Origin of the sequence: Streptomyces sp. NPDC050617 (assembly GCF_040654795.1) — a bacterium.
Classification (GTDB): Bacteria; Actinomycetota; Actinomycetes; order Streptomycetales; family Streptomycetaceae; genus Streptomyces.
The window spans coordinates 228,407-284,295 of sequence record NZ_JBFAIS010000009.1 but is presented as its reverse complement, the minus strand read 5'-3'; the positions used below and the strand labels follow the sequence as shown (position 1 = coordinate 284,295).

Sequence of the window (55,889 nt, the reverse complement as noted above, 5' to 3'; positions counted from 1 at the left end):
TCGACAGGCCCTGGGGATCGCTCAGCGCTTGGTCGTGCTGTTGAAGAGCGACCGCGACCAGACGTAGCCCACCAGCGCGATACCGGCGCACCAAGCCAGCGCTATCCAGGCGCTGTTGCCTATCTCCGTACCCGAGAGCAGGCCGCGCAGCGTTTCGATCATCGGGGTGAACGGCTGGTACTCGGCGAACCAACGCAGGCCCGGCGACATCGATGCGGCCGGTACGAACGCCGAGCCGAGGAAGGGCAGGAACTGGATCAGCAGCGGCTTGTTGCTCGCCGACTCGACGGTCTTGGAGATCAGGCCCAGCGCCACGGACAGCCAGGTCACCGAGAAGGCGATGGCCGCGAGAAGGCCGGCTGCGGCCAGCCACTCCAGCGGGGTCGCACCGGAACGGAAGCCGACGGCGAACGCGACGCCGACGACCGGCACGGCGCACACCATCGTCTGGGCGACGCTGCCCAGGACGTGCCCCGTCATGAACGACGAGCGCGTGATGTTCATGGTGCGGAAGCGGTTGATGATGCCCTCGGTCATGTCGGAGCAGACCGCGATCGAGGTGGACATCGAGCCCGCGGCCACCCCCATGATGATGATGCCGGGCGTCAGATAGTTCAGATACGCGTCCCGGCCCCCGCCCATACCGGTGCCGATCGAGTCCCCGAAGGCGTACACGAACAGCAGCAGCATCAGGATCGGCGTCATGGCGCTGCCCAGCCCCACGGACGGGTAGCGGATCGCGTGCTTCAGGTTCCGCCGCAGCATCGTCATCGAGTCGTGCACGGCATAGGTGAGGGTGCTCATCGCAGGGTCTCCTTCGGGTGGGACGCGGCTGCCGTCGTCGCGGTGGCGGGGGCGGCGCCGCCGTTCCCGGTCAGGGCCAGGAACACGTCGTCCAGGTCGGGGGTGTGCACGGAGAAGTCGGCGGCGCGGACGCCTGCGGCGTCGAGCCGGTCGAGCAGGGCGCGCAGCGCGTCGAGCCCGCCGTCGCCCGCCACGCGCAGGGCCAACTCCTCGTCGTCGCGGGCCGCGCCGGGGAAGGCGGCGGCCGCTCGCTCGTACTCGTCGGGGGCGGTGAACCGCAGGCGCACATGGCTGCCGGGGATCCGCGCCTTGAGCTCGTCGGCCGTGCCCTCGGCGACGATCCGGCCGCCGTCCAGGACCGCGATCCGGTCCGCCAACTGGTCGGCCTCCTCCAGGTATTGCGTGGTGAGGAAGACGGTGACGCCGCCGGCGACCAGTGAGCGCACGGTCTCCCACATCGTGCGGCGGCTGCGCGGGTCCAGCCCGGTCGTCGGCTCGTCGAGGAAGATCACCTGCGGGTCGCCGACCAGCGTCATGGCGAGGTCGAGCCGCCGTCGCATGCCGCCGGAGAAGAACGCGGCGCGTTTGTGTGCGACGTCCGCGATATCGAAGCGCTTCAGCAACTCCCCGGCCCGGCTGCGCCCTTCGCGCTTGCCGAGGCGCAGCAGGTCGGCCATGAGGATCAGGTTCTCCTCGGCGGTGAGCAGGTCGTCGAGCGCGGCGAACTGGCCGGTGACGCCGATCGCGGCGCGTACGCCGTCCGGCGCCGTGGCCACGTCGTGCCCCGCGACCTGGGCCTGCCCGCCGTCGGCGGCGATGAGCGTGGACAGGATCTGCACGGTGGTGGTCTTGCCGGCGCCGTTCGGCCCCAGCAGTGCGAACACGGTGCCGGCCGGTATCCGCAGATCGATGCCGTCGAGAACGGTCTTGTCGCCGTACGACTTGCGCAGATCGGCGGTGGAGACGGCGGCGGGCGGCTGCCGGCCGTCGCCCCGCCGAGGCGTAGGTGTGGATGTGGGCATGACAGATGAAGGCATGGGGTTCTCCCGGTCGAAGGCGTCGTTTCGATGACGTCGCTTCAAAGGCGTCGCTTCAAAGGCGTCGTTCTCGGTCAAGTGGCCTGGTTTGTCGGGTGGGTTGAGGGGTCAGGCGGCTCGCGACCGACGGATGTCGATGTTGCCGTAGCGGGTGTGGGCCCTGACCTCGACCGTCTCCTCGGACTTCTTCGGGCTCCCCGTCGCGGCGAGCGCGCTGTGCACATGGCCGGAGCGCGAGTCCACGTCGAGCCACGCCGCCGTACCCTCGCGGATACCGATCTCGATGGCGCCGTAGGAGGTCTCCAACTGGACGCCGCCGCGGGCCACCTCGGCGACGCGCAGGGCGCCGTGGGTGGTGGTGGCGGTGACCGAGCCCTCGGCGCGGTCGATGGAGATGTCGCCGTCGGCGCCGCTCACCCGCAGGTCGCCCCGCGCGTCGCCGACGGTCGTGGTGCCGTGCGCGTTCTTCAACGTGGCGGCGCCGTCGATGGCGCCGACCCGCAGGCTGCCGGAGCTGGTGGTGATCTCGGCTGGGCCCTCGACGCGGTCCACCGTGATGCTCCCGTGGGTCGCCGTCAGGTGCAGCGGCCCGGTGGTGCCGAGGCGGACGTCGCCCGACGAGGTCCGTACCCGCACCTCGCCCAGCCGGCCCTCGCCGTGCACCTGGGCCCAGGCTCCGGTGGTCTCCACCTGCGATCCCGTGGGCAGTTCGACCGTCACGTCCACGGTGCCGGTGCGCCCGATGACGTTGCGCTGCTTGGGCGTCCTGATGGTCAGCAGACCGCTCGCGTACGTGACCTCGGTCTGCTCGGCCGCCCGTACGTCCTGGTCCTTCGCGTGGTCGCGGGGCCGTACGTCGACGACGGTGTCGAGCCGGTCGGCGGCGACGAACCGGATGGATCCGGCTTCCACGTGAGCGGTGGCCGAGATCGTCGCTGGGGTGTCGAAAGAAGGCATGGCTGTCCCGTCCTCTTGGCTCGTCTGGCTCTGACTCTGGCTCTGGCTGCGACTCTGGCCTTGGCCCTGGCCCTGGCCCTCGCTCCGGCCCTGATCCTGGCTCTGGCTGGTCTGGCTGGTCTGGCTGGTCTGGCTGGTCTGGCTCTTCTGGCCCTTCGGGGCCGGGGTTCCGCTGCAATTCCCGAAGCGTTGCGCCGGCGCCCCTTCCGGGGAGCCGCCGCGCTGACTTCGTGACGCCATAGTGGCACCACTCTGGCGTCACTGGCAACCCCTCAAGCGAGATGGCCGGGAAGCGCTACCCGCAAATGCATCCTGACCTGCCGAAACATGCCCGCATCAAGCCGCATCAAGCCGCGTCAATCCGGTGCCACGCGGTGCCGCACCTCCGCCCGGCGCGCCAAGTGGCATCACTTGGCACCACTTGGCGTCACTCGTGCCACCCCCGCCGGTCGCGACCAGCAACGCGCCCCCCGCCTCACGCGTACGGGCGGTTTCCCCGACCGATGGCACACGTACGGCAGCCGTGAAGATGCACTGCGTAACTGCATGGGGTGTTATTTGGGCCTAAGCGAGTCCCGGGACCCGGAGGAGGCACTTCATGCGCGGAGCCACGCGCGCCAAGTGGGCCGTGTGGGTGATGGTCGTCGTCGCCCTGGCCGCTACGGGCTGCGGCGGCGGCAGGAGCGTGGGGAAGGGCGGGGCCGTACGGGCGTCATGGGGCGATCCGCAGAATCCGCTGGAGCCCGCGAACACCAATGAGGTCCAGGGCGGCAAGGTGCTGGACATGATCTTTCGGGGGCTGAAGAAGTACGACCCCAGGAGCGGCAAGGCCGTCAACGTCATCGCCGACCGGATCAAGACCTCCGACCAGCAGAACTTCACCGTCACCATCAAGGACGGATGGACCTTCAGCAACGGCGAGAAGGTCACGGCGCACTCCTTCGTGGACGCCTGGAACTACGGGGCGGCGCTCGGCAACAAGCAGAAGAACGCGTCCTTCTTCCAGTACATCGACGGCTACGACAAGGTCCACCCGGACTCGGGCAGCCCGAGCGCCAAGACGCTGTCGGGGCTGGCGGTCAAGGACGACAGGACGTTCACGGTCAAGCTCAACCAGAAGTTCTCCACTTGGCCCGACACCCTCGGCTACGCCGCGTTCTCACCGCTGCCGAAGGCGTTCTTCGACGACCACGACGGCTGGATCAAGAAGCCCATCGGCAACGGCCCGTACACCGTGCGCTCGTACGACAAGGGCACGGTGATGCGGCTCGCCAAGTGGGAGGGATACCCGGGGGACGACAAGGCGCGCAACAACGGCGTCGAACTGCGGGTCTACACCGACAGCAACACCGCTTACACCGACCTCCAGGCCGGCAACCTCGATCTCGCCGACGACATCCCGGCCCAGCAGCTCAGGAACGTCAAGGCCGACCTCGGCGACCGCTACATCAACCAGCCCGCCGGCATCCTCCAGACGCTGTCCTTCCCGATGTACGACAAGGCGTGGTCCAAGAGCGGGATGGCGAAGGTCCGCAAGGGCCTGTCCATGGCCATCAACCGCCGGCAGATCACTGATGAGATCTACCAGAAGACCAGGGTCCCGGCCACGGACTGGACCTCGCCGGTGCTCAAGGCGGAGGGCGGCTACAAGGCGGGGCTGTGCGGGACCGTCTGCACGTACAACGCCGCCGAGGCCAAGCGGCTGATCACCGAGGGCGGCGGGCTGCCGGGCGGCAAGGTGACCGTCACCTCCAATGTCGACACGGGCTCGCACCGGGTGTGGATGGACGCGGTCTGCAACAGCATCAACAACGTCCTCGACAGCGAGAAGGCGTGCACGGTCAACCCGATCGGCACGTTCGCGGACTTCCGCAACAAGCTCGGGGGGCACCAGATGACCGGCCCGTTCCGCACCGGCTGGCAGATGGACTACCCGCTCATCCAGGACTTCCTCCAGCCCCTCTACTACACCGACGCCTCCTCCAACGACGGGAAGTTCAGCAGCCCCGACTTCGACCGGCTGGTGGACAAGGCGAACGGCGAGAGCGACAAGGCGAAGGCGGTGTCCGACTTCCAGGACGCGGAGAAGGTGCTCGCCGAGCAGATGCCGGTGATCCCGCTCTGGTACCAGAACGGTAGTGCCGGCTACTCGGAGAGCATCAGCAACGTCGCGCTGAACCAGTTCAGCGTCCCGGTCTACAACGAGATCAAGGTCAACTGACCGCAGGCAGCCAGGGGTCCGGCGGGCCGCCCCGCCCGCCGGACCACTCCCTCCCACCCACTCCGGAGCCCCCATGGGACGCTATGTGATCCGGCGGCTGCTTCAGATGATCCCGGTGTTCATCGGCAGCACGTTCCTGATCTTCTTCATGGTGTACGCGCTGGGCGACCCCGTCGCCGCCCTCTTCGGCGACAAGGCGCCCGACCCCGCGACCGCCGCCCAGATCCGCAAGGACCTCTACCTCGACGAACCGCTGTGGAAGCAGTACCTGCACTACATGGGGCAGGTGCTGCAAGGGAACTTCGGCATCGCCTTCAACGGCCAGAAGGTCACCGAGCTGATGTCCACCGCCTTCCCGGTGACGCTGCGGCTCACCATCGTCGCGATCGTCCTGGAGATGGTCATCGGCATCGTGCTCGGCGTCTTCAGCGGGCTGCGGCGCGGGCGCGCGGTGGACACGACCGTACTGCTGCTGACCCTGATCGTCGTCTCGGTCCCGACGTTCGTCAGCGGCTACCTCCTCCAGTACCTGTTCGGCGTGAAATGGGAGACGGCAGCGGCCTCCGTGTCGCCCGAGGCGCCACTGGGCGAACTGCTGCTGCCCGGCCTCGTACTGGCGCTGGTCTCGCTCGCCTACGTGACCCGGCTGACCCGTACGTCGATCGCCGAGAACGCCCGCGCCGACTACGTCCGCACGGCCGTCGCCAAGGGACTGCCGAGACGCCGGGTGATCACCCGCCATCTGCTGCGGAACTCGCTCATCCCCGTCGTCACCTTCATCGGCACCGACATCGGGGCGCTGATGGGCGGCGCCATCGTCACCGAGCGGATCTTCAACATCCACGGCGTCGGCTACCAGCTCTACCAGGGCATCCTGCGGCAGAACTCGCCGACGGTGGTCGGCTTCGTGACCATCCTCGTCATCGTCTTCCTGCTGGCGAACCTGCTCGTGGACCTCCTCTACGCCGTGCTCGACCCGAGGATTCGCTATGCCTGACCCGTACGTTCCCAAGGAAGCCATCGCGCACGGCGACGGCGCCACCGCCAACCTCGCCATCGGCGAGGCCGAGTCCCTCGAAGGCGCGCCGGGCGGCCCCGGCGGTCCCGGCGGCGCGCCCGCGGACCCCTCCCTCAAGGCCCGCAGCCTCTGGTCGGACGCCTGGCACGACCTGCGCCGGAACCCGATCTTCATCATCTCCGCGCTGGTCATCCTCTTCCTGATCGTCATCGCGATCTGGCCGTCCCTGATCGCGAGCGGCAGCCCGTACAAGGCGGACCTCACCAAGGCGCAGCGCGGCGCCTCGCCCGGCCACCCTTTCGGCTACGACACCCAGGGCCGCGACGTCTACACCCGCGTCGTCTACGGGGCGCGGGCGTCGATCACCGTCGGCATCTGCGCGACGGCGGGGGCGGCGCTGCTGGGCAGCGTGCTCGGCGGGCTGGCCGGGTTCTTCGGCGGCTGGTGGGACGCGCTGCTGTCGCGGATCGCGGACGTGTTCTTCGGCATCCCGATCATCCTGGGCGGCCTGGTCTTCCTGTCGGTGGTCACCAGCGGCTCGGTCTGGCCGGTCGTCGGCTTCATCGTGCTGCTGGGCTGGCCGCAGATCTCCCGCATCGCGCGCGGCTCGGTGGTGACGATCAAGCAGAACGACTTCGTCCAGGCGGCGCGGGCGCTGGGCGCGGGCAACGGGCGGCTGCTGCTGCGGCACATCGCGCCGAACGCCGTCGCCCCGGTCATCGTCGTGGCGACCATCGCGCTCGGCACGTACATCGCGCTGGAGGCGACCCTGTCGTTCCTCGGAGTCGGACTGAAACCGCCGACCGTCTCCTGGGGCATCGACATCTCGGACGCCGCGACCCGCATCCGCAACGCTCCGCACATGCTGCTGTGGCCGGCCGGCGCGCTGTCCATCACGGTGCTCGCGTTCATCATGCTCGGCGACGCGGTCCGCGACGCCCTCGACCCCAAGCTGCGCTGAGGAGACGTCGGATGACGACATCGCCGGACGACCGGACGACGACGACACTGCTGGACGTGCGCGACCTCCAGGTCGAGTTCCGCACGAGGGACGGCGTGGCCAAGGCCGTCAACGGGGTCTCCTACAGCGTCGACGCGGGTGAGACCCTCGCGGTGCTGGGCGAGTCGGGGTCGGGGAAGTCGGTGACCGCGCAGGCCGTGATGGGCATCCTCGACTCGCCGCCGGGGTTCGTGACGGGCGGGGAGGTGCTCTTCAAGGGCGAGGACCTGCTGAAGATGGGGCGTGAGGCGCGCCGCAAGGTGCGCGGCGCGAAGATGGCGATGATCTTCCAGGACGCGCTCTCCGCGCTGAACCCGGTGGTCTCGGTAGGCGCGCAGCTCGGCGAGATGTACGAGGTGCACCAGGGCATGTCCCGCAAGGCGGCGCGGGCGAAGGCCGTCGAGCTGATGGACCGGGTGCGCATCCCCGCGGCGCGCGAGCGGGTCGGGGACTATCCGCACCAGTTCTCCGGCGGCATGCGCCAACGCATCATGATCGCGATGGCCCTGGCGCTCCAGCCGGACCTGATCATCGCGGACGAGCCGACCACCGCCCTGGATGTGACGGTGCAGGCCCAGGTGATGGACCTGCTCGCCGAGCTCCAGCGCGAGTTCAACATGGGGCTCATTCTGATCACCCATGACCTGGGCGTGGTCGCGGATGTCGCCGACAAGATCGCGGTGATGTACGCGGGCCGGATCGTGGAGACCGCGCCCGTGCACGAGCTGTATAAACGGCCGGCCCACCCGTACACCCGCGGGCTGCTCGACTCGATTCCCCGGCTCGACCAGAAGGGGCAGCAGCTCTACGCGATCAAGGGGCTGCCGCCCAACCTCGTCGCGATCCCGCCCGGCTGCCCCTTCAACCCGCGCTGCCCGCGCGTGCAGGACGTCTGCCGTACGGACCGGCCGCCGCTGTACGAGGTCGCCGAGGACGACGGCACGCCGCTGCCCGGCCGCGCCAGCGCCTGCCACTTCTGGAAGGAGGAGCTCGCCGATGCCTGAGCTGATGACGGAGGCCAAGGAGAGGCTCGTCCATGCCTGAGCAGACCATGGAGAAGGAAACGGCGGCCCCGGCGCGTACCGAGCCGATCCTCGAAGTGCGCGACCTCGCCAAGCTCTATCCGCTGACGCGCGGCATCCTGATGAAGAAGCAGGTCGGAGCGGTACGAGCCGTCGACACCGTCTCCTTCGGGCTGGCCCGCGGCGAGACGCTGGGAATCGTCGGCGAGTCGGGCTGCGGCAAGTCGACCGTCGCGAAGCTGCTGGTCAACCTGGAGCGGCCGACGAGCGGACAGATCCTCTACAAGGGCGAGGACATCACCCGCCTGTCCGGGCGCGCGCTCAAGGCCGTACGGCGCAACATCCAGATGGTCTTCCAGGATCCGTACACCTCGCTGAACCCGCGGATGACGGTCGGCGACATCATCGGGGAGCCGTACGAGATCCACCCGGAGGTGGCCCCGAAGGGGAGCCGCCGCAAGAAGGTGCAGGACCTGCTGGATGTGGTCGGACTGAACCCCGAGTACATCAACCGGTATCCGCACCAGTTCTCCGGCGGCCAGCGGCAGCGCATCGGCATCGCCCGCGGCCTCGCGCTGCGCCCCGAGGTGATCGTCGCCGACGAGCCCGTATCGGCGCTGGACGTGTCCGTACAGGCGCAGGTCGTCAACCTCCTGGAGCAACTCCAGGATGAGTTCGATCTGTCGTATGTCTTCATCGCACACGACCTGTCCGTGGTGCGGCACATCTCCGACCGGGTGGCGGTGATGTATCTCGGGCGGCTGGCGGAGACCGGGACCGAGGACCAGATCTACGAGCACCCGACGCATCCGTACACCCAGGCGCTGCTCTCCGCCGTGCCGGTGCCCAACCCCGAGGCGCGGGAGCGGCGCGAGCGGATTCTGCTCTCCGGCGACGTGCCGTCCCCGGCCAACCCGCCGTCCGGTTGCCGGTTCCGTACCAGGTGCTGGAAGGCGGAGGCGCTGTGTGCGGAGGAGGTGCCGCTGCTGGCGGTGCCGGAGGTGTTCCGGGAGCGGGGCGGGCCGGCGGCGCACGAGTCCGCGTGCCACTTCGCGGAGGAGCGGCGGATCGTGGATACGGGGCGGGGTGGGGGCGGTGGCGGTGGCGGTGGCAGTGAGGCTAGGCGGTCTGGTGTGGCTGGTGGATCTGATGGACCCGGTGGATCTGATGGGTCTTCCGGGGCGGGGCGTTCGGGGGCGTCTGCGGAGCCGCCGGCCGGTGGGTAGGTGTGGGTAGGTTCCGGGCGGCCGGCGGGATTCTGCTGGCCAAGACGAACCTGCCGGAGTTCTCCTACTGGACCGAGACGGACAACCTGGTCTCCGGCAGGTCCCGCAACCCCTGGGACGGCGAGCGGACCCCGGGCCGCGCTGAAGATCCTCGCGGGGCCGGACGGCGTCGACGGCCACGTACGGCGACTTCCGCCGCCGGCCGATCCGCGGGACGGGGTTCCGGGAGGGGTGGCCGGGCTACGCGTGGGCTGGGCGGCCGAACCCGCCTTCGGGCCGGTGGACCGCGAGGTCACGGCCACGGTCGCGGCGGCTGCCGACGCGCTGCGGACGCTGGGCTGCACCGTCGAGCCGGCCGCGACGAACGGCCTGGCCGGGCTGGCGGACATCGACGCGACCACGCTGAGCATGGTGCTGTTCGCCGCCGAGGTCGTGCCGTACTTCCGGCGGGTCGCTGCCGGCCGCGAGTCGGAACTGCACACCGTCATCCAGCGGACGCTCGCCGCCCCCGGGGTCGCGATGGCCGACTACATCGACGCGCAGCAACAGGTCGAAAGGCTCAGCTCCCTGTTCGCCGGGTACTTCGAGCGCTACGACGTGCTGCTGTGCCCCGTATGCCCGATCCCCGCCCCGCCGCACGCCCTGTCGACGTTCGACGTCGGGGGCGTCACCGTTCCGGCGCGCGGCATCATGCGCGCGACCGTTCCCTTCAATCTGACGGGACTGCCCGCGCTGTCGCTGCCGTTCGGGGCGAGTGGCGAGGGGCTGCCGATCGGAGTGCAGCTCGTGTCGCGCTGGTACGACGAGGAGACGCTGCTGCGAGTCGGCGCCGCGCTCGAAGGGGTCAGTCCGGTCCGGGGGCGGCGGCCTGAGCTGGGGTGAGGGGGCGTTGCGTGGCGTGGCGTAAGTACGTAAGGCGTTGGCGCTCTACGACGACGCGTCGGTGATCTGCGGCCGTAGCGTGTCGTACGCCCAGGCGGCGAGCGTGGTCGGGGTCGTGGTCCGGACGGTGCGGGGCTGTTCCGGGACGAAGTCCTCGCGGAGGCCGGTGGACATCCCCAGCACGGCCTCGACCAACCTGTCGGACATTCCGACCTGACGGAGCTGGGCCCGCATCGCGTCGTCGGTGATCCGCTCGACGCCGATCCGGCGGCCGACGGCGGCGCTGAGGATGTCGGCGACCTGCCGCCAGGTGAGGTCGGCGGGCCCGTGGACGGCCTGTACGCACCGCCCGGACCAGTCGGGGGAGAGCAATCGGCCCGCCGCCGCCTCGGCGATGTCGCGGGGCGCGACCCAGGCCATGGGCAGGTCGAGGGGCAGGATCACCTGGAGGGGCGCGCCGGCCCGCAGCGCGTCCAGTTGGAGTTCGAGATTGGTGAAGAAGTAGCCGCAGCGGAGGTGGGTGACGTCGATGCCGAGGCCGTCCAGCGCGGTCTCGGTGTGCGCCAGGCCGTCGATCTCACCCGCGCCGTGGCGCTTCTCGGCGCCGACGCTGCTCTGGAAGACGACGCGGCCGATGCCGTTGTCGGTGACGGCGCGGACCACGCTGTCGGTGGCGCGGGCGTAGTCGGCGAGGGGGTCCGCACCCTCGGAGGGCGGGTCCACCCAGAACAGCGCGCCGACGCCCTCGGTGGCGGCCGCCACCGAGTCGGGTTCGTACTGGTCGACCCGTACGGCGTCCACGTCGTCCCGAATATCGGGGGAGAGTCGGTCGGGGTCGCGCAGCAGGACGCGCGGCCGGACCCCGGCTCGTACGAGCGCGGAGACGACGTGGCGGCCGACGTTGCCCGTGGGAGTGGTGACGGCGATTCGCATGATTTCCTCATTTCCTCGCATCCGGTGCTGTGGCGTGAGCGGCTTCAGGCTAGGAGGAGAGGCGGCCGGAATCTGTCCGCCTTTCCGGGAAGGCTGAATCCATGGATATGGAGGCCGACCCGACGACCAGGACCTTGACCCTGCTGACGCTGTTGCAGTCCGGGGGCGAGTGGACCGCCGCCGACCTGGCCGAACGGCTGGGTACGAGCGTCCGTACCGTACGGCGCGACGCCCAGCGGCTGCGGCGGCTCGGGTACGCGGTGGAGGCGCGGCCGGGGCCGGGCAGCGCCTACCGGCTGAGCCCCGGCGTGAAGATCCCACCGCTGCTGTTCACCGCCGACGAGATCACCGCGCTGGTGGCCGGGCTGCATCTGATCCGCGCCTGGCTGCCCGAGGAAGCGGTGGCGTCGAGTGCCCTGCTCAAGCTCGACCAGGTCCTGCCGCGGCCGCTGCGCCGCCGCGCGGCCGCGACCGACCTTGCGACGGAGGTGCTGCAGCAGCCCGGTGCGGCGGTTGAGGCGGCGACCGTCGGGGTGATCGCCGACGCGGTGGCCGGGGACGGCAGGGTGCGGTTCGACTACGTCGACCAGCACGGCCGGTCGACGACCCGGCTGGTCGAGCCGTACCGCCACTTCCTGCGGGCCGGGCAGTGGTATTTGGTGGGTTTCGACGTCGACCGCGACGACTGGCGCACTTTCCGGCTCGACCGGATCGCCGATATCGCGGCGGTGGAGGGTACTTACCCGCCCCGCGCATTCCCTGACGAGTCGATTGAGCACTGGCTGACCACCGACTTCGGGCGCGAGCCTTCACCTTCCTCGGGTATTCCTGGTTCTTCCGCTTCTCCCGCTTCGCCGGGCTCTTCCGGCGAGCGCGTTCGGTGACCCTCCGTTACCGAATGGCTCGTTGTGCGGGTGGGTGCATTCGGCGGAACCCTCCCGCTCGCCCGGACAGGGTCGCGCGCTCCCGCTGCGGGCGGCCGACAGGGCAGAACTGTCTGCACAGCCGGGCACAGTTGGACCCTGGTCCGGCAAAAAGGGCTAAATGTGCAGGAGTTGGCGGCTGAGGCTGAATAGAGGGGTGCCGGTGGGGCAGTTGTGCCCCAGGGGAGTCGCCTGGGCACCGCCCGCGAGCGGCCCCACAAGGCCCACAGGTCACCGTCACAACATCTTCACGGGGGTTGAACCCCGTTACGGGGCTATGACAAAGCTCGCTTGACAGTCGCTGTCATCGCGCAAGTAAGTTCGGTGTGAACTTACTTTCAGCTACATCCCGGCGTCCCTGCGCCGGAAGAAGGGATGCCCATGGGTTCCCACGCCCGCCCCAACCGAATACACCGCACCGGTGTCCGGGTCGCGATGGTCGCGCTCGTCGGCGCCGCCCTGCCGATCAGCGCCGCCGGCCTCGCCGAGGCGGCCACGCCCGGCACCGCGCACTCCGTGGACGAGAAGGGGCAGCAGAGCCCTGAGACGACCACCCCGGCCGGTCACGAGGCCGGACACCAGCAGGACGTGCGGCAGCAGCCTCTCCAGGCGACGCAGCACGCTGTCGCGGACCAGAACGGCCACAAGGCCGAGGACGGCGGCAAGGCCGAGGACAGCGGCAAGGCCCACGGCCAGACCGACAGCCGGGCCGGCGACAAGGCGAACGACAAGACCGGCAAGGCCCCCGCCGCGCAGGACCCGAAGGACCAGGCCGCTCCGCAGATCAAGGCCGACCACGCCTTCCTGCTGGACGCCCGCGACGGCAGCCAGGAGCGGCCGATGTGGGGCGGGGCCAAGGCCGACGAGAGCGTGCCGATGGCCAGCACTACCAAGATCATGACCGCTGTGATCGTGCTCAAGCACCCGGAGTGGCTCAACCGTCAGATCGAGGTGAAGCAGGAGTACCGGGACTACGTGCAGAAGGTCGGCGCCAGCACCGCCGATCTCCAGACGGGCGACAAGCTGACCGTCAAGCAGATGCTGCACGCCATGCTGCTCCCGTCCGGCTCGGACGCCGCGCGGGCCCTGGCCGACAACTTCGGCTCCGGCGCCACCGAGGAGGCGCGGATCGCCGACTTCGTGCGCCAGATGAACGACGAGGCGCAGCAGCTGGGCATGAAGGGCACGCACTTCGACACGTACGACGGCATCTCGCACGGCAACAACCACAGCACCGCCCGCGACCTGGCCAAGCTCGGCCAGCGCGCGATGCTGCAGCCGACGTTCGCCGACGTCGTGAAGAACAAGCAGTACAAGACCGAGGCCCCGGCGGCCAACGGCCACACCCGGTACTACACCTGGAACAACACCAACGAGCTGCTGGGCAGCTACGACGGCATCCTGGGCATCAAGACCGGCAGCGGCCCGGAGGACGGCTACTGCCTCGTCTTCGCCGCCAAGCGCGACAACCGCACGCTGGTCGGCGCGATCCTCCGCGACGACGAGGGCCGCTTCGACGACGCCACCAAGATGCTCGACTGGGGCTTCGCCCACTGAGCGGTCATCGACCACACGCGACACCTCGGGCCCCCGCCCCGTCCCCACCCCCACGGTGGACGAGCGGGGGCCTTCCGCGTCCGAGGGCGGCCGTCGCCGTCCTACGCGTCGCTACGGGCCGCGAATGCGATGAACGCGGCCCACGCGGCGGGGGAGACGGTGAGGACCGGGCCGCTGGGGTCCTTGCTGTCACGGACAGGCACGACGCCGTGCGCCACGGCACCGGGGGCCCACTCGACGCACTGCCCGCCCTCGGGCCCGCTGTACGACGACCGGACCCACTCGGTGGGCGTCACGTTGATTCCGTTACGCATAAGTCCGCTCCTTGAACATGCCTTTGATGCAGGCGATCGACTCATCGGGAGACAGGGCGTGGGCCCGCAGGCGGTCGTACGTGCCGCAGGTGGTGGCCACAGACTTGGCGTTCTCGTACGGGCGGCCACACCCTGCGGTTTCTCGGTGTGCAGCACCGCAGGGGAGTCCTCGAAGGTCAACAACGTGAACGCGGTACCTGTGGCGGGTGCTCCCGCTCTGAAGGGCAGCACTTGGATGGTGATGTGAGGCGACTCGGCTTCCTGCGCTAGGTGTTCGAGCTGCTGTGCCATGACCTGTGGTCCTCCCATGCACGTCCTGAGGGCTGCTTCATGGAGCACGATCCAGAGCAAGGGAGGAGATTCCCGTTCCATGACCTCGTGACGCCTTGTGCGAGCGGAGACCTTGCTTTCGATCACTGCTGTCTCCTCACGAGGGTTCCCGGCGCGGAAGACGGCACGATGAACATCGTCGAGTAGCCGAGGATGCTCGCCGCTCTTCGTCCCAGCTGCACGTAGGGGATGAACCAGCTCGGATGGTCCCCTTCCAGGATGCGCCGAAGCTGACGTAACCCTCCGAGTAGCCCGTCGCGTTGCCGAACCCGTGCTGGCTCATCCTCCGGCACTGCCGCACCTGTTTGACGTTCAGTCCGAAGCCGCACGCGGCATCGACGGTGTGCTCCTGGTACCCAAGACCCCGGCCCTCGGCGTGTCCCGTCCCGCGGGCCCCATGCTCCCCGCGTTCCCGCCCTGTCAGTGCCCCGAGCACCTCGCCGGTCGTGGCAAGCCCGACACGGCCGTGCGATCCGCCGCCACCCCCGACGGCGGCTCTCGCGCCGACGACGGACCCCGAGGAGTCACGTTGAGCCGCAGCTATCGCTATGTGCCGTTCAGCATCGCCCAGGACATGAGCACTCACCCCGAGTACCGGGCCGTATGCAGCGGCATCGCCCCCTTCTCGACGGGAAGCGGCGCGCCCCGCCCGTCAGCCCTCCCCGCCCCCCTCCTTCGCCCGCAGGGCCGGGTCCAGGACCACGTTCTCGTCGATTTCCATGGTCGGCGCTTCCGGGAAGTGGCAGGCGGACAGGTGGCCTTCCCGGTTTCCGTCGATGCGGGTCAGGGGTGGGGTGGTTCGGGCGCAGATGTCCTGGGCCTTCCAGCAGCGGGTGCGGAAGCGGCAGCCGGAGGGGGGTTCGATGGGGGAGGGGACGTCGCCGGCCAGGCGGATGCGTTGGCGGGGGACCGTGGTCTCGGTGTCGTCGACCAATGTCGCTTCCGGTACGGCCGAGAGCAGGGCGTGGGTGTACGGGTGGCGGGGGCGTTGGTAGATGTCGTCCCTGGCGCCGACTTCTACGATCTTGCCGAGGTACATGACGGCCACGCGCTGCGAGAAGTGGCGGACCACGGCGAGGTCGTGGGCGATGAAGAGGAAGGCGATGCCCAGTTCGCGCTGGAGTTCCTGGAGGAGGTTGACGACCTGGGCCTGGATGGAGACGTCGAGGGCGGAGACGGGCTCGTCGGCGACGACGAGTTTGGGGTCGAGGGCCAGGGCGCGGGCCACGCCGATGCGCTGGCGCTGGCCGCCGGAGAATTCGTGCGGGAAGCGGTTGTAGTGCTCGGGGCTGAGGCCGACGGTCTCCAGGAGTTCGCGGACGCGGGCCTCGCGGCCGCCCGGCGGGTCGATTCCGTTGATCTCCATGGGCCCGGAGATGATCGTGCCGACCGTCTGGCGCGGGTTCAGGGACGAGTAGGGGTCCTGGAAGATCATCTGGATTTCGGAGCGGACCGGGGCCAGTGCCTTGCGGCCGGCGTGGGTTATGTCCTGCCCCTGGTAGCTGATCTTCCCGGCGGTCGGTTCCAGCAGCCGGGTCAGGAGGCGGCCGGTGGTGGATTTGCCGCAGCCGGACTCGCCGACCAGGCCGAAGCTCTCCCCGGCCCGTACGGTCAGGTCGATGCCGTCCACGGCCTGTACGGCCCCCACCCGCCGCTTGATCGGGAAGCCGCCCATGATGGGGAAGTGCTTGGTCAGCCCCTCGGCGACGAGGATCTCGGTCATCTGCGTTCGCTCCTCAGCCCAGCCGGGGCTTGATCTGCTCGGTGAAGGTGGTCCGCTTCTGCTCCGCGGTCAGATGGCAGGTCGCGCCGCGCCCGGCCGGCAGCTCCGGTCGCTCCGTCCGGCACCGGTCGCCGGGCACGTCGGCCGCGAAGCCGCAGCGCGGATGGAAGGGGCAGCCCGGCGGCGGGGCCAGCAGGCTCGGGGGCGCGCCCGGAATCGGGGTGAGCGGCTCCGCCACGTTCGAGGCGAGGCGCGGCATCGAGCCCAGCAGCCCCCACGTGTACGGGTGCTGGGGCGCCCGTAGCACCTCGCCGACCGTGCCGCGCTCGACGACCCGGCCGGCGTACATCACCAGCAGGTCGTCGGCGGTGTTGGCGACGACGCCCAGGTCGTGGGTGATCAGGATGATCGCCGAGCCGGTCTGCTGCTGGAGTTCGCGCAGCAGGTCGAGGATCTGCGCCTGCACGGTGACGTCGAGGGCGGTGGTCGGCTCGTCCGCGATCAGCAGCTCCGGGTCGCAGACCAGCGCCATCGCGATCATCGCGCGCTGCCGCATGCCGCCGGAGAACTGGTGCGGGTAATCGTCCACGCGCAGCGTCGCGTTGGGGATGCCGACCTTCTCCAGCATCTCGACCGCCCGCAGCCGCGCGTCCCGCCGGGAGGCGCCGGTGTGCTTGCGGAACGGCTCGGCGATCTGGCGGCCCACCGTGTAGTACGGCGAGAGCGCGGTCAGCGAGTCCTGGAAGATCATCGCCATCTTGTTGCCGCGCAGCCGCTCCAGGGTCCGCTCGCCCGCGCCGGTCAACTCCTGCCCGTCCAGCCGGATCTCGCCCTTGACCTCGGTGTTGCGCGGGTCGTGCAGCCCGAGCACGGTCAGGTTGGTGACGGACTTGCCGGAGCCGGACTCGCCGACGATGCCCAGCGTCCGGCCGCGGGCGAGGTCGAAGGAGAGCCCGTCGACGGCCTTGACGACGCCGTCCTCGGTGCCGAAGCGCACATACAGATCGCGTACGGACAGGAACGCGTCGTCCTGGTCCGGGCCCGCGTCCGGGGCGGGGCCGGCGGCGCCGGGCTGGGTCACAGTGGTCACGTCGGTGGTTCTCCAGGCTCCTGAAATGGGCGGGGCGGGCTCGGAGGGCGCTCACGCCAGGCGCACGCGCGGGTCGATGAAGGCATAGGCCGCGTCCACGATGATGTTGGCCACGACGATCGCCGTGCAGCCGACCAGCATCACCGCCATCAGCGTCGGCAGGTCCGTCTCGGTCACCGAGGAGACCGCGAGCCGCCCGAGGCCGTGCAGATTGAAGGTGAACTCGGTGATCATGGCGCCGCCGAAGAGCGAGCCGAGGTCGATGCCGAAGATGGTGACGATGGGGGCCAGCGCCCCGCGCCACGCGTAGCGGAAGAAGACGGCGCGGCGGGACAGCCCCTTGGCCCGCGCCGTCCGCACATGTTCCTCGCCCAGCTGCTCGATCATCTGGGAGCGCGTCATACGCGTGTAGTTGGCGACGAAGATGATCGACAGGACCAGCCAGGGCAGCAGCATCCCCATGAACCATTTGCCGGGGTTCTCCGTGAACGGGTGGTAGCCCGGCTCGTCCAGGATGCGCAGCCCGCCGCTGACGAAGAGGCCGAGCGCGATGACGCCCACGAAGTAGATCTGCAGCGAGTTGCCGATCAGCGACAGCGAGCTGAAGAACTTGTCGACGACCGTGCCGCGCCGGGCCGCCGCGATCATGCCGAAGCCGACGCCGACGATCAGGAAGACGAACGCGCCGCCGAGCGCGAGCGAGAGCGTGGTGGGGTAGCGGTCGACGATGGTGCCCCAGACCGGCTGCTGGTTGGAGAAGGAGTAGCCGAAGCAGGGGGCCGGGCAGTGGCCCACGGTCAGGTCGCGGCCCGCGAAGATGCCGATCATGTAGTGCCAGTACTGGACGGGTACGGGCTGGTCCAGGCCGAGGTTCTTGTTGATGACGGCGAGCGCGTCCGGCGTGCAGTTCTTGCCGCAGGACATCAGGGCCGGCTCGGAGGGCAGCGCGAAGAACAGGAAGAACGTGATCGCGCTGATCAGCAGGATGATGACGAGCGCGCCGAGCGTGCGGCGGGCGAGGAATCGAAGCATGGCATCGCGGTTCTTCCGGTACGGGCGCGCGGGGCGTCCTGGCTGGTGGGAGGGGGCCGTGCCCGCCTCGGTGACCGGCGGGCACGGCCGTACGTGCGGCCAGTGCTACTGCTGTTGCTTCTGTTGTTTCTGTTGCGTCTGCTGCTTCCGCTACTTCACGAAGACGCTGGTCGGGTCGACCGAGCCGTACACCGGCTGGTACTTGACGCCGCCGAGCCCCGAACCCCACAGCGAGAACTGGCGGTTGTAGAACGTCGGGACGCCCGGCACGTCCTCCGTCAGGATCTTGTCGGCGAGTTTCATCCACTGCGGCGCGGCCTGCTTGATGTCCGTGATCGCGTTGATGCGGTCGATCTCGGAGTTGACCTTGGGGTTGTCGAGGTGCCCGTAGTTCTGGCTGCCGTCCGCGATCACCCGGCCGTCGAAGAGCGGCGGCAAGACCGTCGAGGAGACCGGCCAGTCCGCGCCCCACGAGGAGCGGTAGATGTCGAACTTGTTGTCCACCTGGGAAGTCGCCGTCCGCCAGGTGTTGGCGTCCACCTCCTTCTTCTGGACCTTGAAGCCGGCCTTCTGGAGCGCCTGGGTCACCACCACCGCGACCTTCTGTTCCACGTCCGTGTTGCGGTAGGCGTAGACGATCTCCTGGCCGACCTTCCCGGCCTCCTTCAGCAGCGCCCTGGCCTTCTCCGCGTCGCCCGCCGGGTGCGTCTTCTTCCCGTACGGGTCGGTGGCCTGGTAGCCGTCCATCGCCGGGGACAGGTAGTTGGTGGCGATGGTGCCGGCGGTCGTGCCGCCGTTCTGCTGGAGGATCTGCCCGTTGGGCATCGCGTAGGCCAGCGCCTTGCGGACCTTGACGTCCTTGAGCCGCGTCATGTTGAAGCTGATGTAGTCGACGTACGGCTGGATCTCCACGAAGCGCCGGGCCTTGGTGCCGGCGTCGTCCAGAACGTTCTGCGTCATGCCCGGATCGACGGCGTTGGTGAACGACATCGCGTTCTTGTCGGCGCCCTGCTGCGCCAGGACGCGCCGCGTCTGGTCCTGGGGCTGGTGGCCGAAGCTGATGTCGAACCGGTCGACGAACTGGTGCCGGATCGGGTCCGTCTTCGGGTCCCAGTTGGGGTTCTTCACCAGCGTCAGCGACTTGCCGACCTTGAAGTCCTGGACCTGGTACGGGCCGGAGGAGAAGGGCGCGATGTCGTACTTGCGCTGGGTGTCCTTGGCCGCCTTCACCGCCCCGATGTTGGGCATCGCGGTCGCGAACGGGGTGTCCGCGTGCGGCTTGCGGAAGTGCAGGACGACCGTCTTGTCGTCGGGGGTGTCCAGCACCGAGGCCGGCAGGTGCTTGCCCTTGTACGGGCCGTCCGGCAGCGCCTTGCGGAACGAGGTCCCGTCGCCCGAGAGCCACTGCGGAATGTACATCGGGCCGTCGGTCTCGAAATCGGCGTAGAGCCGCTCGATGCCCCACCGCACGTCCTTGGACGTGATCGGCGAGCCGTCCTGGAACTTCAGCCCGTCCTTGAGCTTGAACGTCCAGGTCCTGCCGCCGTCGGAGGCGGTGCCGGGGCCGGTGGCGAGGTCGCCGACGACCTTGGCCTTGCCGGAGGGATCCACCTTGTAGGAGGTGAGCGAGCGGTTGTAGAGCATCTGGGCGGTCAGCATGTCGGAGTAGTAGATCTGGCCGGGGTCGAGATGGTTGAACGCGTCGCGCTGGAGAACGGTGACGGCGCCGCCCTTTTTGGCGCCGGGCACCTCGGGGGCGGGGCCCTTCGAATCCGCCTCGGTGCCGATCGTGAAATTGGAGGCCTTGTTCTTGTCCGAGGACGGGCCCTGTTCCTTCTTGCCGCCACCGCCCCCGCCGCCGCTGCTGCACGCGGTGAGCACAAGGGCTCCGGTGGCCAGGGCCACGGCGGCGAGCCGGGCTCTGCGCTGGGGAGACGAAGTCATCAGTCGTTGCTCCTGCCTCGGGTTTCGGATGGATATCCGCGGCGCGTGCGTCCGTGCCGTGCGCGGCCCGGATATCCGTGGCTTCGCCTAGCGGTTCGTCTTCGGGTCGAATGCGTCCCGGACCGAATCCCCGAGCAGGTTGAAGGCGACCACGAAGACAATCATGGCGATGCCCGGGAAGAAGATGTAGGTGAGGTCGCTCTCGTAATAGTCGGCGCCGGCCTTGAACATGCGGCCCCAGTCGGGGGTCGGCTCGACGATTCCGACGCCGAGGAAGGAGAGACCGGCCTCCACGGTGACCAGCGTCGGCAGCATCAGCGTCGTCTGCACCAGGATCGGCGTCCACAGATTGGGCAGCAGTTCCTTGGTGATGATGCGCCACGGCGAGGCCCCGGTGACCTTCGCGGCCTCCACGAACTCCCGTTCGCGCAGGCTGAGCACCTGACCGCGGAGGAGCCGGGCCATTCCCATCCAGCCCAGCAGCCACAGCACCAGAATCAGCGTCACCACCCGCAGATAGGTGGGCGTCTCCTTCTCCGGGGAGACGAAGAGGGAGTACACGACGGGGGTGAAGGCGACGAAGGACAATTGGCTGGGGAACGCCAGCAGCAGATCGATGAAGCGGCCCAGGAAGTAATCGGTCCGGCCGCCGATATAGCCGGCGGTGACGCCGATCAGCACGCCCGTGGCCACGCAGAGCAGGGTGGCGATCGTGGCGATCAGGAGCGAGGTGCGGATTCCGTAGACGAGCTGTGTGAAAACATCCCGGCCGAGCGTCGGCTCGATGCCGAACCAGAAGTCGCCGGATATCCCGCCGTTCGGTTCGATCGGATATCCGAATTCATTGAGCAGGCCCGGCTCGTCGAGCCCGTACGTCGTCGTCGGATCCTTTCCGTACAGCTTGGAGATCAGCGGCGCGGCGATGGCGACCAGCAGGAAGAAGAGCACGATGAACGCCGAGATCACGCCCGTGCGGTCGCGCTTGAACCGCCGCCACATCAGCTGGCCCGGCGACCGCCCGACCAGTTTTCCCACATCCCCGCCGCCGTCCGGGGTGATGTTCAGCGGGTCGAGGGGGGAGGAGCCGCCGGCGCCCGCCGCCGCGGCCTGGGAAGGACTCGTCATCGCGTGAAGCCCCCGCACTGGTCGTCCGCACTGTCGTCCGCACTGTCAACTCGTGGAGCCGTCGCGGGCGCTGTGTGCGCCGCGAGTTGAGTGGACTTTTGCAATGAAGCCACAGGCCGGTCAAGAAGGCGTCGGCGGCGGATACGCAGTTCCTCCGTATCTTGAGCGAAGGTTGTGCAGATTGAGGTGCGGGCGTGCTTGACAATGGCTATCGGCGGGCAACCGAGGGCCGAATAGCGCGGTGTGTGAGGGGTATTGGGATATTCCGGCGACGGGGCGGGCGATCCGGGATGGGCGCTCCGGGCCCGGCGGCCGGCCGGCGGCGGGCAGCGGGCGGGCGGCTCGGCGGATTCAGCGCCTGAGGGACGCGGCGTCGCCCATGACGACGATCGGCTTGCGCGCGGGGTCCAGCGTCCGCAGCAGCTCGGCCATCCGGTCCTGGCCGACGCTCACACAGCCGTGCGTGGGGCCGCCGTGGTCGACGTGGAGCCAGATGCCGCCGCCGCGGTCCTCGCCCATCGGACGCGTCCAGTCCATCGGCGAAGTGCCGGGCTTCCGGTTGTAGTCGATGGCCACGACGTAGTCGAAGGAGCCCGCCAGGGGCTCGTTCGCGAACCCGGTGCCGCCCACGCTGAAGCCGTTGGAGCGGCTGTACGGCAGTTTCGTACCGGGATCGGCGAGCCTGCCGCCCGCGTCGGTGAGCGTGAACACCCCGATCGGCGAGCGCAGATCGCCCATCCGGTGCTTCTCCGACCAGCCGCGCAGCGCGTTGTGCGCGGGCCAGGGGGCGCCCGCCCGCCAGCCCTCGGACGTGCGCTCGTACACGACGACGGTGGACTCCGGCGAGTTCTTCCCCTTGCCGGTCACGACCACGGCCTGCCCGGTGCCGGCCGGTATCTTCGCGAGCGTGCGCGGCCCGAGGCCGGGCAGCTCGCTCGGCAGCGTCGGGGCGGCCGCCGCCTCGGGCGTGGTCGTCTCCTGGGCCTGCGTCGCGGGGGCGGTGCGCACCCCGCCGGCGGACTGCCCGCCGCACCCGGCGAGCGAACCCGCGCAGACCAGGGCCAGCAGGGACGCGCACAGCGGGCGCGCTGCGAGCGGAAGGCGTACGGACATGGGGGCGCCCTTTCAGTAGGCGTGGGGGTGATGGTGTGCGAGGAGCGGCGGGCACGAGCGGCTGGACGTACGGGAAACGGGGGGTACGAGCGGCTGGACGTACGGGACACCGGGCGTACGAGCGGCTGGACGCGAGGAACCGGGCGTACGGGCGGCGGCGCGGGTGCGGCGCGGCCCGGTCAGCGGCCGGAGCCGCGCGTCGCCGTGGGCTCGGGGCCGCCGAAGGCCACGCTGGCCAGCAAGTCGCGGGCCTGCGCCAGCGATGCCCCGGCGGGCTCCCGCAGGCAGACGGACACGGCGATCGCCTCGTCCTCGCCGGTCCCGAGGTCGGGGCTGGCGTCGCGCAGGACGGTGCGGGACGCCGTCAGTTCGCGGGTGCCGCCGATCTTCCGGCACTCGGGCGTCGGCGACTTCTCCGTCGTGAGACGGAAGGACGCGTCCGTCGCGGCCTTCTCGACGGGCGTCCGCCGGAACGCGACCAGCGCGCCGCCGCTGTCCAGCGCGTCCAGCGGCCCGCAGGGGCTGCCGGTGGCGGTCTTCTCGGCGCACGCGGGCCGCCCGGACAGCGGCTGGGTGGCGGCGAAGGCCGTCGGAGAGGCGTTGTCCGGCGGAACGGTGGGGGCCTGCGCGTGCCAGCCCGGTGGGAGCCGGTACCCCAGGCCCAGCAGTTCGGAGTAGCGGACCGGTCGCCCGGTGGACCCGGAAGCCACTGGAATCGGCTCCTCCGTCGGCGCGGGAACGGCGGACGGCCACGACAGCACCGCGGCGAGCGCCACCGCGGCGACGCCCGCGGCCAGCCCGGCCGTGCGCCGCCGGCGGCGGTGCGTCACCCGGCGGCGCACCTGGCGCATCCGCTGCTCGGGGGCGGAGAGCCGGGGCACGGCGTGCTCCAGCAGGCGCCGCAGCTCCCGTTCCTCGTCAGCCTCGTTCACCGCGCGCACCCCCCTCCGCCGGCGCCGCCCGCACCTGACCGCGCAGCGCCTTGAGCGCCTTCGACGCCTGGCTCTTGACCGTGCCCGGCCGGCAGCCGAGCACCGCGGCCGTCTCCTCGACGCTCAGGTCCTCGAAGTAGCGCAGCACGACGACCGCGCGCTGCCGCTTCGGGAGCCGCCGGACGGCGGCTCCCAGCGAACTCTCCAGATCGACGGCGTCGTACGGATCGGGCGCGGCGAGCGCGTCCGGCACCTCGCCGTGCGGCACCTCGCCGCGCCAGCGGCGCTGCCACCACGAGGCGTGGGTGTTCACCAGCGCCTTGCGGACGTACGCCTCCGGGTCGTCCGCCGTGATCCGGTTCCACTTCGGCCAGACCTTGGCGAGGACCGTCTGGAGCAGGTCCTCGGCCTGATGGGCATCGCCTGTGAGCAGCCACGCGACCCGCAGCATCCGCGGGCCGCGCGCGGCGACGAACTCCTCGAAGCCCGGTTCGCCGGCCGTCACAGTGGTGTCCTCGCCATCGGGTTCCTGTCCGCGTCGCTCCTGTCACACTCCTTCGACCGGGTGGGACGCGGATCGGGTTGCCTCAGGTGACGCACGAGTTTCAGGGCCACCGGTCGGGGGAAGGGGCGGCGGCTTTCAGCCGATCTTCAGCGACCGCTTGAGGAAGTCCACCTGGAGGAGCAGCAGGTTCTCCGCCACCTGTTCCTGCGGCGTCATGTGCGTCACCCCCGACAGCGGCAGCACCTCGTGCGGACGGCCCGCCGCGAGGAGCGCCGAGGACAGCCGCAGGGTGTGCGCGGCCACCACGTTGTCGTCCGCGAGACCGTGCACGATCATCAGCGGCCGGACCTCCTCCGCCGCGCCCGACAGCCCCTCGTCCGTGATGAGGGAGTTGGCGTCGTACACCTGCGGCTGCTCGTCCGGGTGGCCGAGATAGCGCTCCGTGTAGTGGGTGTCGTACAGCCGCCAGTCGGTGACGGGCGCGCCCGCGACGCCCGCGTGGAAGACGTCCGGGCGGCGCAGCACCGCGAGGGCCGCGAGATAGCCGCCGAAGGACCAGCCGCGGATTCCGACCCGGCCGAGATCCAGCGGGTAGCGCTCGGCGAGCGCCCGCAGGGCGGCGACCTGGTCGTCGAGGACCACGTCGGACATGGTGTCGCGGATGGCCTTCTCCCGGCCGGGCGAGTGGCCCGGAGTGCCCCGGCCGTCGGCGACGACCACGGCGAACCCCTGGTCGGCGAACCACTGCGAGGTCAGATACGCGTTGTGCGCGGCGACGACGCGCTGGCCGTGCGGACCGCCGTAGGGGTCCATGAGCACGGGGAGCGGACCGTCGCCCTCGCGGTAGCCGGCGGGCAGCAGGACGGCGCACGGGATGCGGTCCGGCCCGGCCTCGGTCAGCTCCGGGCGGGCGGTCAGCTCCGGCTTCTCGGCGTACGACTCCACGACGGCGGTCCGCTTGCCGTCGCGCAGCACCTCGACGGCGGCCCCGCAGCGCTCCGGCGACGCGGAGACCAGCACGCAGACGTCGCCGGACCGTACGGCCGAGTGCACGCCCCGCCCCTGCGAGACGCGCTCCACGCCCAGTTCGTTGACGCGGTAGACGTGCACCTCGCCGGTCTCCGGGGCGGCGGCCTCGGGCCCGGCGGACGCCGAGACGAGCACGTCGTTGCCGCCCACGTCCAGCACGGACCGCACGTGCAACTGCGGCCCGGTCAGGGCGCGGTCGCCGACGACGAGCACTCGCGCGCCGCCCTCGTCCGCGATCCGCAGCAGATGGCCGTCCGGCGTCCAGGCGGGCACGCCGGGGAACAGATCCAGCCACACCGGGTCCTCGTCCGCGTGTAGCATGCGGGTCGCGCCGGTCTCGGGGTCCACCGCCAGATGCAGTTGGGAGCGCTGGTCGCGGGCCTGGACGAGAAGCAGCGGCGGCCCGTCCGCCGACCAGTGGACGCGCGCCAGGTAGGGGTACCGGTCGCGGTCCCACTCGATGTCGGCGCGGGTGCCGTCGAGACGCAGCAGGGCCAGGGACACGTCGGCGTTCGGGGTGCCGGCGGCCGGGTACGCCTGCTCGGACGGCTCGCGGTCCGGGTTGGCGGGGTCGGCGATCCACCAGCGGCGCACGGGGGAGTCGTCGACGCGGGCGGCGAGCAGCGCGTCGCTCCCGGGGGACCACCAGAAGCCGCGGTAGCGGTCCATCTCCTCGGCGGCGATGAACTCGGCGAGGCCCCACACCTCGGATCCCTCGGGCGCGGCCAGGGCGCGGTCGCCCGTGCCGTCCGCGGCGACGAGCCGCAGCGCGCCGCCCGCGGCGTACGCGATGTGCCGCCCGTCGGGGGAGGGGCGCGGGTCGACGACCGGTCCGGGGGCGGGCAGTTCGCGCGCCTCGCCGGTCCGCAGGTCGGTGGCGAAGAGCCGGCCGGAGAGGGCGAACGCCGCCAACTCGGCCGCCGCGTCCGTCGCGTAGCCCACCACGCCCGCCGAACCCTCGCGGGTGCGCTCGCGCCGCGCCCGCTCCTCGGCGGACAGCCGCTCGCCCGCGCCGCCGAGCAGCGTCCGCGGGTCCGCCGCCGGGTACTCGCGGTTCTCGTCGAGGTCCAGGACCCACAGGACGTTCGCTCGATCGGTGCCCGTCCGGGAGCGCAGGAAGGCGACACGAGAGCCGTCGGGGGACACGGTGAAGGCGCGCGGGGCGCCGAGGGTGAAGCGCTGGGTGCGCGCGTGCTGCCGCGGAAAAGTCATGTCTTGACCTTACGTTTCCCCTCCTGACCCCACCGTTTCGGCCACAGCCCTGGGTCCTTCACGCGATCTTGCCGGTTGAAACCTCAACTGGCCTACGGACGGGGGCATATCCGCGGGGTGCGGATGCCGAGGCCGCCGCGGGTGTGCGCCCCGTTTTGCTCCCGTGCACCGACTCATGCGCGCGTACGGAAAGTTATGATCACTCGCGCATAGTGGGTATGCATTGCCTGGGCTTCCCCATGCCTGCGTTCCTTGCTGTCCATCCGACCGCGCGTCCCTGGAGGTGAACCGCTGTGGCACTCTCGATTTCGGCGGTGGTGCTGCTGGCGATCATCGTCTTCCTGCTGGTCCGGAAGTCCGGGCTGAAGGCAGGACATGCGGCGGTCTGCATGCTGCTGGGGTTCTACCTGGCCAGCTCGTCCATCGCCCCGACCCTCCACCAGCTCACCACGAACGTCGCGGGGATGATCGGCAACCTCAAGTTCTGAGCCGGCGGTGAGTCGGCGGTGAGCCGGTTCCCGTCGTCCGGCGGCGGCGCGCGGCTCGTACGCTGTTCCCATGAGTGACCTTCCGGCCCGCCGACTGCTCCTGGTGCACGCCCACCCGGACGACGAGACGATCAACAATGGCGCGACCATGGCCGCGTACGCGGCCGCGGGCGCCCATGTCACGCTCGTGACCTGCACCCTCGGCGAGGAGGGCGAGGTGATCCCGCCCGAGCTGGCGCACCTCGCAGCCGACCGGGACGACGCCCTCGGCCCGTACCGCGTGGGCGAGCTGGCCGCCGCGATGAAGGCGCTGGGCGTCACGGACCACCGCTTCCTCGGGGGCGCGGGCCGGTTCCGCGACTCGGGGATGATGGGCGCGCCGCAGAACGAGCGCCCCGACGCCTTCTGGCAGGCGGAGCTGGACGACGCCGCCGGGTACCTCGTTGAGGTGATCCGCGAGGTCCGTCCGCAGGTGCTGATCACGTACGACCCGCAGGGCGGTTACGGCCACCCCGACCACATCCAGGCGCACCGTGTCGCGATGCGCGCCGCCGACCTGGCCGCCGACGCCGCCTTCCGGCCGGAGCTCGGCGCGGCCCACGCCATCGCGAAGATCTACTGGAACCGCATACCGCGCTCCGTCGTCGAGGAGGGCTTCGCCCGGCTGCGGGCCGCCGGGAAGGACAGCCCCTTCCCCGAGATCGCCACCACCGAGGACGTGCCGGGCGTCGTCGACGACGCGGACATCACGGCGGCGATCGACGGGTCGGCGCACAGCGCGGCCAAGACCGCCGCGATGCGCGCCCACGCCACCCAGATCGCCGTGGACGGCCCGTTCTTCGCGCTCTCGAACGACCTGGGGCAGCCGCTGCTCTCGACGGAGCACTACGAGCTCGTACGGGGCCCGGCCGGCGCCGAGCGCGAGGACGACCTGTTCGCGGGGGTGGCGCTGTGACGGCGGCGGGCGACGGCGCGAAGCGCGCCAAGGCGTCATCGGGCGGCGGGTCCGGCAAGGCCGGCGGGTCCGCCGGGGCCTCGGCCGAGGCCGCCCGCGCGGTCTTCGGCACGGGCCTGGCCAGGCCGATGACCGCGGGCCGGATCGCCGCGCTCCTCGGCCTGCTCGTGCTCGGCGCGCTGGTCGGGATCGCGGGCTCGCTCGTACAGGCCGGCTGGTTCCCCGGCGGGCTGCTGCTCGCCCTGCTGGGCCTGGCGGCCCTGTGCTACGGCGGGGTGAAGGCGACCGGCAGCAGGATCGGCGGGGCCGCGCCCGGCGCGGGCTGGCTCATCGTCGTGCTGCTGCTGACCGCGACCCGGCCGGAGGGGGACTTCCTCTTCGGGGCGGGGCTCGGCACCTATGTTTTCCTGCTCGGCGGGATGTTCGCGGCTGTGATGTGTGCCACGCTCCCGAAAGCGGCGCAACCGGACAGATCGGCAGCCCGACTTGGTAAGTGACGTGACGTTTTCCGCTTGACGTCCGATTGCGGAGATCGGTCCGTCGAGCCCCGTACCCGACCCCCGCTCGCGACGGCCGCCCGCCGGACGTCAAGTGCGCGTGTGCGGCGGCCAGTATGGTGGTGCGCGCCGCCGAGCCGCCCGCACGAGGTCATGACGGGCGGCGGAGCTAACTGGGAGAACCTGCATTGAGCCGTGAATCTGACAGTTCGTCCTCTGGGTCCCAGGGGCGCGGTGGCACCGCGTACCCGTCGGGGACCCCGCCGTACGGAGCCCGCCAGTATCCGTCGCTGCATCCCACGCAGGACGAAGTCGGCGCAGGCGCAGAGGAACCGACCGTGGCACCCAAGCCGGAGGAGCCGAAGACCGAGACCACGCTGACCACCCGGATTCGGATCAACATTCCGGGCTCGCGGCCCATTCCGCCGGTCGTGATGCGCACGCCGGTCGCGGACGACCCGACCCAGACCGGCGCCGGTTCCGGCGGGGACGGCGAGCGTACGGGCGGCCACCCCCGGCAAGGCGCTCCGGGCGCGCCCGGAGCGCCGGCCTCCGCCGTGCCGCCGGCCGCGCCGCGGCCGCGCCCGGAGCCCGACCCGATGCGCAACGGCGCGCCGTCGGGTGCGCCGGGGACTCCGGGGCAGGGCACGGGGCAGACCCCCGGAAAGGCCTCGGGACAGAAGGAGAAGACCAGCGACTGGTTCGCGCCGCGCAAGCCCGCCTCGTCCGCCGGAGCTTCGGGCTCTTCGACGACGGGCGCGACCCCGCGGCCGGCCGCCGCGGCCGAGACCACCCAGGAGTTCCAGGCTCCGGGCATGGGCGGCGGCCGCTCCGACCTCCCCTTCTCCCCTGACGGGCCCCCGGCCCGTACGGACACCCCCGCGGCCGGCTCTCCGCGCGTACAGCCGCCGAACGGTTTCCCCGGCGCCGGCGGCACCGGCACCGGTCCGGCCTTCGGCTCCGGCCCGGACGCGGGCCGCGGGCCCGGCGCGGGTCCGGGCGCGGGCTCCGGTTCCGGTTCCGGTTTCGGCGCGGGCCGTGACTCCGGCGGTCCCGCCGCGGGTCCGGGCTTCGGCGCGGGTCCGGGTTCCGGCGGTCCTGGTACGGGCACGGGTCCGGCCTTCGGTTCGGGGGCGGGCTCCGGCGGTCCCGGCGCGGGCTTCGGCGCGGGTGCGGGCAACGGTCCGGGCGCCGGTCCGGGGACGGGCTCCGCTTCCCCCTTCGGTTCCGGTTCCGGTTCCGACGCCTTCGGTCCGCGTCCGGGCGCGGACGCCGCCGGTACGGGCCCCGGCTCGGGCCCCGGCGGCAGCGCGCCCGCGCGCTCCGACGACACCGCGCGGTTGACCCCGCAGGCCCCCTTCGGGCAGGAGGGGAAGCCGCCGTTCGGCGCGAAGAACCCGGCGCCCGGCGCGGCCAGCGCCTCGGCCGACCGCACGTCCAGCGACACCCTCGTCAGCGGCATCCCGGTCGTACCGCCTTCCGAGGACCGCGCCAAGCCGCTCTTCCCGGCGGCGGCGATGGCCGACGGCCAGGTCTCCGGCGCGCCCGGACAGGCCGCCCCCGGCAAGGGCGGCGCGGGCGCGGTGGACAGCGGCGCGCCGCGCGTCGCTGTCCCGGCGCCCAAGACCGGTGCGCCGGCGCCCGCCCCGGCCGCCGCGAAGGCCGCGCCGAAGACGGCGAAGAAGCAGAAGAAGGGCCGCTCCAAGATCGTGCTGCTCGGCGGCGGGCTCGTGGCCCTCGTCGGCATCGCGTACGGCGCGGGCCTGCTGCTCGACCACTCGGACGTACCGGCCGGCACCACCGTCCTCGGCGTCGACATCGGCGGCTCCACGAAGGAAGCCGCGGTCCAGAAGCTCGACAAGGCGCTGGGCAACCGCAAGACCGCGCCTCTCAAGGTGTCGGTCGGCGGCAAGCAGGGCGAGCTCAAGCCGTCCGTCGCGGGGCTGACGGTCGACACCCAGGCGACCGTGCGGGGCCTGGCGGGCCGGGAGTACAACCCGGTCACCGTCATCGGCTCGCTGTTCGGCGGGGCCCGGCAGGCCGAGCCTGAGATCGTCGCGGACGACGAGAAGATGGCCTCCGCCCTCGACACGCTGGCCGGCAGCTCGGCGGGGGCCAAGGACGGCACGATCAAGTTCGAGGCGGGCAAGGCCGTGCCGGTCTACGGCAAGGCGCACCAGGGCCTGGACACCAAGAAGGCCATCGCGGCCGTGACCGAGGCCTACCGGCAGCGGGCGACCACCGGCCAGGACAAGGTCACGGCGCTGCCCAGCACCAGCCGGCAGCCGGCGATCAGCAACGCCGAGGTCGACCGGGTGATGAAGGACTTCGCGGAGCCCGCGATGTCCGGTCTCGTCACCATCCGGACCGACCCCGCGCACAGCATCCAGTTCAGCCCGGGGCTGTCGCTGCCGAAGTTCCTCTCGGTCAAGGCGCAGAACGGGCACCTGGCCCCGAGCTACGACCTGTCCGTGCTCCAGCAGCTGTACGGGACGACGTTCCAGGGCGTCCTGGTCCAGCACGGCGACGGCTCCAAGGGCCCGGTCACGCCGCAGGACGTCGCGAAGGCCCTCGACAAGGCGCTGCTGGGCAAGACGTCCACCGAGCGCGTCGGCGTCATCCCGGTCAACGGTTCCTGACCAGGCCGCGGCGCACGCGCCCGAGAGCCCCCGCACCCCCGGTGCGGGGGCTCGGTCATGGCGCGACCCATGACATCTGTCATCCCGAGCTCACGACCGCTGACACTGCCGCGCGCCGCCCGGGTCCGCGAAGGTTGTCCGTATGACCACTTCAGCGATCGAACTCACGGGGGACGAGCGCCGCACCGGCGCTCCCGTGGTCAGCTTCGGCAATGTGAACAAGAGCTACGGCAGCGTCCGCGCCGTCAGCGACCTGGACTTCCAGCTCTTTCCGGGCGAGACCGTGGCGCTGCTCGGCCCCAACGGCGCGGGCAAGTCCTCGACCCTCGACCTGCTGCTCGGGCTGCGCAACGCGGACTCCGGCACCGTCGAGGTCTTCGGCACCTCGCCGCAGCAGGCCATCGTGCGGGGCAAGGTCGGCGCGATGCTCCAGAGCGGCGGCCTGATGGAGGACGTGAAGGTCCGCGAGATCGTGCAGCTCGCGTGCGACCTGCACCCGCGCGCGTACTCGGCGCGGCAGGTGATGGAGGCCGCGGGCATCACCGAGATCGCCGACCGGATGGTCAACAAGCTCTCGGGCGGCCAGGAGCAGCGGGTGCGGTTCGCGCTCGCGACGGCCGGCCCCAATGACCTGATCGTGCTCGACGAGCCGACGACCGGCATGGATGTGACGGTACGTCAGGCGTTCTGGGGTGCGATGCGGGAGCAGGCGCAGGCCGGCCGTACGGTCCTGTTCGCCACGCACTACCTCGAAGAGGCCGACGCCATCGCGGACCGGGTGATCGTGCTGCACCGGGGCCGGGTCCTCGCGGACGGCTCCGCGGCCGAGATCAAGGCGAAGGCGGGCGCGCGGCGCATCGTCTTCGACCTGGAGGGCCCCATCGACGAGACGGCGCTGCGCGGGCTGCCCTGCCTGTCGGCCGTGGAGGTCTCCGGCCGTACGGTCCGCATCCAGTCGCACGACGCCGACGCGACCGTGCACGCGGTCTACGGGCTCGGGCTGTACCCGCGCAACCTTGAGGTCGCCGGGCTCGGCCTGGAGCAGGCATTCATAGCGATCACCGACGCCGCGACCGCCGAGGAGGGCGGCAACCGATGAACACCCTGGTCAAGCTGGAGATCAAGCGCACCCTGCGGAACAAGAAGTTCATGTTCTTCTCGGTGCTGTACCCCTCGGCGCTCTATCTGCTGATCGCGGGCGGCGCGAAGACCTCGGAGACGATCGGCGACACCCACCTGTCGCTGCCGGTGCTCTTCATGGTGTCCATGGCCTCCTTCGGCGCGCTGACCGCCGTCCTCATGGGCAACAGCGAGCGGATCGCCAAGGAGCGCGAGAAGGGCTGGGTGCGGCAGCTGCGGCTGACCTCGCTGCCCGGCCGCGGCTACGTGGCCGCGAAGATCGCCTCGGCCGCCGTGGTGACCCTCCCGTCGATCATCGTGGTCTTCCTGGTGGCCGTCGCGGTCAAGGGCGTGCGGCTGGACGCGGCCTGGCAGTGGATCGCGCTGACCGTCGCGATCTGGGCGGGCAGCATCGTCTTCGCGGCCCTGGGCGTGGCCATCGGCTACGTCGCCATCGGCGACGCGGTACGCCCCATCACGATGATCGTCTACTTCGGTCTGTCGGTCCTCGGCGGCCTGTGGATGCCGACCGCGACGTTCCCGCAGTGGCTGCAGAACATCGCCGAATGGATGCCCACCCACGCGTACGCCGGGCTCGGCCAGGCCATCGAGCTGGGCGACGCGCCGCACACCAAGGACATCGTCCTGCTCGTCGTCTATCTTGTGCTCTTCGCCGGCGCCGCCGCCTGGCTGTACCGCAAGGACACCCGCAAGGCCTGAGAACCTGACGGCCGAAGGAGAGGGCGCGAGAGACGATGAGCAGACGGGGCGAGCGGGGCGGTTCGGACGGCCTGCCGGAGCGCGGCAGCCTGTGGTGGTACCTGACGGTCGAGGACGAGGAGACCAGCCAGGGACTCGCCATCGGCCAGGAGCCCGAGAGCGGCCGGCAGGCGGTCATCAAGCTGCTGTGGATCGGCATCTGGCTGGCCTACATGGCCGCGCCGGTCTCCGATCTGCTCGACGGCCACCACGGCCTGCTCGGCACGGTGCTCGGCTGGGCCGGGCTGGCCGCGTTCGTCTGCTGCTATCTCGTCCTCGTCTTCCGCCACACCATCCGCCCCCTGCGCGGCGTCCGCGTCCTCGTGGCGCTGGGCTCCCTGATGGCGCTCGGGGTCGTGCTGGCGCTGACGCTCGGCCCGCCCTGGCTGGTGCTCTGCGTCTACGTCTCCGTGGCCTGCGGCGCGGTGCTGCCGTTGCGGGGGGCCCGGATCGCGATCCCGCTCGTCACCGCCGTGCTGTCCGGCGTGGGGATGACGATGGAGGGCAACGCCGGCACCCTGCTGGCGGCCCTGCTGATCCCCTCCTTCCTCGGCGGCTTCGCGATGACCGGGGTGCGCCAGATGGTCCGTACGACCCGGGCGCTGCGCGAGGCCCGCGCCACCGTCGCCCATCTCGCCGCCAACGAGGAGCGCCTGCGGCTCGCCCGCGACCTGCACGACCTCCTCGGCCATTCGCTCTCCCTGATCACCCTCAAGAGCGAGCTGGCCGGGCGGATGCTCCCGGCCAGCCCCGAGAACGCCGCCCAGCAGGTCGCGGACATCGAGCGGGTCAGCCGGCAGGCGCTCGTGGACGTACGGGAGGCGGTGAGCGGTTTCCGCCGCCCCACCCTGGAGGCCGAGGTGGCGGGCGCCCGTACCGCCCTGGCCGCCGCCGGCGTCAACGGCGACTTGTCCCGCATCGCGACCGGCCACCCCGATCTGCCCCTGGACGAGGAGGGCGCGCTGGCCTGGGCGCTGCGCGAGGCCGTCACCAACGTGGTGCGGCACAGCGGCGCGCGGACCTGCACGGTGACGCTGGAGGAGCGCGGCGACGAGCTGCGGCTCACTGTCGCGGACGACGGCCGGGGCCCCGAGGGCGAGTACGGGAACGGGCTGACGGGCCTCTCGGAACGGCTCCAGCTGGCCGACGGGCGGCTGGAGACGGGGGCGGGGGAGCGCGGCGGCTTCGTGCTGCGGGCGTCCGTACCGCTGTCACGGAGTGTCGCCCCCGTCGCTCCGGACCTGGAGGTGGGGCCCTGACCACGCGGCTCGGCAGCTGACGGGAAGGGGGCGGCCGGGCCGCTGGCTACGCTTGCGGTCATGACCGACCCCGGCAGCGCGCCGCCCACCAGACGCATAAGAATCCTCCTCGCGGAGGACCAGTCGATGGTGCGGGAAGCGCTGGCCGCGCTCCTGGGGCTGGAGGGGGACATCGAGGTCGCCGTCCAGGTGGCGCGCGGCGACGAGGTGCTGGACGCCGCGCGGGCGCATCGCCCCGACGTGGCGCTGCTCGACATCGAGATGCCCGGCCTGTCCGGGCTCGACGCGGCGGTGCTGCTCCGGCGCGAGCTGCCCGCCGTCAAGGTGGTCATCCTCACGACCTTCGGACGGCCCGGCTATCTGCGCCGGGCCATGGAGTCCGGCGCCGAGGCGTTCCTCGTCAAGGACGCGCCCGCGGCGCAGCTCGCCGACGCCCTGCGCCGCGTGCTGCGCGGCGAGCGGGTGATCGACCCCACGCTGGCGGTCGCGGCGCTCACCGACGGCGCGAACCCGCTCACCGACCGGGAACAGGACGTCCTGCGCGCCTGCGCCGACGGCTCGACCAACGCGGAGCTCGCCGCGGCCCTGAGCCTGTCGCCCGGCACGGTCCGCAACTACCTGTCCACGGCCATCCAGAAGACCACCGCCCGCAACCGCGCCGAGGCCGTCCGCATCGCCCGCGACAAGGGCTGGCTGTAGGGGTGTGAGGGGATCGGTGAGGACTTATGCCCCTACGTGCCGCCGACGCGGCACGGGACACTCGATACTGGAGTCGCCTGTGCGAGTCCGGCCGCTCGCCCGTAGCCCGCTCCTATGAGGAAGGAATCCGCCGCCGCCATGCTCCGTAAGCATTCGCCTGACGGCGGGCGACTCGTCGCCGCGGTTCTGGTCGTCTCGATCGTGGCGCTGGCCGTGGCCGACGCGCTCACCGGCCCCCAGCTGCGCGTGATCATGTTCGCCGGCGTCGCCCCGCTCCTCGCCGCGCGCCGCTGCTCCTACCGCGGCACCGTCCTCGTCGCTGCCGTGTACACCGTCGCCCAGACGGCGGTGTACTGCGTGGTCGCGCCGGAGTGGTCCACCGCCAGCACCCTCGTCGCCTTCTTCGCGGGGCTGCTCATCGGCCTCTGCGCCATGTCGCTCTCGCGGGCCCTCATGGAGCGCGAGGCCGTCTACGACCGCACCCGCATGGTCGCCGACGCCGTGCAGCGGACCCTGCTGCGCGACCTGCCCATCGACGCCGGGTCGCTGTGCGTGGCCGGTTTCTACAACTCCGCCCAGGAGGGCGCGCGGGTCGGCGGCGACATCTACGAGGCCGTCGAGAGCCCGTACGGCCTGCGGATCGTCATCGGCGACGTGCAGGGCAAGGGCATGCCCGCGATCGGCGCGGCGCACGCCGTGCTCACCTCCTTCCGCGAGGCCGCGTACCACGAACGGAATCTGGAGGACGTCGCCGAGCACCTGGAGGCGGCGCTCGTCCGCCACAACGACGCGTTCTCCCGCACCGGCGCCGACGAGCGCTTCGTCACCGCGCTGCTGCTGGAGATGACGGGGCCGGGCGAGGGACGGGCGCTCTCCTGCGGCCACATCCCCTACTACGTGGTCCGCGGCGACCAGGTGGAGGAGCGGCTGCCGCTGGACGCCGGGCTGCCGCTGGGGCTCGGCGGGCTCACCGGCCGGCCGCGCCGGGCCGCGGACATGGCGCAGCACGCGGACGACTGGATGGTCCTGTGCACGGACGGGGTGACCGAGGCGCGCGACGCGGCCGGGGAGTTCTACCCGCTGCGCGAGCGGCTGGCCGGCTGGACGCACCTGAGCCCGGCCGACCTCGCCCGCGCGCTCCGCGCCGATCTGGACGCGTACACCGGCGGCGAGCTGCGGGACGACGCGGCGGTGCTGGTGGTGCGGCGCGCCGAGGCCGGCCGGCGCCTCGCCGACGCGCCGCGCGCCGTGGAGGTGCCCCGCGTGGCCGCCTCGGAGGAGGCCCAGGCCGCCTGACCCGTAGGTCCGACGGGCTCAGTTCAGCATCGCCCGCGCCGAGCGCGCCTGCCGCCGTACGGACTCGGCGGCGCTCGGCTCCATGGCCGCGATCACCTCCGCGTACTCCTCCATCTCGCGGGCGCCGCCCGTGAAGTCCCCGCGCTGTACGAGCAGCTGGGCGTGCTCGTAGCGGAGCCGGGCCGGGTGGCTGGGCAGCAGCAGCGTCAGCTCGACGGCCCACAGCTGCACGTCGCTCCGCTCCGGGCGGGCCGTGGCCCAGGCCCGGATGTTGTTCAGGATGCGCTGCACGATCTCCAGCGGCTCCGCCGGGGAGAGCATGGCGGGGGAGAGCGGCGCGCCCGTCGCGCCCGCGACGAGCAGCCCCGCGTCGTCGTCGGAGAGCGGCCGCCCGCCCTCGAACGGGTCGGCCAGCGCGTGCGGCCCGTACGGATCGCCGAACCCGATGACGAAGTGGCCGGGCAGCGCCACCCCGTACACCGGGGCGCCCGCCCGCCGCGCCACCTCCAGCCACACCACGGACAGCAGGATCGGCAGCCCGCGCCGCCTGCGCAGCACCTCGTGCAGGAGCGAGGACTCCAGCCTGCGGTAGTCGGCGGGGCCGCCCTGGAAGCCGTGGCGCTCGCCGAGCAGCTCGGCCAGCGCGCGCGCCCATCTCGCCGGTTCCGGGCGCAGCCGGGCGGAGGCCAGTGCGGGCAGCTGCCCGGCCAGCCGGTCGAGTTCGATCTGCGCGGCGTCGATGCCGGACTCGTCCAGCCCGTCATCGGCCTCGGCGGCGAGGAGCAGGCAGAGCAGCGCGAGGTCGGGGCGCTTCTCGCGCGCCGCCTCCGCGAACCGCTGCCGTCGGCCGGTGGTCTCGTACATATGTGCCTCGTACCCACTCGGGGCGGTGGACCCGCACACTCCTATACGGGGCCACGCCAGTGGTCGTAGCGGTGGTGGGTGATGAAGCCCAGCCGGTCGTACAGCGCGTGCGCCCCCTCATTCTCCTCCTCCACCTGGAGATACGCCGCCGAGGCCCCCTCGCCCAGCGCCTTGTCCGCGAGCGCCGCCAGCACTGTCGAGGCCAGCCCGCGGCGCCGGCGCGCCGGATCGACCTCGATGGCGGTGAACCCCGCCCAGCGGCCGTCCACCACGCACCGCCCGATCGCGGCGGGCGGCTCGCCGGCCTCCCCCGGCACCGTCGCGAACCAGACGGACGGGCCGCCGCCCAGCACCCGGGCCGCCTCGGGCCCGTGCCGGCTGAGCCGCCCGTACCGCCGCAGCCAGTCCCCGCCGGGGGTCCGCGCGAGGACCGCGGACGAGAGGTCCGCCCCGGTGTCCGCGAGGGGCGCGAGCGCCCCGATCCGTATGAGCGCGGACCCCTCCGGGCGCCAGCCGTGCTCCGTCAGCGCGTCCGCCAGCCGTCGTCCGGCGCCGACCGTGCCCTCGCTGACTTGTACGTACGGGGGCAGCCCTCGCGCCGCGTACCACTGGGCGGTCCGGCGCAGCGCCGCTTCCAGCGGCATTCCGGGGTCGCCCAGCGGCAGCACCGAGTTGGCGCGCCGGGTGAAACCGGCCGCCGCGCGCAGCTGCCAGCCGCCCAGGAACTCGCTCTCCACCGGGGGCCAGGCGCGGGCGGCGACCCGGTCGAGCTCCTCGGCGTTCGTGGCGGGGACGCGCCGCCGGGCGGGTGTCGGCGGCACGACCTTGCCCGCGACCAGCGTCGCTTCCTCCACAGGGATGGTTTCGCCGGATCTTCGTGTGATCCGCAGCACACCATCCGCCCATGATGTGAGAACGCCAACAGTGTCGGTGAATTTCTCCGCCATCCCGCTGGTGTCGATGACGCGCCGCACCGATACCCTTTTCCCCACATCAGCAGGGGTGATCCGAACCTCGAACCGTCCGCCCGTGGTGAATTCCACAGCTCTCTCCACCCCTCTTGTGCGTCTCTTGCCCGGGAACGGAGATACTAGGTGCGGGCATCGACGACGCCGCGCTCCCGCGCGAGATACGCCCTACCGAGGAGGAACGACAGCGTGACCTACGTCATCGCGCAGCCTTGTGTCGACGTGAAGGACAAGGCGTGCATCGAGGAGTGCCCCGTCGACTGCATCTACGAGGGCTCCCGGTCCTTGTACATCCACCCGGACGAATGCGTCGACTGTGGCGCCTGCGAACCGGTCTGCCCGGTCGAGGCAATCTTCTATGAGGACGACACTCCTGAGGAGTGGAAGGACTACTACAAGGCGAACGTCGAGTTCTTCGACGAGCTCGGCTCGCCCGGTGGCGCCTCGAAGCTCGGCCTGATCGAGCGCGACCACCCCTTCATCGCCGCGCTGGACCCGCAGAACCAGTAAGCGGGTACGAAGCGCGCCGCCCCGGTCCCGCACGGCATGCCCGCCGCGCGGGACCGAGGCGTTGTGAGTACGACGTGAGGAAAGTGAGCACCGTGGGCGCAGTCTCCGACCGGCTTCCCGCCTTCCCGTGGGACCGGCTCGAACCGTACAAGGCGACGGCCGCCGGCCATGCCGACGGCATCGTCGACCTCTCGGTCGGCACGCCCGTGGACCCCGTGCCCGCGGTGGTCCGGCGCGCGCTCTCCGACGCGGCCGACAGCCCCGGCTATCCGACGGTGTGGGGTACGGCCGCGCTGCGCGACGCGCTCACGGGCTGGTGCGCGGAGCGGCTCGGGGCGCGGGATCTGACGCACGCCAACGTGCTGCCGGTGGTGGGTTCGAAGGAGCTGGTGGCCTGGCTCCCGACCCAGCTCGGGCTCGGCGCGGGCGACAAGGTGGCCTACCCGCGTCTCGCCTACCCGACGTACGAGGTCGGCGCGCGGCTGGCCGGCGCCGAGCCCGTCGTCTACGACGACCCGTGGGAGCTGGACCCGGCCGGTCTCAAGCTGCTGTGGCTCAACTCGCCCTCGAACCCGACCGGTCGGGTGCTGAGCGCGGAGGAGCTGCGGCGCACGTTGGCGTGGGCCCGCGAGCACGGCGTGCTGATCTTCAGCGACGAGTGCTACATCGAGCTGGGCTGGGAGGCCGACCCGGTCTCCGTGCTGCACCCGGACGTCTGCGGCGGCTCGTACGAGGGCGTCGTCGCCGTCCACTCGCTCTCCAAGCGCTCCAACCTGGCGGGCTACCGCGCCGCGTTCGCGGCCGGCGACCCGGCCGTGCTCGGCGAGCTGCTCCAGATCCGCAAGCACGGCGGAATGATGGTCTCCGCGCCCGTGCAGGCGGCCACCGTGGTGGCGCTCGGCGACCGCGCGCACGTGGACGAGCAGCGCGCCCGCTACGCGCGCCGGCGGACCGTGCTGCGGGCGGCCTTCGAGGCCGCCGGGTTCCGCATCGAGCACAGCGAGGCGTCGCTGTACCTGTGGGCGACGCGGGACGAGCCGTGCTGGGACACGGTCGGCGACCTCTCCAAGCGCGGCATCCTCGTCGCGCCGGGCGACTTCTACGGCACGGCGGGCGAGCGGTTCGTGCGCGTCGCCCTGACGGCCACGGACGAACGCGTGGACGCGGCGGTACGGCGGCTGACGGAGTAGCGGCTCGACGGCCGGCCCGGACGGTGCGCGCGGGGCCTTCTCGAGCGCCCCTCAGGGAGGGCCGTTTCGGTTTTCGGCCGGTACGCGCGCGTGGGCGCCCCCGTTTCACGCGCACGAAGGGGCCCGAGGAGCGGATGCTCCTCGGGCCCCTTCGGCTGTGCGGCCTCGGTGCGCGCGGTCGCGCCCGGCCTCAGACGGTCGGTCAGCCGCCCAGCGGCAGGCCCTTCGGCAGCGAGCCGGTGGGCAGGCCGCCCTCGGTCGCGCCCTTGGCGGCGCTGCCGAGGAGGCCGCCGGCGTCGCCCGTGGCCTTCTGCGCGGCCGGGAGGGCGGTCTTGCCGGCCTTGCCGACGACCTTGCCCGCGGCCGGTACGGCCTTCTTCACGGCCTTGCTGCCGGCGTCGCCCGCCACGTTGGTCGCCTTCTGCGAGGCGCCGTCCACCGCGTTGCCGAGGTTGGCGCCGTCGATGGTGGACAGCCCGCCCAGGGCCGGGGTGCTCGGCAGGGGCGCCGCGCTCGCGGCTCCGGCCGCGCCGATCACGGGAGCTGCCGCCGCGACCAGGAGCGCGGCTCGGGCGATCCGACGCGTGAGGGGGAGAGACATGTTGCTCCTTCGACGGGAGAGGTAAGGACGCTTGCTGTCCGGCGATCGGACGCAGTGACTACCGCGTGAGGCCCCGGAAGGTTGCGGTGGCCCAAGGTAAAGAATGGGCAATGCATCGCATTATCGGCTCTGCCGAAAACCGGGCGAAATCGGTGGCCCGGGAATGGCGGAAGAAACGTCACGCCCCTTGATGTGCAAGGGAGTTGACTCGATTGAGTACGCGTCACCGCGACGGGTTGCGCACCTCATTCGGCGGTGCCGCGCATACCGCCTTCGAGGGACCCCGCGCACTATTGCGCGGTGGCGATTCGTACATCCGTGACGGAGGCGTCGGCGGACTTCCGCCAGCCGTCGCCGGAATGCGCCGACGTCCACTCCCGGCCGCCGAAGGAGACGCTCGCGATCCGCAGCTCCTCCGCGTGCGCCACCGCCCACCGCGCCAACTCCAGCCCCCGGCGCTGCGATTCGCCCGACGCGCCGCCGCCCTTCACCGGCACCGTGACCGTGTGCGCGGCCCGGCCGGACCCGGCCCCCAGGACCGGCCGCAGCCCCGTCCCGAAGTCGGTCCGCAGCTTCGCCCGCACCGCCGTCGCGGAGCCCGGCCGGCCGTCGGAGGGGCTGGTCGTGCAGGTGAAGGACGCGGCCGGCCGGCCGGTGAGCGCCGCGGCCAGCAACGTCGCGTCCGCCGCGTGCTTCTCGTACGCCTCGGGGAAGGCGCTGTGCTGCACCGCCTGCGCCGCCACGGTCAGCGGCAGCCGTTCGTACCCGTCCACATCGACGAGGTCGTCGTAGAACTTCCCCGCCGAGTACACCGGGTCCGTGATCTGCCGGGCCGTGCCCCAGCCCTGGGACGGCCGCTGCTGGAAGAGGCCGACCGAATCCCGGTCCCCGTGCTTGATGTTGCGCAGCCCCGACTCCTGCATCGCGGTGGCCAGCGCGATCGTCACCGCCCGCTCCGGCAGCCGGCGCGCGGAGCCGACGGCCTCGATGGTGGCGGCGTTCGCGGCCTGCTCCGGGTCGAGCGAGAAATCTTTGCCGCCGGACGCCGCGGTGCACCGCGGCGCCCCCGGACCGGCCGTCATGAAGTGGGCGATCAGATAGCCGATCAGCGCCAGCAGCACGGCGCAGGCGGCGGCGAGGCGCAGCAGACGGCCCCGCGGTGCGGGGGAGGTGCGGGACATGGCGCATACGGTACTGGAGAGACATAAGAATCTTCTGTGCTCGATGAGGGCGTATATCAGCTTTAGGGCGGGCCTGCGGGGAGCGTCGGGGCCCGGTTAGAGTCGCCGCATGGAACACGCCGCACTGGACCTGTCCCTCGACGCCGCAGCGCTCACCGCACAGCTCGTCGACTTCCCCTCCGTGAGCGGGGACGAGAAGGCGCTCGCCGACGCCGTCGAGCACGCGCTGCGCGCCCTGCCGCACCTGAGCGTCGAGCGCGACGGCGACGCGATCGTGGCCCGTACGGACCTGGGGCGCGCCGAGCGGGTCCTGCTCGCCGGGCACATCGACACCGTGCCGATCGCCGACAACGTGCCCTCGCGGCTCGACGCCGACGGCGTGCTGTGGGGCTGCGGCACCTCCGACATGAAGTCCGGCGTCGCCGTGCAGCTGCGCGTCGCCGCCACGCTGCCGGACCCCAACCGCGACGTGACCTTCGTCTTCTACGACCACGAGGAGGTCGAGGCGGAGCTCAGCGGCCTGAAGCGGCTCGGCGACCACCACCCCGAGTGGCTGGCGGGCGACTTCGCGGTGCTGCTGGAGCCCACCGACGGCAAGGTCGAGGGCGGCTGCAAGGGCACCCTGCGGGTCCGCGTCGAGACGACCGGCAGGCGCGCCCACTCCGCGCGCGACTGGCTCGGCGACAACGCCATCCACAAGGCCGCGCCGATCCTCGACCGGCTCGCCGCGTACGAGGCGCGGCACGCGGAGATCGACGGCCTGCTCTACCGCGAGTGCCTCAACGCCGTGCAGATCGAAGGCGGCAACGCGGGCAACGTCATCCCCGACGCCTGCGCCGTGATCGTCAACTTCCGCTTCGCGCCCGACCGCGACGAGGCCGCGGCCCTCGCGCACGTACGGGAGGTCTTCGACGGCTTCGACGTCGTCCTGACCGACACCGCGCCCGGCGCGCTGCCCGGACTCGCGCACCCGGCCGCGGCGGCGTTCGTCGAGGCGGTCGGCGCCGAGGTCGCGGCCAAGGACGGCTGGACCGACGTCGCGCGCTTCTCCGCGCTCGGCGTGCCCGCCGTGAACTACGGCCCCGGCGACCCGAAGCTGGCCCACACCCGCGAAGAACACGTCGCGACCGCGGCCGTGCTGGAGGCAGAGGAGCGGCTGCGCGCCTGGCTGACGCGCTGAAGCACCCCCGCTCGCCGAAGTGTCCCTGCGCGAAACCCCGGTGGGCCTACCCTGAACTGCACAGATCCGCAGCAGAGGGAGCACAGTATGGGGAACCCCGAAGGGGCGCGCGCACAGCACGAACAGCGCCGGGGACCGGTGGTGCGCCGAAAGGACCAGATGCAGCCGGGGACCACCGACCAGCACCTGCTGGACACCCATGGGGCGACGGACTGGGTGCACGAGGACCCGTTCCGGGTCATGCGCATCCAGTCCGAGTTCGTGGAGGGCTTCGGCGCGCTCGCCGAACTGCCGCCCGCCATCAGCGTCTTCGGCTCGGCCCGTACGCCGAAGGACTCGGCGGAGTACGAGGCCGGGGTGCAGATCGGGCGCGGGCTGGTGGAGGCCGGCTTCGCGGTGATCACCGGCGGCGGGCCGGGCGCGATGGAAGCGGCGAACAAGGGGGCGACGGAGGCCGGCGGCGTCTCCGTGGGCCTGGGCATCGAGTTGCCCTTCGAGCAGGGGCTCAACCCGTATGTGAATATCGGCGTCGATTTTCGGTACTTCTTCGTCCGAAAAACGATGTTTGTGAAGTACGCCAGCGGCTTCGTCGTGCTGCCCGGCGGGCTGGGCACCCTGGACGAGCTCTTCGAGGCGCTCACCCTCGTGCAGACGAAGAAGGTCACCCGCTTCCCGATCGTGCTCTTCGGCACGGAGTACTGGCAGGGACTGGTCGACTGGGTCACCCACACGCTGATCGCCCAGGGCAAGGCGGCGGAGCGGGACCTGGAGCTCTTCCACATCACGGACGACATCGACGAGGCCATCGCCCTGGTCACGAAGGAAGCGGGGCCCTGAATCCGGTCGCGGGTCGCGGGGCGGGCCGGCGGGGCATACGGCCGGGGCCGCCCCGCCCCGTCGGCCCGCCGGCGAGTCCCGTCGGCGGGCCTCGGCTGGGCGGGGCCCGGCTAGGCGAGGCCCCGGCGGGCCACCGCCGGGGCCCGGTGGCCCGCGATGGAGGCCACCATGTCCAGCACCTGCCGCGTCTCGGCGACCTCGTGCACCCGGTAGACCTGGGCGCCGAGCCACGCCGAGACCGCCGTCGTCGCGAGCGTTCCGATCAGCCGCTCCTTGACCGGCCGGTCGAGCGTCTCGCCGACGAAGTCCTTGTTCGACAGCGATACGAGCACGGGCCAGCCCGTCTCGGCCATCTCCCCGAGCCGCCGGGTCGCCTCCAGCGAGTGCCGGGTGTTCTTGCCGAAGTCGTGCCCCGGATCGATCATGATCGCGTCGCGCCGCACGCCCAGCTCCACGGCGCGCTCGGCCAGCCGGAGCGTCACCCGCAGGATGTCCGCCATCACGTCCTCGTACGTGATCCGGTGCGGCCGCGTCCGGGGCTCGGCGCCGCCCGCGTGCGTGCACACCAGCCCCGCGCCATGGCGCGCCGCGACCTCGGCCAGCGCCGGATCCACCCCGCCCCACGCGTCGTTGAGCAGATCCGCGCCCGCCTCGCAGACCGCCTCGCCGACCTCGTGCCGCCAGGTGTCGACGCTGATCACCACGTCCGGATGGAGCTTGCGCACCTCGGCCACGAAGCCCACCGTGCGCCGCACCTCCTCCGCGGCGCTCACCTCGTCGCCGGGGCCGGCCTTGACCCCGCCGATGTCGATGATGGCGGCGCCCTCCGACACCGCCCGCTCGACGCGTTCCAGCGCCGGGCCGTCGCTGAAGGTGGCGCCCTGGTCGTAGAAGGAATCGGGAGTCCGGTTCACGATCGCCATGATCACGGGTTCGTGTTCGCCGAACTCGCGCCGTCCCAGCCGCAGCATTCCGTAACTCCCTCTCACGTGGTCCGGCAGCGACCTTAACCCTCCGGCCCCGGCCCCTTCCGGCCCGGCGGGGCCGTCCTGTCGCACGTGGGGGACCGTTGTCAGTGCGGCATGGCACGATCGGGACGGACGGAAGACATACGCCGGGCCGGTCGATGAGGCGCCGGCCGCTGGGTCGCGGGCGCACTGCGGGGAGATGGTCGTGTTCTGGTTCTTTCTCATCGCGCTGGTCGTGGTGGTGGGCGCGGTCACGCTCGCCGTCGCGGGCGGCGACGGCGACGGCGGCGCGCTGAGCGAGGCCGAGCCGGACCGGATCGGCGATCCGCTGCCGGAGGACCGGCCGCTGCACCGCACCGACGTCGAGTCGCTGCGGCTGCCGATCGGGCTCCGCGGCTACCGCATGGCGGAGGCCGACGACGCCCTCGACCGGCTCGCGGCCGAGCTGACCGAGCGCGACGCGCGGATCGCCGAGCTGGAGGCAGCGCTCGCGGGCGCGCAGGCCGCCGCGGTCGGCGGCCCGGAGCTGCTCAAGGGCGAGCGGCCCGGCCCCGCCGAGCCCGACCGGCCGGACGAACCGGGCGCGCCCGGCGCGCCGGGCGCACCGGATCAGGGGGCCGCGTCATGAGCGGCGTGGCGTACGGGCCGGACGGAGTGCCGCGCTGCCCCTGGGGGATGGAGTCCGAGTCGATGGCCGACTACCGCGCGTACCACGACACGGAGTGGGGCCGCCCGGTGCACGGCGACGACGCGCTGTACGAGCGGATGTGCCTGGAGGCGTTCCAATCGGGGCTGTCCTGGATCACGATCCTGCGCCGCCGGGAGGGGTTCCGGGCCGCGTTCGCGGACTTCCGGATCGAGAAGGTCGCGGCCTTCACGGACGCGGACGCGGAGCGGCTGCTCACGGACGCCGGCATCATCCGCAACCGCGCCAAGATCGCGGCCACGATCAACAACGCCAAGGTCGCGGCGGAGCTGCCGGCCGGCGAGCTCGACGCGCTGATCTGGTCGTACGCGCCCGAGCGGGCCGGCCGCCCGGCCCCGCGCACCGTCGCCGACGTGCCGCCGATCACACCGGAGTCGACGGCACTGGCCAAGGACCTCAAGAAGCGCGGCTTCCGCTTCGTCGGCCCCACGACCGCGTACGCCCTCATGCAGGCGTGCGGCCTCGTCAACGACCACCTGGCGGTCTGCCACGTCCGCGAGGCGGTGGAGAGGGCTCACTGAGCTTCCGGTCCCCGTCCCGGGCCACTTCCGGCGTCAGCGGCCCAGATACTCGGGCTTCTCCTTCTTCACGAAGGCCGCGACCGCGATGCCGTGGTCCTCGGAGGCCCCCGCGCGCGTCTGGAGCTCGTCCTCCTTCTCCAGCGTCTCGGCGAGGCCGTGGCCGGCGGCGAAGGCCAGCGACTCCTTGATCGCCGCGTAGGCGGCGGTCGGGCCCTCGGCGAGCCGGCGCGCCACGGCCTCGGCCTCGGCGGCCAACTCGGCGGCGGGCACGACCTTATTGGCGATCCCCAGCTCGTACGCCTCCTGGGCGGGGACGTTGCGCGGGAAGAGCAGCAGGTCGGCGGCGCGGCCGTGGCCGATGAGGCGCGGCAGGGTCCAGGAGACGCCCGAGTCGGCGGTGAGCGCGACCCCGGCGAAGGAAGTGTTGAAGGAGGCGGTGTCCGCGACGACCCGGTAGTCGGCGGCGAGCGCGAACCCCGCCCCCGCCCCCGCCGCGACGCCGTTGACCCCGGCCACGACCGGCTTCGGCATTCCGGCGAGCGCGGTGACGATGGGGTTGTAGTGCTCGCGCACGGTGCTCATCGTGCGGCGCTCGCCGCGCTCGCTGTCCTCGTTCAGCAGCCCGATGTGCTCCTTGAGGTCCTGGCCCACGCAGAAGGCGCGCCCGGTGGCGGTCAGCAGCACGGCCCGGACCGCCGGGTCCGCCGCGGCCTGCCGCACGCTGTCGCGGAGCGCGACCTTCGCCTCCGTGTTCAGCGCGTTCATGGCGTCGGGGCGGTTCAAGGTGATCGTCGCGAGTCCGTCGGTCACCTCGTAGAGCACGGTGTCGGCCATGGTGCATCCCTTCCGTCGGGGCTCGGTACGTGCCGCCGAAGCCCGTGGCGGCGGCGCGCAGCGCTCAGCATGCCGGAGATCGCCGGGCGTGGACATGTGACCTGCGTCAAAGAATCGGGCAGGGCCACCCTTGCGATGGCGGCGCAGTATCGCAGCCGGATCGCCGAATTGGGTGGTTTTGCGCGAGCGCGTTGCAGAAGGGATGCCGACCGATGTTGGTCATCGGGTCGTTCGATGCGGGATAATGGCCTTGAAGCAATGTGTTCGATGCCGGTGACACCTGGGTTGTCGGCTGCGATGAGCTGGTTTCAGGAAGGGGAACGAGCATGGCGGCCATGAAGCCGCGGACGGGCGACGGCCCGCTCGAGGTGACCAAGGAGGGGCGGGGCATCGTCATGCGCGTTCCGCTCGAAGGCGGCGGTCGGCTTGTCGTCGAGCTGACACCGGACGAGGCGGACGCCCTCGGGGATGCCCTGAAGAAGGTCGTCGGCTGACACATTTGGCCCGCGTTTTTCTGCGCTGCCCTGCCGTTCCGGTGCGAACCGAGCGGCGGGGCAGTGGCATTTCCGCCGCCTTACGGCAGACGCTTCCCGAGTGCCCTTTGCTGGATTGTCCGAATTCCCACGGCTGGGCCGATGACGGGGCCGACGGCCGATTCAGGGGCGTTTGACCGCGCACAGCAGGCCGTCGCCCACCGGCAGCAGCGACGGCAGCAGGGCCGTCGACTCGCGTACGGCCCGCAGCAGTTCCCGCAGCCGCTGTACCTCGGCGGGCTGGGCGGCGGAGTCCACGGTGCGGCCGTCGGCGAACACGCCCTCGAAGCAGACCAGCCCGCCGGGTCTCAGCAGCCGCAACGATTCGGCGAGGTAGTCGAGGCACTCCAGCCGGTCACCGTCGCAGAACACCAGGTCGTAGCCGCCGTCCGCGAGGCGGGGCAGGACCTCCAGGGCGCGGCCGGGGATGAACCGGGCCCGGTTGCCCGCGAACCCCGCGGCCCGGAACGCCTCGCGGGCGAACTGCTGCCGCTCCGGCTCGCTGTCCACGGTCGTCAGCACGCCGTCCGGGCGCATGCCGTGCAGCAGGTGGATGCCGGACACCCCGGTGCCGGTGCCGATTTCGGCGACGGCCTTGGCGTCCACCGTGGCGGCGAGCAGGCGCAGCGCGGCGCCGGTGCCGGACGACACCGAGTGGAGACCTGCCTCACGGGCCCGGTCACGGGCCCAGCGCAACACCTCGTCCTCGGCGACGAACGCATCCGCGAATGCCCAGCTCGTCTGCCGGTTGCCGGTAATGGCCCTCTCCTCTGTCCCCGTAGTCCACGCAACCGTGACTGTATCCGCTGCCCACGGGAACCCGCAGATGGGACCGGGCGTTGGTAAGGGGTGGGGGAAGCCGATGAACCTGGGCCAAATGCAGGTCAAAAATGCTTATCCGGAGCTAACGGGCGAGGTGGATATGGTAGGGGCTCTACTGGACACCGCCAGAGCCGATAGGGGAGGTGCGGCTTCGGCCGGCGACCGCAGGGGAGTGCTGAGGCGCTTCCGGAGGTCTTCCGGCGAGCCGAAATCCGTGACCAACACCGCTGACCGTTCCCGCACCGCAAACTCCGCAGCCACCGCGACTTTCGCCACCGATGCGGATGCGCCGGCGTGGACCCCTCCCACGTGGGAGGAGATCGTCAGCACGCACAGCGCACGGGTCTATCGCCTCGCATATCGGCTCACGGGCAACCAGCACGACGCCGAGGACCTCACGCAGGAGGTCTTCGTCCGCGTCTTCCGCTCGCTGTCCACCTACACCCCGGGGACGTTCGAGGGGTGGCTGCACCGCATCACCACCAACCTGTTCCTCGACATGGTCCGCCGCCGGCAGCGCATCCGCTTCGACGCGCTCGGTGACGACGCGGCGGAGCGGCTCCCCAGTCGCGAGCCCTCGCCGCAGCAGCACTTCAACGACACCCACTTCGACGCCGACGTCCAGCAGGCGCTGGACACGCTCGCGCCGGAGTTCCGCGCGGCCGTCGTGCTGTGCGACATCGAAGGGCTGTCCTACGAGGAGATCGCCGCCACCCTCGGCGTGAAGCTCGGCACCGTGCGCAGCCGCATCCACCGCGGCCGCTCGCACCTGCGCAAGGCCCTTCAGCACCGCTCGCCCGCCGCTCGGGCCGAGCAGCGTGCCGTCGCGACCGTGGCTCCGCTGAGTGGGGAGGTAGAAATCGCGTGACCGGATCAGGCGGTCAGTCCCCCGCCGAGCAACATCTCGGCGACCGCCTCGCGGCCCTGGTCGACGGGGAGTTGGGGCACGATTCTCGGGAGCGGGTGCTCGCGCACCTGGCTACGTGCGGAAAGTGCAAAGCGGAGGCCGACGCGCAGCGTCGGCTCAAAAGCGTGTTCGCCGAGACGGCGGCGCCGCCGCCCTCGGCGGGGTTCCTCGCGCGGCTCCAGAGCCTGCCCGGCGGGGGACCCGGAGACGACAGGGGCGGGCCGCCGTTCGGCGGCCCGGGAAGAGACGGCGACCTCGGCGCGGTCGGCGAGACGCTGACGCTGCTGCCGGGGATCGCCCCGCAGCCTCGTGAGCGCGGCTTCCGCATCCACGAGGTGGAGCGGCCGGGACCGCGCGGCCGGCGCTTCGCCTTCGCCGCCGCCGGCGCGGTCTCGCTCGCCGCGTTCGCGCTCGGCGGCGCGCTGCCGCTGGACGCGGCCATGGACACCCCGAGCGCCCGGTCGGACGCGCCGGGGACGCCGTCGTTCGGGACGCTCAACGCCGACGGCACGCGGCGCGAGATCGGGCTCGCGGCGGCCTCGCGGGACCGGCCCTCCATGTTCAGCGCGCCGGGGGAGCGGTACGCGTCGTCGTTCCCGACGACGACGGCGCACGCGCAGCCGCCGATGGGCCCGTTCGCGGCGCCCCCGCGCTCCGGGAGCACGGTTTCGCCGCTCGTACGGCCGGCCACGGCGGCCGAGCCGCCGGTGTCGGGCCCGTCCGACGTCCCCGCCCCCGTCCAGGCCCCGGCCGCCCCGCCGCCGTCCGACGCCGCCAGTCGGCTGCTCACCGCCGACGCCGCCTCCGCACTGACCCCGCACCGCTGACGGCCCCCTGCGCGAACCCGCGCCGACCTGGTTGAATCTCCAGGTGGGCCATGCGACAGGCGGTCCATGCGACCGACCGACAGGCCCGCGCCGGGTCGCAGGTGAACTGTGGGGAGAACATGGACGACGCGAAGGCCCCCGGGCCCCAGCCGAAGTGGTGGAGCCGTCCGCAGCAGGCCATGGGCGCCCCGGAGGCGCCGGGCGACGAGGCGTCCGCGGCCGCGCCGCCTGCCGTCACGGCAGACGCCGCTCCGCCTGCCGGCACGGCCGCTGTCGGCGAGCCGTCCTCGGACCGGTCGCGGCCAGAGTCGGTGGCTCCGGCAACCGATTCCCCGGCGGGCGGGCAGCCCGCCACGGCCCGGCCCTCCGAGACGACCGCGCCTGCGGCCGACGAGGACCGGGCCTCCGCCCGGCAGCCCGAGCCGGGACAGCCCGGAGCCGGGCCGTCCTCGCCCGTGCCGGGAGCCCCGCACGCCGCGGTGGCCGGGCAGGCGCCTGCCGGCCGGCCCGAGAACGACCGTCCCACCGTCGCCCTCCCGGCCGCGGGGCAGGCCGTCCCCGACAAGCCCCTGCACGACCCCGATCCCTACGGGACGCCCCCGTACGGCGGCCCCGGGCCTTGGGCGCCCGCGCCGCCCGTGCAGCGGCCGACGGCGGCTCCCGTCGACGGCCCGTACGGGCAGTCCGGCTCGTACGGGCAGCACAGCCCCCACGTCAGCGGGTACGGCGGTGCGTACGTACCGCCGTCGCCGCCGGCGCAGTGGCAGGGGTACGACCCCTGGGGCGAGCCGCGTCCCGAGCGGCCGGAGGGCAAGCCGTGGGGGCGGGGCCGGCTGGCCGCGGCGGTCGTCGTGGTGGCGCTGGTGGCCGGCGGGATCGGCGGCGGCATCGGGGCGTATCTGGAGCGGAACGGCAACGTCACCGATGTGAGCCTGCCGCAGGCGTCGGCCGAGCGGGCCGCCCGGGCCCCCGGCTCGACGGCGAGCATCGCCTCGGCCGTGCTGCCCGGCGTCGTGACGATCCACGTGCGCGGCGCCAGCGAGCAGGGCACCGGCACCGGCTTCGTGCTGGACAAGCGGGGGCACATCCTCACCAACAACCACGTCGTGGAACCGGCCGGCGACGACGGCGAGATATCGGTGACGTTCAGCGGCGGCCAGACGGCGAAGGCGACCGTCGTCGGCCGGGACAGCGGCTACGACCTGGCGGTCATCAAGGTCTCCGGAGTCACCGGCCTCAAGCCCCTGGCCCTGGGCAACTCCGACTCGGCGCAGGTCGGCGACCCGGTGGTCGCCGTCGGCGCGCCGTACGAGCTGGCCGGCACGGTGACGTCGGGGATCATCAGCGCCAAGGAGCGGCCGATAACGGCCGGCGGCGAGAAGCAGGACGGCAGCGACACCAGCTATGTCGACGCCCTGCAGACCGACGCCCCGATCAACCCCGGCAACTCCGGCGGCCCCCTGGTGGACGCGAAGGCGCGCGTCATCGGGATCAACAGCGCCATCCGCTCCGTGGGCAACGGCTCCGGACTCGACGGCGGCCAGGGCGGCTCCATCGGCCTGGGCTTCGCGATACCGATCAACCAGGCCCGCCGGGTGGCCGAGGAGCTGATCAACACGGGCCGGGCCGCCCACCCCGTGATCGGCGTCACCATCGACATGGCCTACTCCGGCACGGGCGCGCGGGTGAATTCCAAGGGCGTCAAGGGCCCCGCCGTCACCCCGGACGGCCCCGGCGACAAGGCGGGCCTCAAGCCGGGAGACGTCATCACCCAGCTGGACGGCGCGCCGGTGCGCAGCGGCCAGGAGCTGATCGTCAAGATCCGCAGTCACCGTCCCGGGGACGCGCTGACCCTCACCGTCGAGCACGACGGCGCTGCCCGCACCGTCCGGCTGACCCTCGGCACCGCCAGTGGCAGCTGATTTCGGAGCCCCGGCGGGCCGCCCGTGCGGCCCGCTCGGCCCGAGCTTTGGCCTGATGTTGGTCCGGGTGTCTCCCGAACGGCGCACGCAGGCAGGTACCGTGATAGGCGGCCTGGCCCGTCGGCCACAGACGTATCAAGGAGCTGCAAGGTGTTCTTCGACATAGGACCCCTAGAGCTGGTCGCGCTCGTCATCCTTGCGGTGCTCATTTTCGGCCCGGACAAGCTGCCGAAGATGATCCAGGACGTCTCGCGGACCATTCGGAAGATCAGGGAGTTCTCGGACAGCGCGAAGGAAGACATCCGCTCCGAGCTGGGGCCGGAGTTCAAGGACTTCGAGTTCGAGGACCTCAATCCGAAGACGTTCGTGCGCAAGCACGTCCTGGACAAGGACGAGCTGGGCCTCAAGGAGATCCGTAACGGCTTCGACCTGCGCAAGGAGATGGCCGAGGTCACGGACGCCGTGCACGGCCGCGAGGAGGACGCGCCGCCGCCCGCCGCCCCCTCCGCCTCGCCGTCGGCCCCCGCCGGCGGCCCCGACCTGCTGAAGAAGCGGGAGAAGCCGGCCCCGGACGAGCGCCCGCCCTTCGACCCCGACGCCACCTGATACCCCGTATGGCCTACGGGACGGGCCAGTATGGCTATCCTCCCTTTGTCCGGGACGACGTCGTTCGAGGAGGCGGCTCGTCCGCGACAACGGGGTAATGAGGAGGCGCCGCGCAGATGGAGACGACGAGTCGGGTAGAGGCGCAGGGAGCCGGTACGGCCGAGGCGCTCGACGGTGAGGTCGCGCCGGCGGCGCGGGAAGCACCGGGAGGAGCGTCCCGAGCCCGGCGGTCCGTCGGCGGGTATCTGCTGGCCTCGTTCCCCTGGTACGGCCTGGACGACGCGTATACCGGGCCCCGCTGGCTGATGCAGGTCGGCACCGCCGCGGACGACACGGTCGAGCACGGTTCCGTCGGCCACGGCGAGGAGCCCTCGCTGCGCCTGGACCAGAGCCCGGACCGGCAGAGATTCGCGGTCGTGGTGACCATCGCGGACCGCCCGGTGCGGCGCAGCGCGGACGGTACGGGCGTGCTGGAGGCCACCTCGGTCTCCTCCGCGGCCTGGCTCGCCGGTTCCGGGCTGCTGGCGTGCACCTGGCCCGCGAAGATGGAGCGCGGGCTGCGCCAGGACTGGCTGGACCAGCAGACGGCGATCGCCTGGGAGCTGGCCGACGCCCTGGAGGGCCCGGACTGGTCGCTGCTGTCGCTGTCCGTGGACGGCGCGCCCACCGACTTCCGCTACCGCGAGTCCGAGTACGGCTGGGTGCTGGCCGGATCGACCGGCGACGGGGTCCACGTGGGCGCGTACGGGCGCGGCATGAGCGCGTACGGGCTCGGCTTCTCGGTGATCAAGGACATCGCCTCGTACGAGCACTGAGCGCGTACGGGAGCCGTCGGCGGTCCGCCGCCGGGGAGCACACGGCAACGGTAAGGGGCGGCATCCATGGGGTGCCGCCCCTTACCGTCGTCCGCTCAGAACTTGTTGCGCGGGGTGATCCCCAGCGACATGCCGGACAGCCCCCGCTGCCGGCCGCCGAGCTTGCCCGCGATCGTCCGCAGCGCGCTGCCCGCCGGGGACTCGGGGTCGGTCAGGACCACCGGCTTGCCCTCGTCGCCGCCCTCGCGCAGCCGCACGTCGATCGGGATCGAGCCCAGCACCGGCACCTGCGTGCCCGTCGTCTTCGTCAGCCCCTCGGCGACCCGCTGGCCGCCGCCCGTGCCGAAGACGTCCACCATCTCGTCGCAGTGCGGGCAGGGCAGCCCGGACATGTTCTCGACCACGCCGACGATCTTCTGGTGGGTCTGCACGGCGATCGAACCGGCCCGCTCGGCGACCTCGGCGGCGGCCTGCTGCGGCGTCGTCACGACCAAAATCTCGGCGTTCGGCACCAGCTGCGCGACGGAGATCGCGATGTCGCCGGTGCCCGGCGGCAGGTCGAGCAGGAGCACGTCCAGGTCGCCCCAGAAGACGTCCGCGAGGAACTGCTGGAGCGCCCGGTGCAGCATCGGCCCGCGCCACACCACGGGGGCGTTGCCGGGGGTGAACATGCCGATCGAGATGACCTTCACGCCGTTCGCCGACGGCGGCATGATCATGTTCTCGACCTGGGTGGGGCGGCCCTCCGCGCCCAGCATGCGCGGCACCGAGTGCCCGTAGATGTCCGCGTCCACGACGCCGACCTTGAGCCCGTCGGCCGCCATCGCCGCCGCCAGGTTGACCGTCACCGAGGACTTGCCGACGCCGCCCTTGCCGGAGGCCACCGCGTAGACGCGGGTGAGCGAGCCGGGCTGGGCGAACGGCACCTCGCGCTCGGCGGTGCCGCCGCGCAGCGCGGACGCCAGCTCCTTGCGCTGCTCGTCGCTCATCACGTCCAGCTCGACGGCGACGTCGCGCACGCCCTCGACGGAGGCGACGGCCTCCCGCACGTTCGAGGTGATCGTCTCGCGCATGGGACAGCCCGAGACCGTCAGATAGACCGCGACCGCGACCGAGCCGTCCGCCGCGATCTCCACCGATTTGACCATCCCCAGCTCGGTGATGGGGCGGTGGATCTCGGGGTCGTTCACCGTCGCGAGCGCGGCGCGTACGGCGTCCTCGCTCGGCGCGGAGCCTTGGGGCGTGTCGGTAGCCATACCGACGATGGTACGGCGGTACGGGCGCGCGGTGGAGCACGGGCGGGCGTCGGTGGGCGGGGTCACAGCGGGGCCGCGGGAGCCGCCGCGGCGGCCGTCGCGACGGCCTCGGCAGCGCCGCCGCCGGTCAGCGTTCCGGGTCCGGTTCCCGCGGCCTGCGCTCCTCGATCTCCTTGAGCAGATCCTGGAGTTCGGAGCGCATCCAGTCGCGCGTCGCGACCTCGCCGAGCCCCATCCGCAGCGCGGCCACCTCGCGCGTCAGATACTCCGTGTCCGCGATGGAGCGCTCGTTCTGTTTGCGGTCCTGCTCCAGATTGACCCGGTCCCGGTCGTCCTGCCGGTTCTGCGCCAGCAGGATCAGCGGGGCCGCGTACGACGCCTGCAGCGACAGCATCAGCGTCAGGAAGATGAACGGGTAGCGGTCGAACCGCAGGTGGGGAGGGGCCGAGGTGTTCCACACCACCCACAGGATGATGACGACCGTCATCCAGACGATGAAGCGGCCGGTGCCGAGGAAGCGCGCGATCTTCTCCGAGAACCGGCCGAACGCCTCCGGGTCGTAGGCCGGCAGCAGACTCCGCCGCCGGTCCCTGGGCTGGTCCAGGCGGTTACCGCTCACCGTCGGCCCCCTCCGGCTCGAACTCCGCGCCCGGCGGGCCGTGCAGGTCCCGCTCCCGCCAGTCGTCGGGCAGCAGATGGTCCAGGACGTCGTCGACGGTCACCGCGCCCAGCAGCGAGCCGCTCTCGTCGACGACAGGGGCGGAGACCATGTTGTACGTCGCCAGATAGCTGGTGACGGCGGTCAGCGGGGTGTCCGGCGGCAGCGGCAGCAGATCGCTGTCCACGATCGAGCTGACGAGCGTGAACGGCGGATCGCGCAGCAGCCGCTGGAAGTGCAGGGTGCCCAGGTACTTGCCGGTCGGCGTCTCGTCGGGCGGCCGGCAGACGTACACCTGGGCGGCGAGCGCGGGGGACAGGTCGGGGTTGCGCACCCGGGCCAGGGCGTCGGCGACGGTGGCGTCGGGCTGGAGCACGATCGGCTCGGTGGTCATCAGGCCGCCCGCGGTCCGCTCCTCGTACGACAGCAGCCGCCGCACGTCCGCCGCGTCGCCCGGCTGCATCAGCGTCAGCAGCCGCTCCTTCTCCTCCTCCGGCAGCTCGGAGAGGAGGTCGGCGGCGTCGTCGGGGTCCATAGCCTCCAGCACGTCGGCCGCGCGCTCCTCCTTGAGCTTGCCGAGGATCTCCACCTGGTCGTCCTCGGGCAGCTCCTCCAGCACGTCCGCGAGCCGGTCGTCGTCCAGCGCCGCGGCCACCTCCGAGCGCCGCTTGGCGGAGAGGTGGTGCAGGGCGTTCGCGAGGTCGGCCGGGCGCAGCTGCTCGAAGGCGGCGAGCAGGTTCTCCGCGCCCTGCCCGTGCTCCTCCAGGGAGAAACCGGTGACGGCCGACCACTCGACGGTCAGCGCCTCCGCCCGGCGGCGCAGCGCGCCGCCCTTGCCCTTGCGCACGAAGACCTTGTCGATCTCCCAGTCCCGGCGGGCCGGCAGCTGGACCATGGCCACGTCCAGGACGGTGACCTCCTCCTTGGCCTCCCCGCTCTCCACCAGCCGCACCCTGCGGTCGAGCAGCTCGCCGAGGACGAGGGTCTCGGAGGCGCGCTGCTCGAAGCGCCGCATATTGACCACGCCGGTGGTGATGACCTGCCCGGACTCGACGCCCGTCACCCGGCTCATGGGAAGGAAGATCCGGCGCCGGCTGACCACCTCCACCACGAGCCCCAGCACGCGCGGCGGCCGCCCGCCGACGCGCAGGATGACGACGACATCGCGGACCCGTCCCACCTGGTCGCCGTTGGGGTCGAAGACGGCGACTCCCGAGAGGTGCGAGATGAACACCCTGGGGGCGCCAGACGCCATGTCGTGTTCCTCCTCGTATCCGGTTGTATCTGGCTCAATGTCAGTTTCAGGCTAGCGTGACCTGGTGCGTACCGCCGTGGGACGGCGGCCGTACGGTTCCTGACGACTGCCCATGGACGGCACGGGTACGCTCCGTACTGCATCGGCATCAGGAGGCAAGAGCAGACGTGCGAACCCGGAACGCGGCTCTCGTGGGGGCCATGTGCGCGAGCCTGGCGGCAGCGCTCGCGGGGTGCGCCGAGGACCCCGACGCGGGGACGAACGGCGTGGGCAAGCTGGAGGCGCCGG

The 55,889-nt window shown here is 71.8% G+C and carries 52 protein-coding genes and 4 pseudogenes (1 of these 56 cut by a window edge); 31 read left to right on the top strand and 25 right to left on the bottom strand.

Annotated elements, in window-relative coordinates; genetic code table 11:
- Positions 1-21 precede the first annotated feature (21 nt).
- The 3 genes from AB0I49_RS15535 to AB0I49_RS15525 all read right to left on the bottom strand — a co-directional run bounded on the left by AB0I49_RS15535 (position 22) and on the right by AB0I49_RS15525 (position 2,798).
- On the bottom strand, positions 22-804 hold the full coding sequence (locus AB0I49_RS15535; RefSeq protein WP_363227451.1) for an ABC transporter permease: 783 nt from the start codon (positions 802-804) through the stop codon (positions 22-24).
- Positions 801-1,841, bottom strand: coding sequence for an ATP-binding cassette domain-containing protein (locus tag AB0I49_RS15530; RefSeq protein ID WP_363227450.1), 1,041 nt, complete (start codon positions 1,839-1,841; stop codon positions 801-803). Before AB0I49_RS15530 ends, AB0I49_RS15535 begins: the two co-directional genes overlap by 4 nt.
- A gap of 108 nt (positions 1,842-1,949) precedes the next feature.
- Positions 1,950-2,798, bottom strand: a complete 849-nt coding sequence (locus AB0I49_RS15525; RefSeq protein ID WP_363227449.1) for a DUF4097 family beta strand repeat-containing protein — start codon at positions 2,796-2,798, stop codon at positions 1,950-1,952.
- A 598-nt stretch (positions 2,799-3,396) separates the two neighbouring features.
- Here AB0I49_RS15525 and AB0I49_RS15520 point away from each other — a divergent pair.
- From AB0I49_RS15520 to AB0I49_RS15490, 7 genes and pseudogenes are all read left to right on the top strand, one after another.
- Positions 3,397-5,019 carry an ABC transporter substrate-binding protein gene (locus AB0I49_RS15520; protein WP_363227448.1) on the top strand — a complete coding sequence of 541 codons (1,623 nt, stop codon included), beginning with the start codon at positions 3,397-3,399 and terminating at the stop codon, positions 5,017-5,019.
- Positions 5,020-5,092: 73 nt separating this feature from the next.
- Positions 5,093-6,016 carry an ABC transporter permease gene (locus tag AB0I49_RS15515; protein ID WP_363128933.1) on the top strand — a complete coding sequence of 308 codons (924 nt, stop codon included), beginning with the start codon at positions 5,093-5,095 and terminating at the stop codon, positions 6,014-6,016.
- Positions 6,009-6,998 (top strand): ABC transporter permease, encoded by a 990-nt coding sequence (locus AB0I49_RS15510; protein ID WP_363227447.1) that lies wholly within the window; start codon positions 6,009-6,011, stop codon positions 6,996-6,998. The genes AB0I49_RS15515 and AB0I49_RS15510 overlap by 8 nt, the downstream gene beginning before the upstream one ends.
- A gap of 11 nt (positions 6,999-7,009) precedes the next feature.
- Entirely contained in the window at positions 7,010-8,041 is a 1,032-nt protein-coding gene (locus tag AB0I49_RS15505; protein ID WP_363227446.1) for an ABC transporter ATP-binding protein, read from the top strand.
- A 32-nt stretch (positions 8,042-8,073) separates the two neighbouring features.
- Positions 8,074-9,285 carry a dipeptide ABC transporter ATP-binding protein gene (locus AB0I49_RS15500; protein ID WP_363227445.1) on the top strand — a complete coding sequence of 404 codons (1,212 nt, stop codon included), beginning with the start codon at positions 8,074-8,076 and terminating at the stop codon, positions 9,283-9,285.
- Between the two features lie 2 nt (positions 9,286-9,287).
- Positions 9,288-9,362 (top strand): annotated as a pseudogene (locus tag AB0I49_RS15495) (hypothetical protein); the annotation flags it as partial.
- Between the two features lie 64 nt (positions 9,363-9,426).
- Positions 9,427-10,167 (top strand): amidase family protein, encoded by a 741-nt coding sequence (locus AB0I49_RS15490; RefSeq protein ID WP_363227482.1) that lies wholly within the window; start codon positions 9,427-9,429, stop codon positions 10,165-10,167.
- 45 nt (positions 10,168-10,212) lie between these two features.
- Here AB0I49_RS15490 and AB0I49_RS15485 read toward each other — a convergent pair whose 3' ends face one another.
- On the bottom strand, positions 10,213-11,100 hold the full coding sequence (locus AB0I49_RS15485) for an NAD(P)H-binding protein (RefSeq protein ID WP_363227444.1): 888 nt from the start codon (positions 11,098-11,100) through the stop codon (positions 10,213-10,215).
- Between the two features lie 101 nt (positions 11,101-11,201).
- Here AB0I49_RS15485 and AB0I49_RS15480 point away from each other — a divergent pair, with 101 nt between their 5' ends.
- Both AB0I49_RS15480 and AB0I49_RS15475 read left to right on the top strand, forming a co-directional pair.
- Positions 11,202-11,984 (top strand): YafY family protein, encoded by a 783-nt coding sequence (locus AB0I49_RS15480; RefSeq protein WP_363227443.1) that lies wholly within the window; start codon positions 11,202-11,204, stop codon positions 11,982-11,984.
- Positions 11,985-12,404: 420 nt separating this feature from the next.
- Positions 12,405-13,580 (top strand): serine hydrolase, encoded by a 1,176-nt coding sequence (locus tag AB0I49_RS15475; RefSeq protein ID WP_363227442.1) that lies wholly within the window; start codon positions 12,405-12,407, stop codon positions 13,578-13,580.
- A 101-nt stretch (positions 13,581-13,681) separates the two neighbouring features.
- Here AB0I49_RS15475 and AB0I49_RS15470 read toward each other — a convergent pair whose 3' ends face one another.
- The 11 genes and pseudogenes from AB0I49_RS15470 to AB0I49_RS15420 all read right to left on the bottom strand — a co-directional run bounded on the left by AB0I49_RS15470 (position 13,682) and on the right by AB0I49_RS15420 (position 25,929).
- Entirely contained in the window at positions 13,682-13,894 is a 213-nt protein-coding gene (locus tag AB0I49_RS15470; protein ID WP_363227481.1) for a DUF397 domain-containing protein, read from the bottom strand.
- Positions 13,895-14,083: 189 nt separating this feature from the next.
- Positions 14,084-14,311 (bottom strand): annotated as a pseudogene (locus tag AB0I49_RS15465) (Scr1 family TA system antitoxin-like transcriptional regulator); the annotation flags it as partial.
- 565 nt (positions 14,312-14,876) lie between these two features.
- A pseudogene (locus tag AB0I49_RS15460) lies at positions 14,877-15,950 on the bottom strand (dipeptide ABC transporter ATP-binding protein); the annotation flags it as partial.
- 10 nt (positions 15,951-15,960) lie between these two features.
- Complete coding sequence (locus AB0I49_RS15455; RefSeq protein ID WP_363227480.1) at positions 15,961-17,028, bottom strand: ABC transporter ATP-binding protein; 1,068 nt, start codon at positions 17,026-17,028, stop codon at positions 15,961-15,963.
- Between the two features lie 60 nt (positions 17,029-17,088).
- Entirely contained in the window at positions 17,089-18,069 is a 981-nt protein-coding gene (locus AB0I49_RS15450) for an ABC transporter permease (protein ID WP_363227441.1), read from the bottom strand.
- 150 nt (positions 18,070-18,219) lie between these two features.
- Positions 18,220-20,013 (bottom strand): ABC transporter substrate-binding protein, encoded by a 1,794-nt coding sequence (locus AB0I49_RS15445; RefSeq protein WP_363227440.1) that lies wholly within the window; start codon positions 20,011-20,013, stop codon positions 18,220-18,222.
- Positions 20,014-20,100: 87 nt separating this feature from the next.
- On the bottom strand, positions 20,101-21,138 hold the full coding sequence (locus AB0I49_RS15440; RefSeq protein WP_363227439.1) for an ABC transporter permease: 1,038 nt from the start codon (positions 21,136-21,138) through the stop codon (positions 20,101-20,103).
- A gap of 351 nt (positions 21,139-21,489) precedes the next feature.
- A complete protein-coding gene (locus tag AB0I49_RS15435; protein ID WP_363227438.1) occupies positions 21,490-22,251 on the bottom strand; it encodes a L,D-transpeptidase family protein in 762 nt (253 codons plus the stop codon).
- A 179-nt stretch (positions 22,252-22,430) separates the two neighbouring features.
- The gene (locus tag AB0I49_RS15430) at positions 22,431-23,183 is read right to left on the bottom strand and encodes a hypothetical protein (protein WP_363227437.1); all 753 of its coding nucleotides are present in this window, start codon (positions 23,181-23,183) and stop codon (positions 22,431-22,433) included.
- Positions 23,170-23,688: a SigE family RNA polymerase sigma factor gene (locus tag AB0I49_RS15425; protein ID WP_363227436.1), complete on the bottom strand. Its 519-nt coding sequence runs from the start codon at positions 23,686-23,688 to the stop codon at positions 23,170-23,172. The genes AB0I49_RS15430 and AB0I49_RS15425 overlap by 14 nt, the downstream gene beginning before the upstream one ends.
- Positions 23,689-23,823: 135 nt before the next feature.
- Complete coding sequence (locus tag AB0I49_RS15420) at positions 23,824-25,929, bottom strand: prolyl oligopeptidase family serine peptidase (RefSeq protein WP_363227435.1); 2,106 nt, start codon at positions 25,927-25,929, stop codon at positions 23,824-23,826.
- Between the two features lie 293 nt (positions 25,930-26,222).
- Here AB0I49_RS15420 and AB0I49_RS15415 point away from each other — a divergent pair, with 293 nt between their 5' ends.
- From AB0I49_RS15415 to AB0I49_RS15375, 9 genes are all read left to right on the top strand, one after another.
- Positions 26,223-26,417 carry a hypothetical protein gene (locus tag AB0I49_RS15415; protein ID WP_363227434.1) on the top strand — a complete coding sequence of 65 codons (195 nt, stop codon included), beginning with the start codon at positions 26,223-26,225 and terminating at the stop codon, positions 26,415-26,417.
- Between the two features lie 70 nt (positions 26,418-26,487).
- Positions 26,488-27,372, top strand: coding sequence for an N-acetyl-1-D-myo-inositol-2-amino-2-deoxy-alpha-D-glucopyranoside deacetylase (mshB, locus tag AB0I49_RS15410; RefSeq protein WP_363227432.1), 885 nt, complete (start codon positions 26,488-26,490; stop codon positions 27,370-27,372).
- A 128-nt stretch (positions 27,373-27,500) separates the two neighbouring features.
- On the top strand, positions 27,501-27,869 hold the full coding sequence (locus AB0I49_RS15405; protein ID WP_363227479.1) for a DUF6113 family protein: 369 nt from the start codon (positions 27,501-27,503) through the stop codon (positions 27,867-27,869).
- Between the two features lie 338 nt (positions 27,870-28,207).
- Positions 28,208-30,508, top strand: coding sequence for a hypothetical protein (locus tag AB0I49_RS15400; RefSeq protein ID WP_363227431.1), 2,301 nt, complete (start codon positions 28,208-28,210; stop codon positions 30,506-30,508).
- Between the two features lie 142 nt (positions 30,509-30,650).
- Positions 30,651-31,607, top strand: a complete 957-nt coding sequence (locus AB0I49_RS15395) for an ABC transporter ATP-binding protein (RefSeq protein ID WP_363227430.1) — start codon at positions 30,651-30,653, stop codon at positions 31,605-31,607.
- A complete protein-coding gene (locus AB0I49_RS15390; RefSeq protein ID WP_363227429.1) occupies positions 31,604-32,347 on the top strand; it encodes an ABC transporter permease in 744 nt (247 codons plus the stop codon). The genes AB0I49_RS15395 and AB0I49_RS15390 overlap by 4 nt, the downstream gene beginning before the upstream one ends.
- 35 nt (positions 32,348-32,382) lie before the next feature.
- Complete coding sequence (locus AB0I49_RS15385; protein ID WP_363227428.1) at positions 32,383-33,645, top strand: sensor histidine kinase; 1,263 nt, start codon at positions 32,383-32,385, stop codon at positions 33,643-33,645.
- A gap of 60 nt (positions 33,646-33,705) precedes the next feature.
- Positions 33,706-34,344 (top strand): response regulator transcription factor, encoded by a 639-nt coding sequence (locus AB0I49_RS15380; RefSeq protein ID WP_363227427.1) that lies wholly within the window; start codon positions 33,706-33,708, stop codon positions 34,342-34,344.
- Between the two features lie 114 nt (positions 34,345-34,458).
- Entirely contained in the window at positions 34,459-35,640 is a 1,182-nt protein-coding gene (locus tag AB0I49_RS15375) for a PP2C family protein-serine/threonine phosphatase (protein WP_363227426.1), read from the top strand.
- Positions 35,641-35,658: 18 nt separating this feature from the next.
- Here the strand turns inward: AB0I49_RS15375 and AB0I49_RS15370 are convergent, their stop codons facing one another.
- Both AB0I49_RS15370 and AB0I49_RS15365 read right to left on the bottom strand, forming a co-directional pair.
- Positions 35,659-36,504 (bottom strand): transglutaminase-like domain-containing protein, encoded by an 846-nt coding sequence (locus AB0I49_RS15370; RefSeq protein ID WP_363227425.1) that lies wholly within the window; start codon positions 36,502-36,504, stop codon positions 35,659-35,661.
- A 41-nt stretch (positions 36,505-36,545) separates the two neighbouring features.
- A complete protein-coding gene (locus AB0I49_RS15365; protein WP_363227424.1) occupies positions 36,546-37,547 on the bottom strand; it encodes a GNAT family N-acetyltransferase in 1,002 nt (333 codons plus the stop codon).
- A 114-nt stretch (positions 37,548-37,661) separates the two neighbouring features.
- Here AB0I49_RS15365 and fdxA point away from each other — a divergent pair, with 114 nt between their 5' ends.
- The gene (gene fdxA, locus AB0I49_RS15360; RefSeq protein WP_363128911.1) at positions 37,662-37,982 is read left to right on the top strand and encodes a ferredoxin; all 321 of its coding nucleotides are present in this window, start codon (positions 37,662-37,664) and stop codon (positions 37,980-37,982) included.
- Positions 37,983-38,074: 92 nt separating this feature from the next.
- Positions 38,075-39,172, top strand: a complete 1,098-nt coding sequence (gene dapC / locus AB0I49_RS15355) for a succinyldiaminopimelate transaminase (protein WP_363227423.1) — start codon at positions 38,075-38,077, stop codon at positions 39,170-39,172.
- Between the two features lie 202 nt (positions 39,173-39,374).
- Here dapC and AB0I49_RS15350 read toward each other — a convergent pair whose 3' ends face one another.
- Both AB0I49_RS15350 and AB0I49_RS15345 read right to left on the bottom strand, forming a co-directional pair.
- Positions 39,375-39,773: an ATP-binding protein gene (locus AB0I49_RS15350; protein WP_363227422.1), complete on the bottom strand. Its 399-nt coding sequence runs from the start codon at positions 39,771-39,773 to the stop codon at positions 39,375-39,377.
- 290 nt (positions 39,774-40,063) lie between these two features.
- Complete coding sequence (locus AB0I49_RS15345) at positions 40,064-40,954, bottom strand: hypothetical protein (RefSeq protein WP_363227421.1); 891 nt, start codon at positions 40,952-40,954, stop codon at positions 40,064-40,066.
- 109 nt (positions 40,955-41,063) lie between these two features.
- Between AB0I49_RS15345 and dapE the strand changes: the two genes are divergently transcribed.
- Together dapE and AB0I49_RS15335 are read left to right on the top strand one after the other, a co-directional pair.
- Positions 41,064-42,134, top strand: coding sequence for a succinyl-diaminopimelate desuccinylase (dapE, locus tag AB0I49_RS15340; RefSeq protein ID WP_363227420.1), 1,071 nt, complete (start codon positions 41,064-41,066; stop codon positions 42,132-42,134).
- Positions 42,135-42,221: 87 nt separating this feature from the next.
- The gene (locus AB0I49_RS15335) at positions 42,222-42,971 is read left to right on the top strand and encodes a TIGR00730 family Rossman fold protein (protein ID WP_363227419.1); all 750 of its coding nucleotides are present in this window, start codon (positions 42,222-42,224) and stop codon (positions 42,969-42,971) included.
- A 110-nt stretch (positions 42,972-43,081) separates the two neighbouring features.
- Here the strand turns inward: AB0I49_RS15335 and folP are convergent, their stop codons facing one another.
- On the bottom strand, positions 43,082-43,942 hold the full coding sequence (folP, locus tag AB0I49_RS15330; protein ID WP_363227418.1) for a dihydropteroate synthase: 861 nt from the start codon (positions 43,940-43,942) through the stop codon (positions 43,082-43,084).
- A 202-nt stretch (positions 43,943-44,144) separates the two neighbouring features.
- Here folP and AB0I49_RS15325 point away from each other — a divergent pair, with 202 nt between their 5' ends.
- Together AB0I49_RS15325 and AB0I49_RS15320 are read left to right on the top strand one after the other, a co-directional pair.
- Complete coding sequence (locus AB0I49_RS15325) at positions 44,145-44,567, top strand: DivIVA domain-containing protein (protein ID WP_363227417.1); 423 nt, start codon at positions 44,145-44,147, stop codon at positions 44,565-44,567.
- Positions 44,564-45,166, top strand: a complete 603-nt coding sequence (locus AB0I49_RS15320; protein WP_363227416.1) for a DNA-3-methyladenine glycosylase I — start codon at positions 44,564-44,566, stop codon at positions 45,164-45,166. The genes AB0I49_RS15325 and AB0I49_RS15320 overlap by 4 nt, the downstream gene beginning before the upstream one ends.
- A 33-nt stretch (positions 45,167-45,199) precedes the next feature.
- Here AB0I49_RS15320 and AB0I49_RS15315 read toward each other — a convergent pair whose 3' ends face one another.
- On the bottom strand, positions 45,200-46,000 hold the full coding sequence (locus AB0I49_RS15315; RefSeq protein WP_363227415.1) for an enoyl-CoA hydratase-related protein: 801 nt from the start codon (positions 45,998-46,000) through the stop codon (positions 45,200-45,202).
- 326 nt (positions 46,001-46,326) lie between these two features.
- On the opposite strand from AB0I49_RS15315, the gene AB0I49_RS15310 reads away from it, so the two are divergent.
- Positions 46,327-46,494, top strand: a complete 168-nt coding sequence (locus AB0I49_RS15310) for a DUF3117 domain-containing protein (RefSeq protein WP_003966491.1) — start codon at positions 46,327-46,329, stop codon at positions 46,492-46,494.
- A gap of 162 nt (positions 46,495-46,656) precedes the next feature.
- Here the strand turns inward: AB0I49_RS15310 and AB0I49_RS15305 are convergent.
- Positions 46,657-47,324, bottom strand: a pseudogene (locus tag AB0I49_RS15305) (O-methyltransferase).
- A 131-nt stretch (positions 47,325-47,455) separates the two neighbouring features.
- Between AB0I49_RS15305 and sigE the strand changes: the two are divergent.
- From sigE to AB0I49_RS15280, 5 genes are all read left to right on the top strand, one after another.
- Positions 47,456-48,223 (top strand): RNA polymerase sigma factor SigE, encoded by a 768-nt coding sequence (sigE, locus tag AB0I49_RS15300; RefSeq protein WP_363227477.1) that lies wholly within the window; start codon positions 47,456-47,458, stop codon positions 48,221-48,223.
- On the top strand, positions 48,220-49,089 hold the full coding sequence (locus AB0I49_RS15295; protein WP_363227414.1) for a zf-HC2 domain-containing protein: 870 nt from the start codon (positions 48,220-48,222) through the stop codon (positions 49,087-49,089). The genes sigE and AB0I49_RS15295 overlap by 4 nt, the downstream gene beginning before the upstream one ends.
- A 119-nt stretch (positions 49,090-49,208) precedes the next feature.
- Positions 49,209-51,011, top strand: coding sequence for a trypsin-like peptidase domain-containing protein (locus AB0I49_RS15290; RefSeq protein ID WP_363227413.1), 1,803 nt, complete (start codon positions 49,209-49,211; stop codon positions 51,009-51,011).
- Between the two features lie 150 nt (positions 51,012-51,161).
- Positions 51,162-51,617: a sec-independent translocase gene (locus AB0I49_RS15285; RefSeq protein ID WP_363227412.1), complete on the top strand. Its 456-nt coding sequence runs from the start codon at positions 51,162-51,164 to the stop codon at positions 51,615-51,617.
- 116 nt (positions 51,618-51,733) lie between these two features.
- Positions 51,734-52,432: a hypothetical protein gene (locus AB0I49_RS15280; RefSeq protein ID WP_363227411.1), complete on the top strand. Its 699-nt coding sequence runs from the start codon at positions 51,734-51,736 to the stop codon at positions 52,430-52,432.
- Positions 52,433-52,527: 95 nt separating this feature from the next.
- Here the strand turns inward: AB0I49_RS15280 and AB0I49_RS15275 are convergent, their stop codons facing one another.
- The 3 genes from AB0I49_RS15275 to AB0I49_RS15265 form a co-directional block, all read right to left on the bottom strand.
- Entirely contained in the window at positions 52,528-53,688 is a 1,161-nt protein-coding gene (locus AB0I49_RS15275; RefSeq protein WP_363227410.1) for an Mrp/NBP35 family ATP-binding protein, read from the bottom strand.
- Between the two features lie 127 nt (positions 53,689-53,815).
- Entirely contained in the window at positions 53,816-54,307 is a 492-nt protein-coding gene (locus AB0I49_RS15270; protein WP_363227409.1) for a DUF1003 domain-containing protein, read from the bottom strand.
- Positions 54,297-55,601, bottom strand: coding sequence for a CBS domain-containing protein (locus AB0I49_RS15265; protein WP_363227408.1), 1,305 nt, complete (start codon positions 55,599-55,601; stop codon positions 54,297-54,299). Before AB0I49_RS15265 ends, AB0I49_RS15270 begins: the two co-directional genes overlap by 11 nt.
- A gap of 167 nt (positions 55,602-55,768) precedes the next feature.
- Between AB0I49_RS15265 and AB0I49_RS15260 the strand changes: the two genes are divergently transcribed.
- A protein-coding gene (locus tag AB0I49_RS15260) for a hypothetical protein (protein WP_363227407.1) crosses the window boundary here: on the top strand, positions 55,769-55,889 show its 5' end (the start). It continues 611 nt past the right edge of the window; 121 of the gene's 732 nt are visible here — the first part of the coding sequence; it begins with the start codon at positions 55,769-55,771; its stop codon lies off the right edge, out of view.

Bases quoted from the DNA above. Each gene is read 5' to 3' on its own strand.
- AB0I49_RS15390 (WP_363227429.1), top strand. From the start codon at position 31,604: ATGAACACCCTGGTCAAGCTGGAGATCAAGCGCACCCTGCGGAACAAG.
- AB0I49_RS15470 (WP_363227481.1), bottom strand. From the start codon at position 13,894: ATGCGTAACGGAATCAACGTGACGCCCACCGAGTGGGTCCGGTCGTCG.
- AB0I49_RS15440 (WP_363227439.1), bottom strand. From the start codon at position 21,138: ATGACGAGTCCTTCCCAGGCCGCGGCGGCGGGCGCCGGCGGCTCCTCC.
- AB0I49_RS15375 (WP_363227426.1), top strand. From the start codon at position 34,459: ATGAGGAAGGAATCCGCCGCCGCCATGCTCCGTAAGCATTCGCCTGAC.
- mshB (WP_363227432.1), top strand. From the start codon at position 26,488: ATGAGTGACCTTCCGGCCCGCCGACTGCTCCTGGTGCACGCCCACCCG.
- AB0I49_RS15320 (WP_363227416.1), top strand. From the start codon at position 44,564: ATGAGCGGCGTGGCGTACGGGCCGGACGGAGTGCCGCGCTGCCCCTGG.
- AB0I49_RS15505 (WP_363227446.1), top strand. From the start codon at position 7,010: ATGACGACATCGCCGGACGACCGGACGACGACGACACTGCTGGACGTG.
- AB0I49_RS15510 (WP_363227447.1), top strand. From the start codon at position 6,009: ATGCCTGACCCGTACGTTCCCAAGGAAGCCATCGCGCACGGCGACGGC.
- AB0I49_RS15475 (WP_363227442.1), top strand. From the start codon at position 12,405: ATGGGTTCCCACGCCCGCCCCAACCGAATACACCGCACCGGTGTCCGG.
- AB0I49_RS15530 (WP_363227450.1), bottom strand. From the start codon at position 1,841: ATGCCTTCATCTGTCATGCCCACATCCACACCTACGCCTCGGCGGGGC.
- AB0I49_RS15420 (WP_363227435.1), bottom strand. From the start codon at position 25,929: ATGACTTTTCCGCGGCAGCACGCGCGCACCCAGCGCTTCACCCTCGGC.
- AB0I49_RS15480 (WP_363227443.1), top strand. From the start codon at position 11,202: ATGGATATGGAGGCCGACCCGACGACCAGGACCTTGACCCTGCTGACG.
- AB0I49_RS15335 (WP_363227419.1), top strand. From the start codon at position 42,222: ATGGGGAACCCCGAAGGGGCGCGCGCACAGCACGAACAGCGCCGGGGA.
- AB0I49_RS15525 (WP_363227449.1), bottom strand. From the start codon at position 2,798: ATGCCTTCTTTCGACACCCCAGCGACGATCTCGGCCACCGCTCACGTG.
- AB0I49_RS15265 (WP_363227408.1), bottom strand. From the start codon at position 55,601: ATGGCGTCTGGCGCCCCCAGGGTGTTCATCTCGCACCTCTCGGGAGTC.
- AB0I49_RS15315 (WP_363227415.1), bottom strand. From the start codon at position 46,000: ATGGCCGACACCGTGCTCTACGAGGTGACCGACGGACTCGCGACGATC.
- AB0I49_RS15485 (WP_363227444.1), bottom strand. From the start codon at position 11,100: ATGCGAATCGCCGTCACCACTCCCACGGGCAACGTCGGCCGCCACGTC.
- AB0I49_RS15450 (WP_363227441.1), bottom strand. From the start codon at position 18,069: ATGCTTCGATTCCTCGCCCGCCGCACGCTCGGCGCGCTCGTCATCATC.
- AB0I49_RS15405 (WP_363227479.1), top strand. From the start codon at position 27,501: ATGACCGCGGGCCGGATCGCCGCGCTCCTCGGCCTGCTCGTGCTCGGC.
- sigE (WP_363227477.1), top strand. From the start codon at position 47,456: ATGGTAGGGGCTCTACTGGACACCGCCAGAGCCGATAGGGGAGGTGCG.
- AB0I49_RS15445 (WP_363227440.1), bottom strand. From the start codon at position 20,013: ATGACTTCGTCTCCCCAGCGCAGAGCCCGGCTCGCCGCCGTGGCCCTG.
- AB0I49_RS15275 (WP_363227410.1), bottom strand. From the start codon at position 53,688: ATGGCTACCGACACGCCCCAAGGCTCCGCGCCGAGCGAGGACGCCGTA.
- AB0I49_RS15520 (WP_363227448.1), top strand. From the start codon at position 3,397: ATGCGCGGAGCCACGCGCGCCAAGTGGGCCGTGTGGGTGATGGTCGTC.
- AB0I49_RS15280 (WP_363227411.1), top strand. From the start codon at position 51,734: ATGGAGACGACGAGTCGGGTAGAGGCGCAGGGAGCCGGTACGGCCGAG.
- AB0I49_RS15435 (WP_363227438.1), bottom strand. From the start codon at position 22,251: ATGTCCGTACGCCTTCCGCTCGCAGCGCGCCCGCTGTGCGCGTCCCTG.
- AB0I49_RS15345 (WP_363227421.1), bottom strand. From the start codon at position 40,954: ATGTCCCGCACCTCCCCCGCACCGCGGGGCCGTCTGCTGCGCCTCGCC.
- AB0I49_RS15350 (WP_363227422.1), bottom strand. From the start codon at position 39,773: ATGTCTCTCCCCCTCACGCGTCGGATCGCCCGAGCCGCGCTCCTGGTC.
- AB0I49_RS15370 (WP_363227425.1), bottom strand. From the start codon at position 36,504: ATGTACGAGACCACCGGCCGACGGCAGCGGTTCGCGGAGGCGGCGCGC.
- AB0I49_RS15515 (WP_363128933.1), top strand. From the start codon at position 5,093: ATGGGACGCTATGTGATCCGGCGGCTGCTTCAGATGATCCCGGTGTTC.
- AB0I49_RS15535 (WP_363227451.1), bottom strand. From the start codon at position 804: ATGAGCACCCTCACCTATGCCGTGCACGACTCGATGACGATGCTGCGG.
- AB0I49_RS15310 (WP_003966491.1), top strand. From the start codon at position 46,327: ATGGCGGCCATGAAGCCGCGGACGGGCGACGGCCCGCTCGAGGTGACC.
- AB0I49_RS15290 (WP_363227413.1), top strand. From the start codon at position 49,209: ATGGACGACGCGAAGGCCCCCGGGCCCCAGCCGAAGTGGTGGAGCCGT.
- AB0I49_RS15395 (WP_363227430.1), top strand. From the start codon at position 30,651: ATGACCACTTCAGCGATCGAACTCACGGGGGACGAGCGCCGCACCGGC.
- dapE (WP_363227420.1), top strand. From the start codon at position 41,064: ATGGAACACGCCGCACTGGACCTGTCCCTCGACGCCGCAGCGCTCACC.
- AB0I49_RS15385 (WP_363227428.1), top strand. From the start codon at position 32,383: ATGAGCAGACGGGGCGAGCGGGGCGGTTCGGACGGCCTGCCGGAGCGC.
- AB0I49_RS15500 (WP_363227445.1), top strand. From the start codon at position 8,074: ATGCCTGAGCAGACCATGGAGAAGGAAACGGCGGCCCCGGCGCGTACC.
- folP (WP_363227418.1), bottom strand. From the start codon at position 43,942: ATGCTGCGGCTGGGACGGCGCGAGTTCGGCGAACACGAACCCGTGATC.
- AB0I49_RS15380 (WP_363227427.1), top strand. From the start codon at position 33,706: ATGACCGACCCCGGCAGCGCGCCGCCCACCAGACGCATAAGAATCCTC.